Origin of the sequence: Neobacillus sp. GCM10027624, assembly GCF_042675345.1 — a bacterium.
GTDB lineage: Bacteria > Bacillota > Bacilli > Bacillales > Cytobacillaceae > Neobacillus > Neobacillus cucumis_D.
Window position 1 is genome coordinate 346029 of sequence record NZ_JBHTHD010000003.1, and the last position, 57671, is coordinate 403699.

A 57671-nucleotide genomic window follows, 5' to 3' on the forward strand; every position below is an offset into this window, starting at 1 on the left:
GAGATATCATTGAAGCCTATGTAATGGAAGAAGTAGAACGGAAATGATCATCGGCTCGGCCGTATGTGAATGCATCATCTACGATGCCCATTCATTAAAGGATAAACGTTCCGTTCTGCAACGAATCCTAACTCGGTTAAGGCAAAAATTTAATGTTTCTGTTTCAGAGGTAGATTTCCAGGATGTATGGCAAAGAACAAAAATTGCCATTGTTGTGGTTACCCAGGCAAAGGTTTCAACGGAACAGGAACTGCAGAATGCCTTACGATTGATTGATTCGTTCCCAGAGATTGAGAGAGCGATCACCGAGATTGAATGGCTTTAGATTAAGAGGTGAATGTGATGAGCCACAGAGCAAATCGTGTGGGAGAACAAATGAAGAAAGAACTGAGTGACATCATCGGACGTAAAATTAAAGATCCACGGATTGGTTTTGTGACGGTAACAGATGTCCAGGTTACTGGAGATCTCCAACAAGCAAAGGTATATATATCCGTATTAGGCGATGATGAACAAAAGGAGAATACATTAAAGGGTCTGGCAAAAGCGAAAGGATTTATTCGTACAGAAATCGGCCATCGTATTCGACTGCGCAAAACACCAGAAATCATCTTTGAATTCGATGAATCCATTGATTACGGAAATCGAATTGAAAACCTTCTTCATCAATTACACCATGAAGATAAACCACTTCAAAAAAATGATGAAGAGTAGATATCGATGGATAGACATTTGTCTATCCATTTTTTTGATAAGGAGTGAATTAGTTGGAAGGTATTTTACCATTATTTAAACCAGCCGGAATGACGTCACATGATTGTGTCTTTAAATTAAGGAAGATATTAAAGACAAAAAAAGTTGGACATACAGGTACACTTGATCCCGATGTAACCGGAGTTCTTCCAATTTGTATTGGAAAGGCAACGAAGGTGGCAGAGTACATAACAGATGCCGGCAAAGCGTACGAGGGAGAAGTCACAATCGGGTATTCAACGACAACAGAGGATGCATCTGGTGAAGTAGTTGAAGAGAAACATGTTAACCGTTCCATTCCAAGAGAGGAAATTCTTCAAGTCCTACAATCCCTGTCTGGTGAAATTGAACAGACTCCGCCAATGTTTTCAGCGGTAAAGGTCAATGGTGTCCGCCTTTATGAATATGCGAGAAAAGGGATTGAAGTAGAACGGCCAACCCGGAAGGTTTTCATCAAATCTATTGAACTGCTCGATGACAGAGAAGAATTTTCGGGTGACATGATATCCTTTCGATTTCGTGTCAGTTGCAGCAAAGGAACCTATATCCGAACCCTAGCTGTAACAATCGGTGAAAAACTTGGCTATCCAGCCCATATGTCAAAGTTAACAAGAATTCAATCAGCAACCTATAAGTTAGAAGATTGTTTAACCTTTGATGAAATTGGAAACTTAATGGAAACTGGAATGATCAAAGAAGTATTAAGGCCTCTGGAATCAGCACTTTCCCATTTGCCGAAATACGTAATTAATGATACAGTAGCAGAGAAAGTAAAGAATGGTGCGATTTTACCGATTCCAGAACATCTAAAAAATAGTAACGGACCTATAGTCACTGAAACTGGGGAAGGACAGGCACTCGCTATCTATGCAGAGCATCCAGGCAAGCCCGGACTTATGAAACCAGTTAAAGTGTTAAGAAATGATCACGATTAATCAGGGTACGGTATAGAAAGAGTGAGTTTCAATTGGAAGTAAAGAAGCTTAATTTTCCTAATTTTACAGACAATAGTGAATTACCGCCATTATCAATGGCTCTAGGATATTTTGACGGAGTTCATCTTGGCCATCAACAAGTTATTTTAGAAGCAAAGAGACAGGCGAAGGAGCTTGGTTTGAAGAGCGCCGTCATGACTTTTGATCCACATCCATCCGTGGTGTTGGGGAAATCTGAGCAGCATGTCCGCTATATTACGCCGTTATCAGAAAAAATTCACATCCTCGAAAACATGGGGATTGATTATGTATTTATTATTCATTTTACTACAGAATTTGCAAACCTTCTCCCGCAAGAATTTATCGATCAATATGTAATAAACTTAAATGTTAAACATGTCGTGGCGGGTTTTGACTTCACATATGGAAGAATGGGAAAAGGGACAATGGAAACCATCCCTTTCCATTCAAGAGGACAATTCACTTTTTCAGTCATTCCAAAGCTTACCAAAAAGGAAGAAAAGGTGAGTTCGACCCGTATAAGGAAATTATTAAAAGAAGGGAAAACAGCTGAGCTTTCTGATTTATTAGGAAGAAACTATACAACTGCGGGAACCGTTATTCATGGTGATAAACGCGGAAGGACAATTGGATTTCCAACCGCGAACGTGGATGTTGGGGAGGAATATCTTTTACCTCCGCTTGGTGTTTATTCGGTGAGGATGAAGATAGATGGAAAGTGGTACAACGGGGTATGTAATCTAGGGATTAAACCTACTTTCAATAATGCTGCGAAAAAGCCATCAGTTGAGGTTCATCTATTCGAATTTAATCAAATGATTTATGGTAAAGAGGTAAAGGTTGAATGGCATCAATATATTCGCAAAGAACAAAAGTTTTCGGGTATTGAAGAATTGGTAGCGCAAATTGGAAGAGATAAACAAACGGCGCTGAATTATTTTAAAAAATTCGACAAAGTCCCCGAAGATTGTAGTGAATCAACCACTTTCTTACATTAAAATCAAGGTTTCACTTGCATTTTAGACTGAAACATTGTATTCTTATTAACGTATTAAAAAACCTTTGCTTGGCAAGTCGAGTCACCGACGCTTGCTCAGTAACAGGGGATTCATATTTTAGGAGGTGAATTAGGATGGCAATCACTCAAGAGCGTAAAAATGAAATTATCGCTGAGTATAAAACTCATGAAAACGATACTGGATCTGCAGAGGTTCAAATCGCTGTCCTTACTGAATCAATCAACAATTTGAATGAGCACTTACGTACTCACAAAAAAGATCACCACTCACGTCGTGGTTTGTTGAAAATGGTTGGTAAGCGTCGTAATCTTTTATCTTACCTACGTAACAAAGATGTTCAACGTTACCGTGTGCTAATCAATAAGCTTGGTCTTCGTCGATAATCAACAGAAGCGGGATTTTTCCCGCTTTTTTGTTAGCTTTTTAAAAGAAAAACGGAAACATCTTAACCAGTCCTGATAAGCTCTAGAATTGTACAAAAATAAAGAATCCTCTATACATATTTAAAATCGCGAAATTATGTGCATACTATTCTTATATTTGAAATTCCTAACATAAGCTTTTTACGGCTTTTTATATATGGAAAATGATGATTATAGCGAAAATATTTTTCGAATCATCCTCTGAAATGATTTTTGACCTGAGAGGGGTAACAATATGGAACAAACGAAACACGAGTATTCCATGGAGTGGGCAGGCCGCAAGCTGACTGTCGAAATTGGACAATTAGCAAAACAAGCAAATGGCGCTGTCCTCGTCCGTTATGGTGATACAGCAGTTTTAAGTACAGCAACTGCTTCAAAGGAACCAAAAAACCTTGACTTTTTCCCATTAACTGTAAACTACGAGGAACGTTTATATGCAGTCGGGAAGATTCCAGGGGGCTTTATTAAAAGGGAAGGCCGTCCAAGTGAGAAAGCGATTCTGGCCAGCCGCTTAATTGACCGTCCAATCCGTCCATTATTTGCTGACGGATTCCGTAATGATGTACAAGTTATTAGTATTGTAATGAGTGTGGACCAAGACTGTTCTACTGAAATGGCAGCAATGTTTGGTTCATCCTTGGCATTAAGCACATCTGATATTCCATTTGAGGGTCCAATTGCAGGTGTCGTAGTCGGCCGTGTAAATGGTGAATTTGTAATTAATCCTACTGTTGAGCAATCTGAACTTAGCGACATCCACTTAACTGTCGCCGGTACAAAGGATGCTATTAACATGGTTGAAGCGGGTGCAAATGAAGTACCTGAGGAAACTATGCTTGAAGCCATTATGTTTGGACACGACGAAATCAAACGCTTAATTGAATTCCAAGAGAAAATTGCTGCAGAAATTGGCAAAGAAAAAATGCAGATTTCGCTTTACGAAATTAATAAAGAGCTTGAAGCAGAAGTCAGAACAATCTGTGAAGCAGATATGATTAACGCAATTCAAGTTCAAGAAAAACACGCACGTGAAGCTGCAATAACAGAAGTAAAAAAACAAGTTTTAGCTAAATATGAAGAACAGGAAGCAACGGATGAGAACTTAAAACAAGTTAAGCAAATCCTTGACAAAATTGTTAAGGGTGAGGTCCGCCGCTTAATAACTGTGGAAAAAATTCGTCCTGATGGCCGTAAAATTGATGAAATCCGTCCACTATCTTCTCAGGTGGGGCTGCTTTCACGTACACATGGATCTGGTTTATTTACACGTGGTCAGACTCAGGCTTTAAGTATCTGTACACTCGGTGCAATGGGAGATGTTCAAATACTTGATGGTTTAGGCATTGAGGAAGAAAAACGCTTTATGCATCATTATAATTTCCCTTCCTTTAGCGTTGGAGAAACTGGTCCGATTCGCGGCCCGGGCCGTCGAGAAATCGGTCATGGTGCATTGGGAGAACGGGCACTTGAACCAATTGTTCCGAATGAAAAGGATTTTCCATATACGATTCGCTTGGTTTCTGAGGTTTTGGAATCCAACGGTTCCACCTCGCAGGCGAGTATTTGTGCTAGTACTCTTGCTATGATGGATGCTGGTGTTCCGATTAAAGCACCTGTAGCAGGAATTGCAATGGGACTCGTAAAATCCGGAGAACATTATACTGTTTTGACAGATATTCAAGGAATGGAAGACCACCTTGGTGATATGGACTTTAAAGTAGCCGGAACCTCTAAGGGGGTAACTGCTCTTCAAATGGACATCAAGATTGAAGGTCTATCCCGTGAAATCTTAGAAGAGGCACTTCAGCAGGCGAAAAAAGGAAGAATGCAAATTTTAGATTCCATGCTTGCAACAATTAATGAACCAAGAGCTGAGTTATCAAAATTTGCGCCGAAAATTTTAACCATGGCGATCAACCCGGATAAAATCCGTGATGTTATTGGACCAAGTGGAAAGCAAATTAATAAAATTATTGAAGAAACTGGCGTTAAAATTGATATTGAGCAGGATGGAACAATCTTTATTGCATCTGCAGATCAGGAAATGAATCAAAAGGCTAAAAAGATTATCGAAGATATTGTCCGTGAAGTAGAGGTTGGACAAATGTACCTTGGTAAAGTAAAACGAATTGAAAAATTTGGTGCATTTGTCGAAATATTTGCCGGAAAAGACGGATTAGTCCATATTTCTGAACTTGCAGAAGAGCGGGTTGGAAAAGTAGAAGATGTTGTAAAAATTGGTGATGAAATACTTGTTAAGGTAACAGAAATTGATAAACAAGGCCGCGTAAACCTTTCACGGAAAGCTGTTTTAAAGGAACAGAAAGAAAAGGCTGAAGAGCAGCGATAATGGATAACCCCGGTCTTGTCAAAGCTACCAGACATTAGAAAGTCAGGGGAACCCCCTGACTTTCTTTATGTAAATATCTTTGAGAATTGTCCAGCTCCAGCGCCTAGCCCCTCGAGGGGAAAAATGAACTGCTTTTTTCCGAGGTTGCTTCGGCCCTGTCGGGGCTGACCAAGGCGCTTACGCTTTTAGTTCTACCTTGTCCCTTTTATTCATAATGTTTATGGAAGGGGGAACGGGAAGATGAAAAAAGTGGTTATATTTATGCTGATTTGTTTGGCTGGATGGGTCTCGGTAAATAATCCTATTGTGAATCCGTATGTAGATACCCTGAAGGATTCTGCAATGATGGTTTCAAAGCAACATTCCAATCCTCTTTATGAAAGCATTGTTAAAAATGCTCCTACATATGAGGTCCCACCTTCCAATGCCAAAATTGACCCGGTTTGGAAGGCGATACCAGGATATAATGGATTAAAGGTTGATATTTCAGCCTCCTATAAAAAGATGAAAAGTAAAAATCAATTTGATGAAAAGAAATTGGTTTTTACACAAACTTCACCGAAAGTGCACTTAAAGGATTTACCGCCTTCCCCTATTTATAAAGGCCATCCTGATAAACCAATGGTTAGCTTTATTATTAATGTAGCATGGGGAAATGAATTTTTATCGGATATGCTTGCAACCTTAAAAAGGCATCATGTTACGACAAGCTTTTTTCTGGAGGGCAATTGGGTGAAGAAGAATCCGGATCTGGCCAAAATGATTGTTGACGCTGGTCACGAGGTGGGTAATCATTCCTATTCCCACCCGGATATGAAGAGACTTACTGCCTCCCAAACAAGAGCGGAAATGATTAAAACCAATGAAGTCATTGAGGCGGCAACAGGGGAAGTCTGCAAATGGTTTGCTCCGCCTAGCGGAAGCTACCGGAATGAGACGGTGACGGTGGCAAATCAGTTAAAAATGAAAACGGTTATGTGGACCGTCGACACGGTGGACTGGCAAAAGCCAACTCCAGATGCCCTTATTAATCGTGTTATAAGTAAAGTTGATAACGGTTCGATGATTTTAATGCATCCTACTGAGTCAACTGCTAAATCTCTTGACCGCCTCATTACTTTAATTGAGAAAAAAAATCTAACAATTGGTACTGTTTCAGAGTTAATGAGCGAGGAAAGAATAATGAAATAACATCGGAAGAGTAGCATAAAATATAAGTAATGAGGTTTTGAGCTGTTATAATCAGGAGGAATTCGATGATAAATAAATACACTTGTCAAAATGGAGTAAGAATTGTATTAGAACAAATTCCTACCGTTAGATCTGTAGCCATTGGTGTATGGATTGGTACCGGATCTAGGAATGAACATCCCGAAATCAATGGGATTTCCCACTTTTTAGAGCATATGTTTTTTAAAGGTACAACCACACGGTCTGCAAAAGATATTGCTGAATCCTTTGACAGTATTGGGGGTCAAGTGAATGCTTTTACCTCAAAAGAATATACTTGTTATTACGCCAAAGTTCTTGATACCCACTCGCAATTTGCTTTAGATGTATTAGCTGACATGTTTTTTAATTCGACTTTCGTGGAAGAAGAATTAAATAAGGAAAGAAATGTTGTCCTAGAAGAAATTAAAATGTATGAGGATACTCCTGATGATATCGTTCATGACTTATTAAGCCGTGCCGTATACGAGGATCATTCGCTTGGTTATCCAATCCTGGGAACGGAAGAGACACTTAATACATTTACGGGTGAAAAGCTAAAGGAATATATTCATGAGCGCTATACTCCGGAAAATGTTGTCATTTCAATTGCCGGTAATGTTTCAGATGCGTTTATTAATGAAGTGGAAAAATACTTTGGCTCTTACACTGGTGGCAACCATGAAACACGTGAAAACACCCCTGTTTTTCATTCTAATCGGATTTCTAGAAAAAAGGAAACAGAGCAGGCCCATTTATGTTTAGGTTTTGAAGGATTAAAGATTGGTCACGAGGACATCTATAGTTTAATTATTGTAAATAACGTCCTTGGCGGCAGTATGAGCAGCAGATTGTTTCAGGAAGTCCGTGAGCAGCGTGGTTTAGCGTATTCTGTTTTCTCTTATCATTCCGCTTATCAAGATAGTGGAATTGTGACAGTATATGGGGGTACAGGGGCTAAGCAGCTCGATTTATTATTTGAAACCATTCAGGAAACATTGGATAAGTTAAAACAAGATGGAATTACCGAAAAAGAGATTACGAATACTAAAGAACAATTAAAAGGAAGCTTGATGCTGAGTTTGGAAAGTACCAATAGCAGAATGAGCCGTAACGGGAAAAACGAATTATTGTTAAAACGCCATCGTTCATTGGATGAAATTATTGAACAAATTGATCAAGTAACCAAGCAAAGTGCTGATGAAATGGCAAGGTCCATTTTCACGAATCAATATTCAGTTTCCTTAATCAGTCCTGATGGAGAATTTCCAAAGGGCCTAAAATAAAAAGAAACAGTTCGAGAAGTCGAACTGTTTTTTTTTATAGTCCAGCTCCAGCGCCTAGCCCCTCGAGGGAAAAAATGAACTGCTTTTTTTCTAGGTTGCTTCGGCCCTGACGATGAAGTCAAAGAACGACTTCACCGTCAGGGCCTCCAGCACTTGTCGGGGCTGATCAAGGCGCTTCCGCTTTCTTGTTCTATTATTGGACTTCCTTATATAAGATAGTATAAAGAAAGTGAAGGGAGTCCGTATTGATGAGACTGAGTGAGTTAAGTGGAAAGGAAATTGTTGACGTGAAAAAAGCGGAGCGACTTGGAGTTCTTGGTCAAACGGATCTTGAAATCAATGAAGGAACTGGCCAAATTCAAGCTCTTCTCATCCCATCCCTCAAATGGTTTGGTTTTCGAAAACAAGGAGAAGAAATTAGAGTTCCTTGGAATCATATTAAAAAGATTGGAACGGACATGATCATCATCGATATTCCTGAAAATGAAGATGAATAAAGAAGTAAAATCAGGTTCAAAGCCCAAGCAAATGGATATTTGCTTGGGCTTTTTTTATGAACTAATCATGAATAACTCACAGATTGATGGTCTCCGACATAAGATGTTGAAGTGAATAGAAGAAACTGATTTTCGAATTGGATTTTTTTAAAAAGAAGGTGAATGTTTTCATGCTGACAGGGATGCAGATAGCCGTAATCGGTGGTGATGCAAGACAGCTGGAAATTATCCGAAAGTTAACCGAGTTAGATGCCAGATTATCGCTCATTGGCTTCGAACAGCTTGATCACGCCTTTACTGGTGCTGTTAAGGAAAAGTTAGATGAGGTAGATTTTTCTACTATAGACGCCCTCATCTTACCCGTGCCCGGTACGAATTTAGAAGGACAGGTTGAAACAATCTTTTCAAATGAGAAGGTTATTTTGACAGAAGATATGCTTTTAAAGACACCTGAACAATGTACGATCTATTCAGGGATAAGTAATGCATTTTTAAATGAGATCACGACTAAATCGAAGAGAAGACTTATCCAACTTTTTTCAAGGGATGATGTAGCTATTTATAATTCGATTCCTACGGTTGAAGGAACAATTATGATGGCCATCCAGCATACGGATTATACGATTCACGGATCAAATGTAACGGTTTTGGGCCTAGGAAGGTGTGGTATGAGTACTGCTCGAGCTTTTCATGCCCTTGGGGCGAAAGTTAAGGTCGGCGCTCGAAAAAGCGAACATCTTGCAAGAATTACAGAAATGGGCGTAACACCTTTTCATTTAAATAATCTTGTGAAAGAAGTGTCGGATACCGATATATTAATCAATACCGTTCCGCATCCGGTGGTAAGTGCAGCAGTTATTTCTAAGCTCCCTGCCCATACACTCATCATTGATATTGCCTCTAAACCGGGCGGAACTGATTTTAGATATGCGGAAAAGCGGGGAATAAAGGCATTGCTCGCACCAAGTTTACCGGGGATTGTAGCTCCAAAGACTGCCGGATTAATTCTTGCGGATGTGCTGACACAATTACTTCAGGATGACCTATTAAATAGAAAGGGGAAAGAAAAATGAGTTTAAAAGGAAAAAGAATTGGCTTTGGATTGACAGGGTCACATTGTACGTATGATGCTGTATTTCCGGAAATTGAGAAACTAGTGCAAGCAGGTGCCGAAGTCGTTCCGGTAGTGTCCTATACCGTAAAAAGTACTGACACTCGTTTCGGCAATGGCGAAGATTGGGTTAAAAGGATTGAAGACCTTACGGGTAATAAGGCCATCGACTCCATTGTTGCAGCAGAGCCACTAGGACCTAAAATGCCTCTAGATTGTATGGTCATCGCACCGTTAACAGGGGTTTCCATGAGTAAATTCGCGAACGCTATGAACGACAGTCCTGTTTTAATGGCAGCTAAAGCAACACTAAGGAACCTTAAGCCGATTGTGCTCGGAATTTCTACGAATGATGCATTAGGGTTGAATGGAGTAAATTTAATGAAACTGATGGCTACCAAACACATTTATTTTATTCCTTACGGACAGGATGATCCGGTTAAAAAACCAAATTCAATGGTAGCAAGAATGACAATGTTAATGGAAACGGTGGAAGCTGCAATTGAAGGAAAACAGATTCAACCCGTACTGGTTGAAAGATTTCGAGATGATGTTTAATTATTCCCTCTTTCGTATGAAAATGGTTATTTCTTTTAAAGGAATATGTTAGAATATATAAATAATTCATATGCTGGAGATGGTTATTCTCTTCATGCGAATTGTTTTTACTAATTAGATTATTTCCAAAAGAAATAACTGGATAAGAGATTGAAAGGGGTCTTATAGTAATGAGTCAGCAAAGCGGATTTAACGTCGCAGTAGTCGGAGCAACAGGAGCAGTCGGACAGCAAATGATCCAAACCTTAGTAAAGGAAAATTTCCCTTACAAGAAATTACTATTATTATCTTCAAGCCGTTCAGCAGGTCAAAAAATTGTCGTGAACGGAGAAGAATATACGGTTCAGGAAGCGAAGCCTGAGAGCTTTGAAGGTATTGACATTGCATTATTTTCAGCAGGCGGCAGTGTTTCCAAAGAACTTGCGCCGGAAGCTGTAAAACGCGGGGCAATTGTTGTTGATAATACAAGTGCATTTAGAATGGATGCCGATAAACCATTGGTAGTGCCGGAAGTTAATGAAACAGATTTACATCAAAATACAGGGATTATTGCCAATCCAAATTGTTCAACTATCCAAATGGTCGTTGCCTTGGAACCAATTAGACAAAAATTCGGTTTAAAGAAAGTTATTGTTTCAACCTACCAAGCTGTATCAGGTGCAGGTGCAAAAGCTGTGCAAGAATTAATGGATCAAACGAAATCTATTTTGGCAAATGAACCTGTGGAACCAAAGATTTTACCAGTAGGCAGCGATAAAAACCATTATCAAATCGCCTTTAATGCCATTCCACAAATTGATAAGTTCCAAGAAAATGGTTTTACTTTTGAAGAAATGAAAATGATTAATGAAACGAAGAAAATCATGCATTTACCAGAATTAGCTGTTTCAGCTACATGTGTCCGTCTTCCAGTTGCAGTAGGTCACTCTGAGTCAGTTTATTTTGAAATTGACCAAGAAGGCGTAAGTGCTGATGAAATTAAGGCTTTGTTAAAGGATGCACCAGGCGTCATTTTACAAGACGATCCAGAAAACCAGGTTTATCCAATGCCAGCAAATTGTGTTGGAAGTAATGATGTATTTGTTGGAAGAATCAGAAAGGACCTTGATGAAGACCAAGGTTTCCATATGTGGGTCGTCTCTGATAACTTACTAAAAGGCGCTGCCTGGAACTCTGTACAAATTGCACAAAGTTTAGTGAAACTTGGTTTAGTGAAAGAAAAATAAAGTTTTCATAAAAAGGCAGGTTTTGAATGTCAACATGAAAATTATCGTGCAAAAATTTGGAGGTACATCTGTCAGGGATGAAAAAGGCAGGAAACATGCTAGTGTTCATATTGAAAAGGCGTTAAAAGACGGTTATAAGGTAGTCGTAGTGGTTTCAGCAATGGGAAGAAACGGGGATCCTTATGCAACGGATACCCTTCTTTCCTTAATTGGCGGGATTAACAGTAAAATAAGTAAACGCGAACAAGATTTGCTTATGTCCTGCGGTGAGGTCATTTCGAGTGTTGTTTTTACAAACATGTTGCTTGAGTCAGGAATCAAAGCTGTCGGATTAACCGGCGCCCAGGCGGGTTTCCGTACAAATAGCGACCATACAAATGCTAAAATAGTAGAAATGAAATGTGACCGGCTTTTAAGAGAATTGGAACATGCTGATGTGGTTGTCGTGGCAGGGTTTCAGGGTGCAGCAAAAAATGGGGATATCACAACTATTGGCAGAGGCGGAAGTGATACTTCTGCGGCTGCATTAGGTGCTGCCCTGAATGCGGAATGGATTGATATTTTTACCGATGTAGAAGGAATTATGACGGCTGATCCCCGGATAGCAGAAAATGCAAGGCCGCTTTCGGTTGTTACTTATACCGAAGTATGTAATATGGCTTATCAGGGGGCAAAGGTGATTCATCCAAGAGCGGTAGAAATTGCGATGCAATCGAAAATTCCCATTCGAATCCGCTCAAATTATTCTGAAAGTCTCGGGACACTCGTAACAACCTTAAACAAAGATAATCGCGGCAGTGATATAAAAGAACGGATTGTAACCGGAATCGCTCATGTTTCCAATGTAACGCAAATTAAAGTTTTTGCCAAAAAAGATCAATACTACCTGCAAGCCGAGGTTTTTAAGGCAATGGCTAATAAAAATATTAGTGTTGATTTTATCAATATTTCTCCGAACGGTGTTGTTTATACGGTAACGGATGAGATGACGGATAAGGCGATTAAAACTTTACAGGATTTGGGTCATGAACCTGTCATTGAACGTAACTGTGCAAAAGTTTCAGTTGTGGGTGCAGGAATTGCCGGTGTCCCTGGGGTAACTTCCAAAATCGTAACATCGTTGTCTGACCATGGAATTCGAATTTTGCAGTCAGCTGATAGCCATACCACCATTTGGGTTCTCGTCAAACAAGAAGACCTGGTCAAATCAGTCAATGCACTGCATGATGCATTTCAATTGGAAGAAGAAGCAATTGAAGTATATCGAAATGAAATGTAAGGTGTTAACTGTATGAGGCAGGAGTCTTTTTAAAGACTCATTCCCGGCAATCAAATGGAAGGAGCTTAGAAAATGGTTCATTTTGGTCGAGTATCGACGGCGATGGTGACTCCTTTTGATAAGAAGGGGCATGTTGATTTTTCAAAGACCACTCAATTAGTCAATTATTTAATTGAAAATGGAACTGATTCACTTGTGGTGGCTGGCACAACAGGTGAATCTCCTACATTATCAAAGGAAGAAAAACTTGCTTTATTTGCTCATGTTGTCAAAGTTGCTGCCAAGAGAGTTCCGGTCATAGCCGGGACTGGCAGCAATAATACGTACGCATCCATTGAACTCACCAAAAAAGCAGAAGAACTTGGCGTTGATGCAATAATGGTTGTAGCTCCATACTATAATAAACCAAATCAAGAGGGATTATATCAGCATTTTCAAGCAGTAGCTGAAGCAACATCTCTACCAGTGATGGTTTACAATATTCCAGGAAGATCCTCGGTCAATATACTTCCAGAAACAATTATTCGTCTTTCTAAAATTCCCAATATAGTTGCAGTAAAAGAAGCTAGCGGTGACTTAAATGCAATGACCCATATCATTGCTAATACAGATGAAGACTTTGTTTTATACAGTGGTGATGATGGTTTAACATTGCCAGTTCTGTCAATTGGCGGTGCCGGTATTATTTCGGTTGCGTCACATATAATCGGAAATGAAATGCAAGAAATGGTTAAGGCCTATTTTGATGGGGAGAATTCTAAAGCAGCGAAGCTCCACCAGCAATTGCTGCCAATCATGCAAGGGTTATTTGCAGCACCAAGTCCCGGTCCGGTCAAAACAGCTTTGCAGCTTAATGGGTTAGATGTAGGTTCAGTAAGGCTTCCATTGGTCCCATTAACTGAACAGGAACGCACCAGATTGACGGCGCTTTTAAAAAAGTAATCATTCAAAGAATCCAATCGATATTCGATTGGATTTTTTTAGCTTTAAGGGAGTAAATAGCCTCAGGTTCGTAGAATATGGTTGTAATGATTTTCGTGTTTCAAGTATAATAATCATAACTGATTTCGGTCGGCATAAATAACGTAGGAGGATTCAAACATTGATCACAAGCAAAAAAAATAATTCCATTAAGGTAATTTCTCTTGGTGGTATCGGAGAAATCGGAAAAAATATGTACCTTGTCGAAGTGGACAAGGATATATTTGTCATTGATGCCGGCTTAATGTTCCCCGAGGAAGAAATGCTCGGTATCGATATCGTAATTCCAGATATGACCTATTTGACAGAAAATAGAGACAGAGTAAAAGCCATTTTCCTTACCCATGGTCATGAAGATCATATTGGTGCACTCTCTTATTTATTAAGGCAGGTAAATGTTCCAGTTTATGGCATGAAATTAACACTAGCGCTTGCTAGCGCAAAACTTAAGGAACAAGAATTTACCGGAACACCAACGTTTATTGAAGTGGATTCCGATACTATTTTAAACATGGATTCTGTAGATGTCAGTTTTTTTAAAACAAATCACAGTATTCCGGATTCTGTTGGCGTTTGTATTCACACTTCTGAAGGTATTATCGTTTATACGGGTGATTTTAAATTTGATCAGGCCGCAACGAAGCTTTATAAGCCTGAAATTGGAAAAATGGCTGCGATTGGGGAAAAAGGAGTCTTATGTCTGTTATCGGATAGTACCGAAGCAGAAAAGCCAGGCTATACCACCTCAGAGGCAATTGTTGTAAGAGAAATGTCCAATGCATTTTATAATGCACCTGGAAGGATTATTGCTGCTTGTTTTGCATCTGATATTAACAGGATTCAGCACATTTTTGATTCTGCAAAAGAAAACCGTAGAAAGGTTGCGGTCGTTGGGAAAAGCCTTGAGCGAATTTATCATATTGCACTTGATTTAGGTTATTTAGAGGTTGAAGAAGATTTAATCATCCCCATTAGTGAATTAAAAGACTATAAAGACAATGAAGTAGTCATTTTAATGACAGGAAACCAAGGGGAGCCGATTGAAGCCTTACAGAAAATGGCGAAACAAACAGCTAAATTGGTCAATATACAACCGGGTGATACCGTTTTAATCGCTGCTTCACCATTACGGGGAAGTGAAGTCTTTTTAGGAAAAACCATTGATATGCTGTTTAGAGCGGGAGCGAATGTCATCGCCGGTAAACGGACCATTCATGTATCCAGCCATGGAAGTCAAGAAGAATTAAAATTTATGATTAACCTGATGAAGCCTAAGTATTTCATCCCGGTCCATGGAGAATACCGCCTGCTTCAGGCACATCGAAAATTGGCACTGGAAATTGGCCTGACGAACGAACAGATTTTAATCCCTGAACGCGGAGAAATTGTTGAAATAAAGGATGGAAAAATTGGTTTTAGCGGTAAAGTGCCTTCAGGGAATGTTCTGATTGATGGGATTGGTGTCGGTGATGTTGGAAATATTGTGTTGCGGGACCGAAAACTTTTATCCCAGGATGGCATATTGATTGTGGTTGTTACTTTAACAAGACAGGATAAGAAAATTGCTGCTGGTCCTGAAATTATTTCACGAGGATTTGTTTATGTTCGTGAATCAGAAAAGTTGATGGATGATTCGACAAAATTAGTTCGTGAAATCGTGGAACGAAATATTGCAAAGGAAACTTTCGAATGGTCAAGCCTTAAGCAAGATATTCGTGATGAACTAAATCGCTATTTGTTTGAAAAGACCAAAAGAAGACCGATGATTTTACCAATCATCATGGAAATTTAGCTATCGTTTGTAGGGCACTGGAAATTCCAGTGCTTTTTATTATTTGAAAAAATAGCATGAATTTCAAGCATACGTTAATACTAAAGTCATCATGTGTGAAGGGAGTCTAGGGATGGATATTTTAAATAATATATTTCGAAATGAATCCGAAAATCCAGACGGAGGGGAGCCTCAAAAAGAGGAAAAACCATCTTCGAATTTAATAGAAAAAATTCAACAGCTTGGTCAAACCAATGTTCCTCAACTATCATCTGACTCGAGGATCCACTGTTTAACGATTGTCGGGCAAATAGAAGGACATTTAGCATTGCCGCCGCAGAATAAAACAACGAAGTATGAACACCTTATACCACAGTTAGTTGCCATTGAGCAGAATCCTAAAATTGAAGGAGTACTCATTATTTTAAATACGGTTGGCGGGGATGTTGAAGCAGGTCTTGCCATTTCAGAAATGCTTGCGACGATTTCAAAACCGACTGTTTCTGTTGTTTTGGGTGGAGGGCATTCTATTGGTGTACCTATTGCCGTTTCCTGCGATTATTCCTTTATTGTAGAAACAGCGACGATGACCATCCATCCAATCCGCTTAACGGGGCTAGTCATTGGTGTTCCCGCAACCTTTGAATATTTAGATAAAATGCAGGAGCGGGTCGTGAACTTTGTTACAAAGCATTCAAAAATTTCCGAGGATACCTTTAAAGACCTAATGTTTGCAAAGGGCAATCTGACACGGGATATTGGAACAAACGTAATTGGTGCCGATGCTGTAAAAAATGGTCTAATTGATGAAGTTGGCGGAATTGGCGCTGCGATGAAAAAGTTAAATGAGTTGATTGATTTACAAAAAGAAGAAAAAGAAGGGCTGATTCAATGATTCTTTATACGATGATGCCGCAAGAACTTATTTTTCCAAGCGAAACAGAAGCTTTCTCGAAACAGCAAATGATTAACTATCAAGGGGTTCCACTATTAGTGGATATGATGGATCCGCAAAATGTTCAGGTAATCCGTGTACTAAGCAGTGATCCTCAGCATTACCTAGACGATCGATTTTGTCCGGGAGCAAAAATTTCTTTTTCGAACAGCGAAGGTTTGTCCGCATTCTAACAGGCATTATGGTATAATTAGGACAAGAAGACAAGAGCAGCCAAGCAGGCTGCTTTCTTCCTTTTTATCCTAAAAATGCTATTTCAGAATAGTTGAAGAGTTAATATAAACGATTACAGGTGATTTGATGGCGAAAAAAAAGAGAAGGCAAGCAAAAAAAAGGGATAACCAGTTAAAAAAGACTGTTCAATATGAATTAACAGCCTTAGCGTTATTAGCTTTAGCCATCATTTCAATGGCGAAGCTTGGGGCAGTTGGCAAAGCAACAGTCTTATTTTTCCGTTTTTGGATGGGCGAATGGTATATGCTCTGTTTAATTGGATTAGTGGTAATGAGTGTATATTTGATGTGGAAAAGAACTGTACCTTTTTTTTTCAATCTTAAATTAGTAGGCTCTTATTTTATTATTTCATCGATTCTTCTTTTAAGCCATGTGACATTGTTTGATCTTCTGTCAAACGGCGGACGATTTAAAAATCCTAGTGTAATCAATAATACTTGGGAATTGTTTATGATGGAAGTAAAGGGAGAAACCAGTACACACGATTTAGGTGGCGGGATGATTGGTGCTGTGTTATTTGCTTTATTTCATTTTCTATTTGCGGAAACCGGGACCAAAATTGTTGCGTTTATCTTTGTTCTGATTGGTTTTATTTTAATAACAGGAAAATCTTTTGGAGACTTTATTGGAAAAGTTCTCATGACCATTTTTGCCTTTGGAAAAAGTCAGTGGATCGCGTTTAAAGCAGACATGGCAGAGTGGAAACAAAAACAGGAAGAGCGGAAAGTGGAAAGAAGGAACCAGCAGCGGGAGCAACGGGGAAATCGACGTTCTAGAGTTCAGCCTGAAAACGCCAATCCGCCTGAGCCGGAGATGGAAGAGATTAGAATGCCTGAACCTATCATTTCAAGTTTTGCTGACAGGGCCTATCAGGATGACGCACCATCAGAAAGTGAACAACAAGAGAGAATGCAGGAAAATGCGATGGTACCAACCGTAGAAGAAGTTGATCAAAGTCCGCCGATTACGTTTACCGAGGTGGAAAATACAGCTTATGAACTGCCACCGCTTAGATTGCTGAGGATGCCGCGGAAAACAGACCAAAGTGGTGAGTATGAATTAATCCATGCAAACGCGGCAAAGCTTGAGCGGACGTTTCAAAGTTTTGGTGTTAAAGCGCGTGTAACCCAAGTTCATTTAGGGCCGGCAGTAACTAAATATGAGGTTCACCCGGATGTAGGGGTAAAGGTAAGTAAAATCGTTAGCCTGAGTGACGATTTAGCCCTTGCGCTAGCTGCAAGGGATATCCGGATTGAGGCACCTATCCCCGGAAAATCAGCTATTGGTATTGAAGTTCCTAATTCAGAAGTAGCAATGGTTTCACTAAGAGAGGTACTTGAAGCAACGCAAAATGATAAGCCTGATGCCAAGCTGTTAATAGGGTTAGGCAGGGATATAACAGGGGAAGCGGTTCTTGCAGAACTAAATAAAATGCCGCATTTACTTGTTGCCGGTGCTACAGGAAGCGGAAAAAGTGTTTGTATCAATGGGATTATTACTAGTATTTTAATGCGCGCAAAGCCGCATGAAGTAAAATTAATGATGATAGATCCAAAAATGGTTGAATTAAATGTTTATAATGGTATCCCCCATTTATTAGCACCAGTCGTTACCGATGCAAAGAAAGCATCTCAGGCACTAAAGAAAGTTGTTAGTGAAATGGAAAGACGTTATGAATTATTCTCCTATACTGGAACTAGGAATATTGAAGGTTATAACGATCATATGAAACGCCACAATTTGGAGACTGGAGAAAAACAGCCATTACTACCATATATTGTGGTTATAGTCGATGAGTTAGCGGATTTAATGATGGTTGCCTCTTCAGATGTTGAAGACTCCATTACAAGATTGGCACAAATGGCTCGTGCAGCCGGAATACACTTAATTATTGCAACTCAGCGTCCATCTGTTGATGTCATTACAGGGGTCATAAAAGCAAATATTCCATCAAGAATAGCTTTTGCGGTTTCAAGTTCAACTGACTCAAGGACGATCCTTGATATGGGTGGGGCGGAAAAACTTCTGGGCAGAGGGGATATGCTGTTTCTCCCGGTGGGGGAATCAAAGCCAATTAGGGTTCAGGGAGCCTTTCTCTCTGACGATGAGGTTGAGGATACAGTAAACTTTGTTATTGGACAACAAAAAGCACAATATCAAGAAGAAATGATTCCAGACGATCTTCCCGAAACCACGGGTGCGGTGGACGATGACCTATATGACGAAGCAGTTAATTTAATTATTGAAATGCAAACAGCCTCTGTTTCGATGCTGCAGCGGAGATTTAGAATTGGATACACGAGAGCTGCCCGGCTCATTGATGAAATGGAAGCACGCGGTGTCGTTGGACCATATGAAGGAAGCAAGCCGCGCGTAGTTTTGCTAACAAGTAAACCAAATGAGGAGATTAGTTCCTAAATAAATTAAAAAAGAGCCAGCTTTGGCTCTTTTTTCATATAATTTCACTAAAGAAACATATAATAGTGGGGAAACGCCTTATTCTAAAAGTCCTATATGATATATTTGGAAGAGGAATTATATCATATTTGCAGGTTCAAAACACTCGAAATTTCGACAAATTTCTTCATTTGTGGCTTTTTTCGACAAAATGAATAATTTCTATTTATTTATCACTGAAAAAATGTTATATTATTTTCGATTAGTAGGAATGATTATACATCAGATGTCTGATGTCTTAGGAAAAGGCTGGAGGAACCTGCATGTCTATTAGGTCAGATAATCGGCACTTGTATTTACAAGTTATCGATCGGTTAAAGCAAGATATTGAAGAAGGTGTTTATAAAGAAAAAGAAAAATTACCTTCAGAATTTGATCTTGCAAAACATCTAGGTGTAAGCAGGGCTACTCTTCGAGAGGCACTTCGTATTCTCGAGGAGGAAAATGTGATTATAAGGCGCCACGGAGTGGGAACCTTCGTAAACTCGAAGCCATTGTTTACTTCTGGGATTGAACAACTTAATAGTGTCACTGACATGATTAAGCAAGCGGGGATGAAACCGGGGACGATATTCCTAAGTTCATCTACCCAAAGACCTACCGAGGAGGATATTCGCCGTTTCTCATGTTCTATAAATGAGGAAATGGTTGTCATGGAACGGGTCAGAACTGCAAATGGGGAACCGGTTGTCTATTGTGTTGACAAGGTACCTGAAAATATTTTGCCCGAAACTTTTTCTCACGGGAAAGAGTCAATCTTCAAGATTTTAGAAGAAGAGGCGAATCGCAAAATTACATATGCAGTTGCCCAGATTGAACCAATTGGTTACCATGAGAAAATTTCCCCAATTCTAGAATGTGACCCTGAAACTGCTTTGCTTGTTTTAAAGCAAATGCATTTCGATGAAACGGATGAACCTATACTTTTTTCGGTAAACTATTTTAAAGCAGATAAGTTTAGTTTTCGTGTGCTTCGGAAAAGATTTTAATTTTTTTTAGGAGATTATGAAAACGGAAACATTTCTGCTTTCTTCCATTTCTACTTAATCAAAACAACAATCTTTAGGGGGTCAATATCTTGAAAAAGCGTAAAATTGGAATGGCGTTATCACTTGTTCTTGCTGCTGGAACACTTCTAGGTGCATGTGGAAAAAGCAATGATAACACAAACGATACTGCTAAAGATGGCGGCAAGAAAGAAAAAGCCTTTACTGTAGCAATGGTTACAGATGTCGGCGGTGTTGACGACAAATCATTTAACCAATCTGCTTGGCAAGGTCTTCAAGATTATGGTAAAGAAAATGGATTAACAAAGGGTAAAGAAGGATACGATTACCTTCAATCTACTTCTGATGCTGACTATTCAACAAACTTAAATACACTTGCACGTCAAGGCTTTAATTTAGTATTTGGAATTGGTTTCCTCATGCACAATGCTGTGGATGAGATTGCTAAACAACAACCTAAAAATAATTTTGCTATCATTGATGATGAAGTAAAAGAACCAAATGTTGCCAGCGTACTATTTAAAGAGCAAGAAGCTGCATTCCTTGCTGGTGTTGCGGCAGCCCTTCAAACAAAGACAAACAAAATCGGTTTCATCGGTGGTATGAAAATCCCTGTTATCGAACGTTTTGAAGCTGGTTTCTTAGCAGGTGTAAAAGCTGCTAAACCTGAAGCAAAAGTTGACGTACAGTATTCAGGTGCATTTGATAAAGCAGAACTAGGTCAAACTATTGCTTCTAAAATGTATTCTTCTGGTGATGACGTAGTATTCCATGCTGCTGGTGCGACTGGTAACGGACTATTCAAGGAAGCTTCTGACCTTAAGAAGAAAGATCCAAACAAGGAAATTTGGGCAATTGGTGTAGACCAAGACCAAAGCTTTATGGGTCCGGATGTTGTCTTAACATCTGCAATGAAACGTGTTGACCTTGCAGTTAAGGATATTGCTACAAAAGCGAAAGAAGGCAACTTCCCTGGAGGCCAAACAACTGTATACGGCTTACATGAGGATGGAGTTGGCTTAGCGCCAATTAATAGTAAAGCATCAAACAAAGCTGCCATTGAAAAAGCTGTTAAAGAATGGACAGATAAGATCAAATCAGGTGCTGTAAAAGTTCCTGGAACACTAAAAGAGTTAAAGACTTTTAAAGCTCAATAAATAAGAAAAGCGGAAGCGCCTCGTTCAGCCCCGACAAGTGCTGGCGGGACCGAAGCAACCTAGGAAAAAAGCAGTTCATTTTTTCCCTCGAGGGGCTAGGCGCTGGTGCTGGACAATTATCAAAGTCAAGAAATAATTCACTTTACTATACATAGCGGGTTTCAATTACCGGCCCGCTTATTTTTTGAACCTTAAATGAAGTGTAGAATTATATTTTTAATTCTACTTTTCAGTTAGGGTTTACCGAGGGAGAATTCCCTATTTTTTTAATAAAAATAAAGGTCTGACCTCTTACTACTTATGTATAAAATTTCAAAAACCTTTTAAAAGGAAGTGAGATAGGATGGAATATGTTATTGAAATGCTTAATATCCGCAAGGAATTTGGCAGCTTTGTTGCAAATGATAACATTACCCTTCAATTGAAAAAGGGAGAAATCCATGCGTTACTGGGGGAAAATGGAGCCGGGAAAACTACATTAATGAACGTCCTTTTTGGTTTATACCAACCAGAGCAAGGGGAGATTCGGGTTCATGGGAAACCTGTAAAAATATCAAATCCGAACATTGCCAATGACCTTGGAATTGGAATGGTGCATCAGCATTTTATGCTTGTTGATAAATTTACGGTAACAGAAAATATAATTTTAGGAAAAGAAATCACAACTGCCGGAAGGATTGATTTGAAAAAAGCGGAAAAAGAAGTTCGTGATATTTCAGAGCGTTATGGGTTAGCCGTTGATCCACAGGCTAAAATTTCGGATATCAGCGTAGGGATGCAGCAGCGGGTAGAAATTTTAAAGACACTCTATCGTGGTGCGGAAATATTGATTTTTGACGAACCTACCGCCGTTTTAACGCCTCAGGAAATTCATGAACTGATTCAAATCATGAAAACGTTGATAAAAGAAGGTAAATCCATCATTATCATTACTCATAAATTGAAAGAAATTATGGAGGTTGCTGACCGCTGCACGGTTATTCGTAAAGGAAAAGGGATCGGTACAGTCAATGTCAGTGAGACCAATCCAAATGAATTGGCAAATTTAATGGTTGGCCGTGAAGTTGTTTTTAAAACGGAAAAGAAACCGCCAAATCCGAAACAAGATGTGCTTGAGGTCAAGGATTTACTAGTGAAGGATTCACGCGGTGTAACGGTTGTAAATGGACTTAGCTTAACAGTTCGTGCGGGTGAGATTGTTGGAATTGCAGGAGTCGACGGGAATGGCCAATCAGAATTCATCGAGGCCATTACTGGATTAAGAAAGGCTGATAGCGGAAGTGTGAAAGTAAATGGAAAAGAACTTTTCGGGCTTTCACCGAGAAAAGTAACTGAATCCGGGGTCGGTCATATTCCACAAGACAGACATAAGCATGGTTTAGTTTTGAACTATCCAATTGCCGAAAATATGGTGCTGCAAACCTATTATAAAAAGCCATACTCAAAGAATGGAATATTAAATTTTAAAGAGATCTATAACAAAGCAAGAAAATTAATATCAGAATTCGATGTTCGAACTCCTAGTGAATATGCTTTGGCACGTGCATTATCTGGTGGTAATCAGCAGAAAGCGATTATCGGTCGTGAAGTAGACCGAAATCCAGAATTACTGATTGCTGCACAACCTACACGTGGTTTGGATGTCGGGGCAATTGAGTTTATTCACAAACGATTGATTGAGCAACGAGATAATGGGAAAGCAGTTTTACTGGTATCTTTTGAACTGGATGAAATTATGAATGTCAGTGACCGGATCGCCGTTATTTATGAGGGGAAAATTGTTGCAGTGGTAAATCCAAAAGAAACCACGGAACAAGAACTGGGATTGCTGATGGCCGGTTCGAATCGAAAAGAAGCGGGGGAAGGAACACATGTCTAAACGCTTACGCAATATTTTAACACCCATTATTGCTGTTATTTTAGGGGTTATTGTTGGGACCATCATCATGTTAGCAAGTGGTTATGACCCTGTTGCCGCCTATGCAGCATTGTGGGATGGTGCTTTTGGTGATATTTACTATATTGGAGAGGTAATCAGACAGGTAACTCCATATATTTTAGCAGGACTTGCTGTTGCCTTTGCTTTTAGAGTTGGATTATTTAATATCGGTGTTGAAGGTCAATTTATTGTTGGCTGGCTTGCCGCCGTTTGGGTAGGGGTATCTTTTGATTTACCAAAAATCATTCATTTACCGTTAGCAATCATCGCAGCAATGGTAGCTGGTGGACTTTGGGCTTTTATTCCAGGTCTCTTAAAAGCACGTTTCCGTGTGCATGAAGTAATTGTTACCATTATGATGAACTATGTTGCTTTGCATACTGTTAACTACATTATTAATAATAAATTAAATCAAGGGTCATCTAAAACCGGAATGGTTCGTGACTCAGCGTCATTACGTTCTCCATGGCTTGAAGAATTAACCACCCATTCAACCATGCACTGGGGGATCATTATTGCCATCATATGCTGCTTTATTATGTGGTTCCTATTAGAAAAAACAACCCGTGGTTATGAGCTGCGGGCCGTAGGATTCAACCAAGATGCAGCACATTATGCAGGGATGAGTGTAAATAAAAATATAATTCTATCAATGGTGATTTCCGGATGCTTCGCAGGAGTAGCCGGTGCAATGGAAGGTCTTGGTACTTTCGGATATATGGCGGTTCAAGGCGGGTTTACAGGCGTAGGCTTTAACGGAATTGCGGTTGCATTATTGGGCGGCAATACAGCACTTGGAGTATTTTTCGCAGCCCTTTTATTCGGTATATTAAAAATTGGAGCATTATCCATGCCGCTGGAGGCAGGAGTACCAAAGGAATTAGTTGATATCATTATTGCCTTGATTGTATTCTTTGTTGCTTCAAGTTATATCATAAGAATAGTTCTTGACCGATTCAGTAAGAAGGGGGTGAAGTAAGTGAGCTTAATGGAAATTTTGACGATTGTAGTACCTTCCACCTTATTATGGGCAGCTCCACTTGTCTTCACTGCATTAGGCGGTGTATTCTCTGAACGTTCCGGTGTTGTTAATATCGGACTTGAAGGATTAATGGTTATAGGTGCTTTTGCAGCAGTTGTCTTCAACTTAACTTTTGCCGGTACATTCGGTGCTGCAACTCCTTGGATATCGTTATTAGTAGCAATGGCAGCCGGAGCGATTTTTTCCATTCTCCATGCCGTGGCGGCAATCACATTCCGTGCGGACCATACAGTTTCCGGGGTGGCCATCAACTTGCTAGCAACAGGGCTTACCTTATTCCTTGTTAAATTAATTTACAATAAAGGTGAAACGGACATCATCCAACAAAGCTTTAGTAAAATCGATGTTCCAATTTTAAAGGATATCCCTGTTATTGGAAAAATCTTTTTCCAAAATACCTACTGGACTTCATTTGTAGCTATACTTGTTGCAATTATCGCATGGTATATTATTTATAAAACTCCATTCGGACTGCGTCTTCGTTCTGTGGGTGAACACCCAATGGCTGCAGATACAATGGGGATTAACGTAACCAAAATGCGTTATTTAGGGGTCATTATTTCCGGTGCTCTGGGCGGAATTGGGGGAGGAGTTTATGCTGAATCGATTTCATCAAACTTCAGCCATTCCACTATTAGCGGTCAAGGTTTTATGGCACTTGCTGCAATGATTTTTGGTAAATGGCATCCGCTGGGTGCGATGGGAGCGGCACTATTCTTTGGTTTTGCCCAAAGTATCAGTATTATCGGCTCAAGTTTACCTTTCTTAAAAAATATTCCGGATGTGTACCTATTAATTGCTCCATATGTGTTAACGATTTTAGCACTAGCGGGCTTTATAGGTCGGGCAGAAGCACCAAAAGCAGATGGTGTGCATTATATTAAAGGAAGTCGATAAGATTTCTACCCTTGGACCATAAGTCCAAGGGTTTTCTACGTTTGAAACTTGTGTGGGCCTACGTGGCAAATTATAGTAAAAGTATACGTCTGTTTAACTAAGGAAAAGATAAAATAACTGCATGATTTTTTACATATGGTTAGATAAGGGATTTTTTTAATTTGAAGGAGGTATGAAAATGGATGCTGTTGCAGACAAAATGACAGAGATGCAAGGATACAAGCTACATGTCATTGAAACAGATAAATATAAAACCAATACATTTATATGGAAAATGAAAGCACCATTATCGCAAGAGGACATAACCAAAAGGGCGCTGCTTCCCCATGTTTTACAAAGCAGTTCGGCAAAATTTCCATCTACTACGGCACTTCGTTCATATTTAGATGAATTATATGGAGCAACCTTGTTTGTGGATCTATCTAAAAAAGGTGAAAATCATGTTATAAGTTTTACCATCGAAATAGCCAATGAAAAATTTCTAAGTGACCCAAGTCCTTTATTGAAAAAAGGTTTTGAGTTATTGGCAGAAATATTAACGAAACCAAATGCTTCTGACAAAGCTTTCGATTCCGAGACAATCGAGAAAGAAAAAAGAACATTAAAGCAGAGAATTCAATCTGTTTATGATGATAAAATGAGATACTCCAATGTCCGTTTAATTGAAGAAATGTGCAAAGGGGAGCTGTATGCTCTCGATGTAAACGGGAACTTAGACGATGTTGATAAAATCACGCCAGAGACCTTATATGAATTTTATAAAAAAGCATTTTCTGAAGATGAATTAGATTTATATGTAATTGGTGATGTAAAAGAGGCAGAGGTTAAAAAAATAGCTGATGAATTGCTCAAATTTGAAACGCGAACACCGAAAAAACCGAACGCAGCAAATCAAAAGATGATTGAGCAAGTGAATGAAGTGAAAGAAAAGCAGGATGTCAAACAAGGAAAATTAAATATCGGATACCGTACCAATGTTCGCTATGGGGACCCTGATTATTTTGCCCTGCAAGTTTTCAATGGTATTTTCGGTGGTTTTTCTCATTCCAAACTATTTATTAATGTAAGGGAAAAAGCCAGCCTTGCCTACTACGCCGCAAGTCGCTTGGAAAGTCATAAAGGATTGATGATTGTCGTTTCGGGTATTGATTTAAAGAATTATGATCAAGCAGTTGGAATTATCCATGAACAAATGGAAGCGATGAAAAAGGGTGATTTTACGGAAGAAGAATTAAACCAGACGAAAGCTGTGATTCAAAACCAAATGCTTGAGACTATAGATACTTCAAGGGGCCTAATTGAAGTTTTATATCATAATGTGGTAGCTGATACCGATATTCATTTAAGTACCTGGGTTGAAGAAATGCAAAAAGTAACAAAGGAACAAATCGTGGCTGTTTCGGAAAAAATTCAGCTTGATACGATTTATTTCTTAACAGGAACGGAGGCGGGCCAATAATGGAGAAACTTAAGTTTGACCAGCTCCAGGAAGAACTTTTTCATGAGCAAATGGACAATGGACTACAAGTCTATATTTTACCGAAAAAGGGATTTAATAAAACCTATGCAACCTTTACGACCAAATATGGTTCTGTTGATAATAGCTTTATTCCGCTTGGGAAAGATGAGTATGTTAAGGTGCCTGATGGGATTGCCCACTTTTTAGAGCATAAGTTATTTGAAAAAGAAGATGGGGATGTTTTTCAGCAATTTAGCCGTCAAGGTGCATCCGCCAATGCCTTTACTTCGTTTACAAGGACTGCCTATTTATTTTCCAGCACTTCAGATGTAGAAAAAAATCTAGAAACGTTAATTGATTTTGTACAGGAACCTTATTTTTCGGAAAAAACAGTGGAAAAGGAAAAAGGAATCATTGGACAGGAAATTACGATGTACGATGATAATCCTGACTGGCGTCTCTATTTTGGCTTAATTGAAAATTTATATCAAAACCATCCGGTTAAAATTGATATTGCCGGGACAATTGAGTCAATTTCCCATATTACGAAAGATTGGCTTTACGAATGCTACAATACATTTTACCATCCAAGCAATATGCTATTGTTTATTGTCGGACCGGTTGATCCAAACGCGATTATGGATCAAGTAAGAGCAAACCAGGCGAAAAAACCATTTAAAGACCAGCCGGAAATCAAACGGAAATTTGACGAAGAGCCAGCTGCGGCTGCAGAAAAGAAACAGGTACTTGAAATGAATGTCCAAACGCCTAAGTGCTTAGTAGGAATCAAAGCTCTTCATGTGGATCAAAAAGGCGATGAACTGTTAAAAAATGAATTAACGACCAATATATTGCTTGATTTGTTATTCGGTAAGAGCTCGGAAAATTTTGATCGGCTCTATAAAGAGGGGCTGATTGATGACTCGTTTTCTTATGATTATACCCAAGAGCAGGGGTTTGGGTTTGCGATGGTCGGCGGGGATACAAGGGATGCAGATCAGCTTGCTGAAAGACTTGAAAAAATGCTTCTGGATGCAAAGAATGGCAGCATCTTCACGGAAGAGCAACTGGAGCGGACGAAAAAGAAAAAAATAGGATCGTTTTTAAGAGCAGTCAACTCTCCTGAATATATTGCCAATCAATTTACCCGGTATGCATTTAATGATATGGATTTATTTGATGTTGTTCCTACGCTTGAAAAGATAACCTTAAAGGATGTACAGCAATTGGCATCTGAAGTTGTTTCAGAAGAGCGATTTTCGGTTTGTCAGGTTATTCCGAAGAAACATTAGTTTAGGAAAGCGTCGGAGAACGGCGCTTTTTTATTATATTACTGTGTTAAAGATCCTTGTTGATTTTTAAACTTATTGATTGGAGCGGAAATCAACAGCCAAATTTAACATAGCCTATTATATAAATAGAAAGAGTGAGGCTTTTGAAAAAATATGCACTCATCACGGGAGCAAGCGGAGGTATCGGACAAGCAATTGCATTAACCTTAGCTGCAAATGGCTACCATCTATATTTACATTACAATCGAAATGAAAAAATGATAACGGATTTAATGGAAAAATTACAATCGTATGGCGGGGAGTATATGCCTATTCACGCGGATTTGGCAGATTCAAATGGATACAAAAAAATTTGTTCGCAAATTTTTTCACTTGATGCCATTATTCATTGCGGTGGCAACAGTCATTATGGACTGCTAGTGGATCTGTCACAGGAAGAGGCGGCAGCGTTACTGAACATACATGTTCTAAATCCTTTAATGATGACCAAAGAATTATTGCCGAAATTATATCGTAAGGGGTCAGGGAGTATCGTGGTCATTACTTCAATTTGGGGACAAACCGGAGCTGCCTGTGAAGTTGCCTATTCCACTGCGAAGGGCGCTCAAATAGCCTTTGTGAAAGCGTTAAGTAAAGAAGTAGCTCGGAATGGCATCCGAGTAAATGCGATTGCTCCTGGTGCCGTAGCAACGCCGATGATGACGGGTTTTACTAAGGAAGAATTGGAATCCATCCATGAAGAAATCCCAATGGGAAGGCTTGGATTACCGGAAGAAATCGCAAAAGGCACCGCCTTTTTATTATCTGAAGAATCGTCGTACATAACAGGACAAATTCTTGCCATAAACGGTGGCTGGTACACTTAAAAATTAAATTTTAAGATGAATAAATCCCTTTGGAAAGTCACAAAATATCCTTGTACTATTCTAAAGGAGGGTTTTAAATGTCTGTTTTAGATAACTGGAAACAGTGGGAAGACTTTTTAGCTGATCGTCTGCATCATGCGCAAAATGAGGGAATGAGTGAGGGAGCTGTCAACAACCTTGCATTTCAAATTGGTGATTATTTAGCAAGCCAGGTAGAGCCAAAAAATGAGCAGCAAAGAGTTCTTTCAGATTTATGGTCTGTTGCAGACAAACAAGAACAACAAGCTATTGCCAATATAATGGTTAAACTTATTTCAAATAACGGTACTCGTTAAGAGAGAGGCAGGTCCTCTCTTTTTTTCTTTGTTTATATTTTCTCCCTGATTTAAGGTCATTCTCCTTGTTTTTTCTTTCATCTTCACTCAAAATCATTTATTATAAGGTTTAGATATCGGAATGTGAAAATTTGTCGAATCATTCACGCCTATACTTAGGGGGTTTTTATTGTGGAGAAAAAAGAATGGTATTTAGAATATGAGATTCAAAAAAACCGTCCCGGTTTGTTGGGCGACATTTCATCGCTATTAGGTATGCTTGCCATTAATATTGTAACGATTAATGGTGTGGATGAAGGCAGACGCGGCCTTTTAATTAAAGCAAAAGATGATGATCAAATTAAACGTTTAGAGTCAATTCTTAATACAATGGATACAATAAAATTAATCAAGTTGAGAGAACCAAAACTGCGTGATCGTCTCGCCGTCAGACATGGGCGTTATATACAGAGAGATGCGGATGATAAAAAAACATTCCGCTTTGTAAGGGATGAACTTGGATTATTAGTTGATTTTATGGCAGAATTGTTTAAACAGGAGGGCCATAAGTTAATTGGAATTCGTGGGATGCCTCGTGTTGGCAAAACAGAATCTCTTGTTGCGGCAAGTGTTTGTGCGAATAAAAGGTGGTTGTTCGTTTCTTCCACTCTTTTAAAACAAACAATCCGAAATCAGCTAATTCAAGATGAGTATAATGAAAATAATTTATATATTTTGGATGGGATTGTCTCAACGAAACGTGCAAGTGAACGCCATTGGCAGCTTGTTCGTGAAATAATGCGTATGCCTGCCGTGAAGGTAATAGAACATCCAGACGTTTTCGTTCAAAATTCAGAGTACACACTCGATGATTTTGATTACATTATCGAGTTAAGAAATGACGCGGACGAAGAGATTACATATGAGGTAGTAGAACAGAATAACTTACTCTCCGGGTCTGATTTTGGAGATTTTGATTTTTGAAAATTGGAAGGTGTTAAAAGTTGACTGAATTAGGTAATCGACTAAAAGAAGCCCGATTAGCCAAAAACTTGAGTTTGGACGATGTACAGGCAATTACAAAAATCCAAAAGCGTTACTTAATTGGTATTGAAGAAGGAAATTACTCTAGTATGCCGGGGAATTTTTATGTCCGTGCCTTTATTAAGCAGTATGCAGAGGCGCTTCAACTAAATCCCGATGAAGTTTTTGAAACCTATAAAAGTGATATCCCTATCACTCATAATGAAGAAATAACGGATCAATTATCGAGGGTGAAAAGCCGCAAAGCGATTTCAGAAGGGAATTCGAAATTTTTTGATGTGCTTCCGAAAATACTAATTGGTGTTTTTGTTATTGGGGTTGCAGGGTTAGTCTATTATTTTCTATTAAGTCATGCGAGCAGTGATTCGAATGAATCCATTAATAAGATGAATGACCAGGCTAAACTTGAAAAGTCTCAAAATCTTGAAGAGGCAAAAGCGACAGAAACAAAAAAATCAAAAGCTACAAAAGTTAAAAACAGTACAAATGAAAATAAGAACAACGGAAATACTTCTGCTGAAACCGCTTCTCAGCAGGATTTAAAAGTGGTTCAAAGCAGCGGCCCAAATACCACATTTAAATTAAGCAACACAGATAAATTTAAAGTTAAATTGGTTTCAAAGGGTCAAACATGGGTGAATATTAAGAATGGCAAGGGTTATTCTTTCTTCCAGGGGATGCTAACTACAGATGGTACAGATAGTAAAACAGTAGATTTATCGAAGGAAAATCAGGCTGTGATTGTTGTAGGCAGAACATTGGACACGGAGATTTATGTAAATGATCAAAAGCTAGAGTATGCAGTGGCACCGACTGAAATGGTTCGTCAGAACATTACGATTCAATATGTTCCGAAGAACAAATAGTCATCGTAATGATGACTATTTTTCAGTTTTTTATTAAATTGAAATAGTTTAGTTTATTTCAATTGTGTTCTTGTTTTTTAATTAGGAGGAAATTTTATGAATATACCAAATAGGATAACGGTATCGAGAATATTATTAATTCCAATATTCTTAATCATTATGCTAGTCCCCTTTAAATGGGGAAATTTACATTTGCTTGGAGTTGACCTGCCGGTTACCCATTTTGTTGGGGCTCTTATCTTTATTATTGCCTCTACTACTGACTGGGTGGACGGGTATTACGCCCGCAAATATAATCTTGTGACAAATATGGGGAAATTCCTAGATCCCCTCGCTGATAAATTACTTGTTTCTGCAGCTTTGATTGTGCTAGTTGAGCTGGGGTACGCTGCGTCATGGATTGTCATTGTCATCATTAGCAGGGAGTTTGCGGTTACGGGACTACGCCTGCTGCTTGCCGGTGAAGGCGAGGTTGTTGCGGCAAATATGCTTGGGAAAATTAAAACGTGGACGCAGATCATTGCGATTTCTGCACTTCTATTACATAATATTTTGTTTGAAATGGTCTCATTCCCATTTGCTGATATTGCCTTATGGGTAGCATTGATTTTTACCATCTGGTCGGGCTGGGATTATTTTGCGAAAAACAGCCATGTGCTGAAGAATTCTAAATAATAGGAAGTGATGGATTGTGAACGCAGAAATTATCGCGGTTGGCTCAGAGTTACTTCTTGGGCAAATTGTCAATACAAATGCACGGTTTATCTCTCAGCATTTAGCAGGTGCAGGCATTAATGTCTATTATCATACCGTAGTTGGAGATAACCCTGATCGTTTAAAATCCGCTATCGAGATTGCCGAAGACCGATCTGATTTGATTATTTTTACAGGCGGTCTGGGGCCAACGAAAGATGATTTGACGAAAGAAACGATTGCAAAGCATATCGGTAAGGAATTGGTTTTTGACGAAAATGCCTTGGAGTCAATTGAGGCTTATTTTAAGAAAACAAATCGTCAGATGACGGAAAATAATCGGAAACAAGCACTTGTATTAGAAGGCTCTCACGTTTTGGCCAATGATCACGGGATGGCACCGGGAATGGTGGTTGAGAGTAAGGGGCATGTTTATATGCTATTGCCTGGACCGCCGAAGGAAATGGAACCGATGTTCATTGAATACGGTCTTACGGCATTGTCATTGCAAGTGAAGAGTAATGATAAAATTGTATCCAGAGTGCTACGCTTTTTCGGGATTGGCGAAGCCGCATTGGAAACTGAAATTATCGATCTCATTGATTCACAGAGTAATCCTACGATTGCCCCATTAGCTGGTGATGGCGAGGTAACCTTAAGATTAACGGCGAAGCATCAGGACCATGATATGGCTATTAAAATGCTCGATGAGATTGAGCAAAAGATTAGTGCCCGAGTCGGACAATTTTTATATGGCTATAACAATACATCGCTAGTTGAAGAGTTAAGCAAAGTTTTAAAAGCGAAGAATGTAACCATTGGGGCTGCCGAAAGCCTGACAGGCGGAATGTTTCAGAAGGAGTTAACCTCCGTCCCCGGTGCAAGTTCGATTTTAAAAGGCGGCGTTGTTTGCTATACAAATGAAGTGAAACACCAGGTGTTAAAAGTGAAGCAGGAAACTATTGATACGTACGGAGTTGTAAGTGAGCAGAGTGCGTTGGAGTTAGCTGAAAATGTTTCAAGTCTTGTAGGTGCGGATATTGGCATCAGTTTTACAGGAGTTGCCGGACCGGATGAACAGGAAGGAAAGCCGGTTGGTACGGTTTATATTGGACTTTCTATTAAGGGACAACCGGGTGTTGTGGAAAAAGTAATCCTTGCCGGTTCAAGGGAAGCGAACCGGACCCGTGCAGTGAAATTTGGTTGCTATTATTTGCTTAAACATTTAAAAGAATCACAGAATGCTTAGAGGCGTTCTGTGATTCTTTTTTGTTTTGATTGGGGGGCAATGTGGAATAAAGAGGTAGGAGTGGAAAATAAAACAGGGAAAGTGGAAAGTATTTTGTGAAAATCGGAAAATAAAATACTCTAAGTGGAAAATAAGGACTTGAAATACCTAATTTTCATCAAAAATTTGACTCTATTTTGATACTACCTTTGATTAATAATCTAATTCTGGCTAATTTGAGGGCAATGGAAAATAAAATTGCTCAAGTGGAAAATAAATAGTGAAAACTAGAAAGTATTTTGTGGAAATCGGAAAATAAAATGCTCAAAGTGGAAAATAGGGACTTGAAATACCTAATTTTCATCAAAAATTTGACTCTAAATTGATAGTACCTAGGATTAATAGTCTAATTTTCGGGTCTTTTAAGGGTATTGGAAAATAAGATGGCTCAAGCGGAAACTAAATAGTGTAAACTGGAAAGTTTTATACTCTAACTGGAAAATAAGATGGGATATGTGGTAAGTACAATCAATCGCTAAAAAATTAAAATGTAATTATCAGATAATAATTGGATTCCTTTATTTGCCTTGGGCAAATTCATATAAAAGTTCCATTTATCCGACGGATTTACCTGTTTTTACATATAGATTCCACGCAATTTAGTCGAATGAATGTTCGTCTTTTTTCTCGACAAAAAGACGAAAAGAGGTTATATTATTAATAGGTTTTAATTTAATAGTTTGTGGCTTTAATCATTATATTTATATATATGAGGAGGAACGATTTAGTGAGTGATCGTAAAGCGGCTTTAGAAATGGCTCTAAAGCAAATAGAGAAGCAATTTGGTAAAGGCTCAATAATGAAAATGGGTGAGCAGACAGAAACAAGGATTTCAACAGTACCAAGTGGATCATTAGCACTTGATACAGCTCTTGGAGTAGGTGGATACCCAAGAGGAAGAATAATTGAAATTTATGGTGAATGATTTTCGCAACTCAAGTTTTTTACTTTTATTAGTTTGCGAAACTCGCCCGCTTATTGGGAAACCAATAAGACGAAAGGGGCAAAATCGGAAAACATCTCATTGTTTGAGAAAATTCCGAGGTAACTGGATGAATTAAAAAGCATCAAGTACCGTAACGCGTACCGAGTGAACCTACAAATGTAGAATATAACCTCGGCAAGAGTGTCCCTTCCCTAACGGATTATGCTGAGGGAGAATATGTACGCTGAGCTGAGTTGGAATCGACCAACTGTAGTTATACGTTTACCAGAGCGTGTAATAATGAGGGTGACCTCCAGAAGCAAGGATAAAAAGCCTTGTGTATAACAATCCTGCCCGAATCATCTGGTAAAACCACAGTAGCATTACATGCAATTGCAGAAGTACAAGCAAAAGGCGGCCAAGCAGCATTTATTGACGCCGAGCATGCACTCGATCCAACTTATGCCCAAAAACTTGGTGTTAACATTGATGAATTATTATTATCGCAGCCAGACACAGGTGAACAAGCCCTTGAAATTGCTGAAGCACTTGTTCGAAGCGGTGCAGTCGATATTATTGTTATCGACTCAGTAGCAGCCTTAGTTCCAAAAGCGGAGATTGAGGGCGAAATGGGTGACGCTCATGTAGGTTTGCAGGCACGTTTAATGTCTCAAGCCCTTCGTAAACTATCAGGTGCCATCAATAAATCAAAAACAATCGCAGTATTTATCAACCAAATTCGTGAAAAAGTTGGAGTTATGTTCGGAAATCAACTTGTAGTTGTTTCTTAATCTAACACAGAGATTAAGAATTTTACTCTGGGTTTCCCTTGCTAGCGATAGCAAGTAAAAAAACCTTGTGAACCCTATTGCCTAGGGGTGTGATGGAAACATTGCTAACGGTGAAGCCCGCCAATCATGGGTAATACCGTGCCAAGCCTTATAGTTATAAGGAAGGTGTAGAGACTACCAAAAGGAGTTCAATTGAGCTAACCGAGTAGGGTACGGCAGAAGATAGGCTGCTGCTGGAAGTGCAAGGCTCTCTAACATAGAGATGAAGAGATAGTCCACACTATAGAAATGGTAAATCTATAGAATATGCCAGAAACAACACCAGGCGGTCGTGCGCTTAAGTTCTATTCAACGATCCGTCTTGAAGTCCGCCGTGCAGAAACCTTAAAACAAGGAAATGACATGGTCGGTAATAAAACAAAAATTAAAGTCGTCAAAAATAAAGTTGCACCTCCATTCCGTACAGCAGAAGTGGATATTATGTATGGTGAAGGGATTTCTAAAGAGGGTGAGATCATCGATCTTGGCTCAGAATTAGATATCGTTCAAAAGAGTGGTTCTTGGTATTCTTATAACGACGAAAGACTTGGCCAAGGACGTGAAAATGCGAAACTATTCTTAAAAGAAAACCCTGAAATTCGTCTGGACATTCAACAGAAAATTCGTGATCACTACGGATTAGATGGAGATAAGACTGTTACCGAGACAGACGAACCAGATCAATTTGAACTAATTGACTAAAATAAAAGAGCAAATCCGGAAATCGGCTTTGCTCTTTTTTAAAAAATGAATTTTAATACATAAAAATGTATATTTATTCAAATTAAAATTCCTCCAAAGTTTGTAAAACATTGAACAATTTCAAAATATTTCAAACGTCTGTCTGTATCTACCCTTGACAATAAATTTGCGCACATTTACAATTAACATGTATATTTTACATTTTTGGAAATATTACATTGAAAAGCCATGGTGCTTGCTGTATGTTGAGTCTAAACAATGTACATGCCGACACTTAAAAATGTAACAAAAGTTCATAGCAAGAGGAGGTGTAACGATGGAACCAATTACACTCATCTCCATTTTGCTTGGCCTTATCGTCGGTGCCGTTGTTGGCTATTTTATTCGTAAATCCTCTGCCGAAACAAAAATTGCAGGAGCAAAGAGTGCTGCAGAGCAAATCCTTGATGATGCAAAGCGTGATGCTGATGCATTGAAAAAAGAGGCATTGCTCGAGGCAAAGGATGAAATTCACAAGCTTCGTACTGAAGCTGAACGTGAGGTTCGTGAACGAAGAAATGAACTGCAAAAACAAGAAAACCGTTTACTGCAAAGAGAAGAGAATTTAGATCGAAAAGATGAATCGTTAAATAAGCGTGAAACTCTTTTAGAAAAGAAGGATGATTCTCTAAACCAAAGACAACAGCATATTGAAGAGATGGAAAGCAAAGTGGACGAGTTGGTTAGAACACAACAAAGTGAACTCGAACGAATTTCGAGCTTGACGCGCGAAGAAGCAAAAGCGATTATATTAGATCGTGTTGAGCAGGAACTTTCTCATGATACAGCCATTATGATCAAGGAAAGTGAAAATCGAGCGAAAGAAGACGCCGACAAGAAAGCAAAGGAAATTTTATCGCTGGCAATCCAGCGTTGCGCTGCTGACCATGTTGCGGAAACAACTGTCTCTGTAGTCAACCTGCCGAATGATGAAATGAAGGGTCGTATTATCGGCCGTGAGGGACGTAATATCCGTACTCTTGAAACATTGACAGGGATTGATTTAATTATCGATGATACGCCAGAAGCTGTCATTTTATCAGGGTTTGACCCAATTCGTCGTGAAACTGCACGACTTGCACTGGAAAAACTAGTCCAAGATGGTCGGATCCATCCTGCACGTATTGAGGAAATGGTAGAAAAATCTCGTCGGGAAGTAGATGAGTATATTCGTGAGGTTGGAGAACAAACGACATTTGAAGTCGGTGTTCACGGGCTACATCCGGATCTTATCAAAATTCTTGGCCGTTTGAAATTCCGCACAAGCTACGGGCAAAATGTTCTTAAACACTCGATGGAGGTTGCACAGCTTTCAGGGCTGCTTGCAGCTGAACTTGGAGAAGATGAAACATTAGCACGCCGAGCAGGATTACTTCACGATATCGGAAAAGCGATTGACCATGAAGTGGAAGGAAGCCATGTTGAAATCGGGGTTGAACTTGCTACAAAGTATAAAGAACACCCTGTTGTCATTAACAGTATTGCTTCTCACCATGGGGATACAGAACCAACATCCATTATCGCTGTACTTGTGGCTGCAGCCGATGCATTATCTGCAGCTAGACCAGGGGCACGCAGTGAGACTCTTGAAAACTATATCCGCCGACTTGAAAAGCTCGAAGAAATTTCCGAGTCATATGAAGGCGTTGAAAAGTCATTTGCGATTCAAGCAGGTCGTGAAGTTCGGATCATTGTTCGACCAGATGCAATCGATGATTTGGCTGCACATCGCTTAGCACGTGATATCCGTAAGCGTATTGAAGAAGAACTTGATTACCCAGGACATATTAAAGTGACAGTTATCCGTGAAACACGGGCTGTAGAATACGCAAAATAAAGCGGTGCATTCGCACCGCTTTATTTTTTGCCAAAGATTAAAGGAATTAATATTGTGTTACAATTTAAGATAGAAGATATTTTTAGAGAGAAAGGGTAAAAAAATGAATATATTATTTATCGGTGATGTTGTAGGGTCACCAGGCCGTGATATGGTCAAAGAATATTTACCTAAATTAAAAGAGAAATTCCGCCCTAATTTTACAATCATCAACGGGGAGAATGCAGCTTCAGGAAAAGGAATCACGGAAAAGATTTACCGTGAATTTTTAAGTTTCGGGGCGCAGGCAATCACACTTGGGAACCACGCTTGGGATAATAAAGAAATCTTCGAATTTATCGATAGTGCCAAAAATATGGTCCGTCCTGCAAATTTTCCGGAAGGGACTCCTGGCAAAGGGATAGGATTTTTTAAATTGAACGATGTTGAAATTGCTGTAATAAATTTACAAGGGCGTACCTTTATGGCTCCATTAGACTGTCCTTTTAGAAAAGCAGATGAATTGGTGGAAATTGCACGTGCTCGGACCCCATTTATTTTTGTTGATTTTCATGCTGAGGTAACGAGTGAAAAGCAAGCGATGGGCTGGTATCTTGATGGCCGAGTCTCAGCTGTTGTTGGGACTCATACACATGTTCAGACAGCGGATAATCGTATCTTGCCTGAAGGGACAGGATATCTAACCGATGTTGGGATGACGGGTCCTTATGATGGGATTCTCGGTGTAGAAAGGGATGCGGTTCTCAAGAGGTTTCTAATGAGTCTCCCAGTTCGCTTTGAAGTTCCAAAAACAGGCCGAACACAGCTAAGTGCAGTAATGATTGAATTGGATCGGAAAACCGGCAAATGTAAAAAGATCGAGCGAATCTTAATAAATGATGACCATCCATGGTATTCTTAAACCCTTCTATATGCAGGGTTTTTTCGCATTTTATTTGAACTTTTTTTGTCCAAGCCGGAATATGTTTTTTGCCGCCCGAATATAGTAGCAGTGGAGTATTATATATACCTGATTGGTTCATGAACTGCTCATGCGGGATCGGGATTAAACAAGGAGGAGCTAGGAATGGAAATATTAAAAGTTTCAGCAAAGTCTAATCCTAATTCTGTAGCTGGTGCGCTTGCCGGAGTTCTTCGTGAAAGAGGGGCAGCGGAGATACAGGCAATTGGTGCGGGTGCATTAAATCAAGCCGTTAAGGCAGTAGCGATCGCTCGAGGATTTGTAGCACCTAGCGGAGTTGATCTGATTTGCATCCCTGCGTTTACCGATATTTTAATAGACGGGGAAGAACGCACAGCTATAAAGCTCATTGTTGAGCCGAGATAAACAAAGTAGTAAGTATTAAATGAAGGGCTACAATAATCAATCCTTTACCTGCCGGTTGAAAGCCGAGCAGGTATTTTTATGTAAATTATCCAGTAAAATTATTATTTTGGTATATATAAAACAATAGTAGGATTAGGATATGGACAATGAAAAAACTGCAGTAGGACAGCATGATTCTAAGTTTTTTAATTAACAATTTAATTCGGTAAAACATTACCAAAATACGCAGGTTTTTAATAATAAAAAAATATTCATATTTTAGTCAATATTTTTATTTAAAGGGTTGCAATTTTTAGTTCATAGGTCTATTATTGTAAGCGTTTAGTACGTATCTAAATAAAATACTTTTTGGCTTTAAAGTGTAAAAGTCTAGTGGTTTACTTGGAAATGTGCTATAGTTTTAGATGATTAGATTACTTATTTTTTACATATCCAAAGGGGTGTAAGTCATGATCAATCAACTTTCGTGGAAAGTTGGAGGACAACAAGGGGAAGGTATTGAAAGTACTGGGGAAATCTTTGCAATTGCATTGAATCGCCTGGGGTATTACTTGTATGGTTATCGTCACTTTTCTTCACGTATTAAAGGCGGTCATACAAACAACAAGATTAGAGTAAGCACTACAGATGTTCGATCAATTTCTGATGATCTTGATATTCTTGTTGCGTTTGACCAAGAAACGATTGACGTTAACTACAAAGAACTTCCTAGCAGCGGCGTAATTCTTGCAGATGCAAAGTTTAATCCAAAGAAACCGGAAGATACGGAAAGCTCGTTGTATGCGGTTCCATTTACTGAAATGGCTACTGAATTAGGTACTTCTTTAATGAAAAACATGGTAGCAATTGGTGCTACATCTGCGGTATTAGATTTAGACATTCATGTTTTTGAAGAAGTAGTTCGTGAAATCTTTGGTAAAAAGGGCGAGCAAGTAGTTGCGAAGAACATGGATGCAATCAAAGCCGGCTTTGAGTATATGAAGGAAAAAATGGATGCTAACGTTCCAACAATGGAACTTGCAAAAGCTGATGGTAAAAAACGGATGTACATGATTGGAAACGATGCAATCGCTCTAGGCGCTATTGCAGGTGGATGTCGTTTTATGGCAGCATATCCAATTACTCCTGCTTCAGATATCATGGAATATTTAATTAAAAAATTACCTGCTCTTGGCGGAACAGTTATTCAAACTGAAGATGAAATTGCTGCATGTACAATGACAATTGGTGCAAACTATGGCGGCGTTCGTGCCCTAACTGCATCTTCTGGCCCTGGGTTATCATTGAAGATGGAAGCAATTGGCCTTGCAGGTATCACTGAAACTCCAATTGTTATTGTTGATACACAGCGTGGAGGTCCTTCAACAGGATTACCAACAAAACAAGAACAATCAGACTTAATGGCCATGATTTATGGTACGCACGGAGAAATTCCAAAGATTGTTATGGCTCCAAGTACAGTTGAAGAGGCTTTCTATGATACAGCAGAAGCGTTCAACCTTGCTGAAGAATATCAGTGTCCAGTAATTGTTTTATCTGATCTTCAATTATCATTAGGTAAGCAAACAGTGGAACCACTTGATGCTTCTAAAGTAGAAATTAGACGCGGTAAACTTGTAACAGAAGAACTTCCTGAAATTGAAAACAAAGGTTATTTCAAGCGTTATGAAGTAACAGAAGATGGTGTATCACCGCGTACAATTCCAGGAATGAAAAATGGTATTCACCACGTAACAGGTGTTGAACACGCTGAAACTGGTAAACCATCTGAATCAGCAGCAAATCGTATTGCTCAAATGGACAAACGTTTCCGTAAGGTTGAAAATATTCGTTTTGATACACCTGTTTATAAAAATGCACCACATGAAGATGCTGATATCCTAGTTGTAGGTTTCAACTCAACTCGCGGTGCTATTGAAGAAGCAATGGGTCGCTTGGATAAGGACGGAATGAAAGTGAATCATGCGCAGGTTCGTTTAATCCATCCGTTCCCATCAGATGAAATTCTTCCGCTTATTCGTTCTGCGAAAAAAGTACTTGTTGTAGAAAATAATGCAACCGGTCAGCTTGCTAATATTATGAAAATGAATGTTGGTCATGCTGAAAAAATTACGAAGTTTGTTAAATATGATGGAAATCCATTTTTACCACATGAAGTTTATTCAAAATGTAAGGAGTTGTTCTAAGTGGCCACTTTTAAAGACTTTAGAAATGATGTAAAACCGAACTGGTGCCCTGGCTGTGGCGACTTCTCTGTACAAGCTGCAATGCAACGTGCTGCAGCAAATGTTGGTTTAGAACCTGAAAATCTTGCAGTTATTTCAGGGATTGGCTGTTCTGGTCGTATCTCTGGTTATATAAATGCTTATGGCTTCCATGGTATTCATGGACGTTCACTTCCAATTGCTCAAGGTGTTAAAATGGCAAACCGTGATTTAACTGTAATCGCATCCGGCGGTGACGGTGATGGTTATGCTATCGGTATGGCACATACAATCCATGCGATTCGCCGTAATTTGGACGTAACGTATATCGTAATGGATAACCAAATTTATGGTTTAACAAAAGGTCAAACATCACCACGTTCTGCTGAAGGCTTTAAAACAAAGTCAACTCCAGGCGGATCCATTGAACAAGCAATTTCTCCAATGGAAATGGCTTTAACGGTCGGTGGTACTTTTGTAGCACAAAGCTTCTCAACTGATTTAAAAGATTTAACAGCTTTAATTGAAGCTGGAATTAAACATAAAGGTTTCTCTTTAATTAACGTTTTCAGTCCTTGTGTTACTTACAATAAAGTGAACACATATGACTGGTTTAAAGAAAACTTATCAAAGTTAAGCGACATTGAAGGTTATGATCCATCAAACCGTGAAATGGCTATGCAAACATTAATGAAGCATAATGGCCTTGTGACTGGTCTTATTTACCAAAACACTGAGCGTGCTTCTTATCAAGAATTAATTAAAGGATACTCTGAGGAGCCTTTAGTAAATGCTGATCTTAACCTTGATCAAGCGCATTTTGATAAACTTGCAGCAGAGTTTATGTAATAGAAATTGTAAAAACCCGTGGTTACGAGACCACGGGTTTTTTTATCAACTCTATGAAATTCCAAATTCCTCCTTTCAAAGGTTTAATCTCTGGCTGCTTAGTCTACACTTTATGTATTACGTGAGGATTGTCACATATTTTGTTGGGAAAATAAGCTACAATTAGCCATTGAGCGGTGAATTCTACATAGGTATATTTTGATTGCCCAACCATTTTATCACTGGTGTGTAGACAGGGATTTTTTATTGTTTTCATTCCTATAAACCTTTATACTATAATAATGTGCAGATTATTGTGCACCCTTGCCAAACTGCAAATAAATGGTAAGGACTGGCAAATTTAATTTTCATAGAGGAAGCATCTTATGATTAAAATCAAGAAAGGAGATTTTTCCTGATGAATGAACAACAACGTTTAGATAGTAAACAAGTAAAGTCTGCTAATTCTTCGGACAAAAAATCCGCCAAGGATTACAGTAAGTATTTTGAACAAGTGATAACGGCTCCTTCGTTAAAGGAAGCGAAAAAGCGCGGAAAAGAAGAAGTTAAGTATCATAACGATTTTTCCATTCCGGAAGAATTCCGCGGCATGGGTGAAGGGCGTAAATTCTATATTCGCACCTATGGATGCCAAATGAATGAACATGATACAGAGGTAATGGCAGGAATCTTTTTAGCTTTAGGCTATGAGCCAACAGATAACACGGAGGATGCCAATGTTATTCTTTTAAATACTTGTGCCATCCGTGAGAATGCAGAGAACAAGGTTTTCGGTGAATTGGGTCACTTAAAGGCATTGAAAATGGAAAAACCTGACCTGCTTTTAGGCGTTTGCGGCTGTATGTCCCAAGAAGAGTCTGTCGTCAATAAGATTTTAAAAACCTATCAGCAGGTTGATATGATTTTTGGAACCCACAATATTCACCGCCTGCCAAACATTCTTCATGAAGCCTATATGTCGAAGGAAATGGTGATCGAAGTTTGGTCTAAGGAAGGCGACGTAATTGAGAACCTTCCAAAAGTCCGCCGCGGAAATATTAAAGCATGGGTAAACATAATGTATGGTTGTGATAAATTCTGTACGTACTGTATTGTGCCTTACACACGTGGAAAAGAGCGCAGCCGTAGACCGGATGAAATTATTCAGGAGGTTCGTCATTTAGCTGCACAAGGATACCAAGAAATTACACTTCTTGGTCAAAACGTGAATGCCTACGGGAAAGACTTAGAGGATATCAACTACGGTCTAGGTGACTTAATGGATGAGTTACGTAAAATTGATATACCAAGAATACGTTTTACCACAAGCCATCCACGTGATTTTGATGACCATTTAATTGAAGTACTTGCCAAGGGTGGCAATTTAATGGATCATATCCATTTACCTGTTCAATCCGGTTCAACGGAAGTACTAAAAATTATGGCTCGGAAATATACGAGAGAACAATATTTAGAGCTTGTTCGTAAAATAAAAGCTGCGATTCCAAATGTTGCACTATCGACTGATATCATTGTTGGCTATCCAAATGAAACGGATGAACAGTTTGAAGAAACCTTATCACTCTACCGTGAAGTTGGGTTTGAAATTGCTTATACATTTATTTATTCTCCACGGGAAGGTACTCCTGCTGCCAAAATGCAGGATAATGTTCCGATGGAAGTGAAGAAAGAGCGTTTGCAGCGTTTGAATAATCTTGTGAACGAGCTTTCTGCTGAAGCAATGAAAAAATATGTAGGCCAAGTTGTGGAAGTCCTTGTTGAAGGTGAAAGTAAGAACAATCCAGATGTTCTTGCAGGATATACATCTAAAAACAAGCTTGTAAACTTTTTTGCTCCAAAAACTGCAATTGGCAAGATTGTAAAAGTAAAAATTACAGATGCAAAAACATGGTCATTAAACGGAGAAATGGTGGAGAAATTCGAACCGGCAGAGGTGAAGTAAAGTGGCGAAGTATACAAAAGACGATATCGTCGCTCGTGCAACAGAACTAGCGCGTATGATTGCGGAAACAGAGGAAGTTGATTTTTTCAAGCGTGCGGAAGCACAAATTCATGAGAACTCTAAAGTTAAAGTGTTAATTTCTGATATTAAAGGGTTACAAAAGCAAGCGGTAAACCTGCAGCATTATGGAAAACCGGAAGCTTTGAAGAAAGTGGAAGATAAAATTGCATCGATTGAACAAGAATTGGATGAAATTCCTGTTGTCCAGGATTTTAAACAATCACAGCTTGAAGTGAATGAATTACTTCAAATTATAGCTTCAACGATTTCCAATACGGTTACCGATGAAATCATTACTTCAACCGGCGGAGATGTATTGATGGGTGAAACGGGTGCCAGCTTGAAACATGGCGGCGGCGCTTGTGAAGGCCACGATGATTGTGACCACGAACATTAAAAATTGTAAGCCAGGCTTTTATAAAGCCTGGTTTTTCTTATGATTATATATCTTCTAAGTCCAGCACGCCCTTCATAAAAATAGGAAGAGACCTCAAAATCCTGATTACTTCGGAACATACATAAATATCCCGCATAAAATGAATCATGACTAAACTTTTAACCAGTGTTCTTCAAAATATATCGCACACTAGTCTAATTATTAGCATAGGATGAAATGAAACTGAATGAGGAGGGTTCGCGCGAAATGGGAGAATACAGAGAGATAATAACCAAGGCGGTAGTAGCGAAAGGACGTAAATTTACCCAGTCCAATCATACGATTAGCCCGGCGCATAATCCAACAAGTATTCTTGGCTGTTGGATTATCAACCATAAATATAACGCGAAAAAAGTGGGCAAGACAGTAGAGATACACGGTTCCTATGATATCAACTCTTGGTACTCGTATAATGATAATACCAAAACAGAGGTTGTCACTGAACGCGTACAATATACGGATGTCATAAAGTTAAAGTATCGTGACCATGACTGCCTTGATGACAATGAAATTGTTGCACGCGTGCTGCAACAACCGAATTGTTGTGAAGCAGTCATTTCCCCTAATGGAAACCGCATCATCGTCCATGTTGAAAGGGAATTCCTGGTCGAGGTGATTGGCGAAACAAAGGTTTGTGTCGTTATTAACCCGGAAGGATGTAACTGTGATGATGAGGAGTGGGGAATGGATGTAGACGACGAAGAATTCGAGGAACTAAATCCAGATTTCTTAGTCGGCTCAGAGGAAGAATAAACACACTAGGGAGTTTTTACTTCCTAGTTTTTTCTTTTTTCATTGGGCAAGTTTTAACAAAATTTCATTAAAAATAATGAGATATTTTAAGACTTTGCCTGACAAATTTTGTATTGGACTTGCCTTATAATAAAGGCAAGGGAGTGAGAAAATTGAAAATCTATCAACTGCAGTTAAAATGCTTTAAACTGGAAGAAATGAAGAGATTTTATACTAAGGATTTAGAAATGGAACTGATAAGTGAGGCTGAAACTTATTTTGCGGTAAGGGCGGGTACAACGAAACTAGTATTTGAATTGGACAATCGTACACCATATTATCATGTTTGCTTCCGCACAAACTCGGAATACTATGACAAAATGTATGAGAAACTTGCTGAAAGAAAGCTATTATTACCTGATGAAGACGGGCATTACAGCATGTTTTGGCAAGGAAAACAAGCGTATTTTCATGATCCGGACGGCAATATTCTCGAAATGCTCGAAAGACCTTTTCACTGGGGAGAAAATCAGCCGAAATCCCTATGGTATGATGTTGGAGAAATCGGCTTGCCCGTTCCTTCCGTAAAGGAAATGCAAAATCTTTTGTTTTCTAAAGTATCTGACCATCAAAAAGAGGAAAGTGAAACTTTTGCTTTTTATGGAGATAAACAGGGGGTTTTTGTAATCGTAAGAGAAGGAAGAAATTGGTACCCGACAGATCAAAGGGCAACGATTCATCCTATTACCGCAATTGTTTCCGGGGAACAGCCGGAACGGTTTAAGCATCCTGAACTTCCATATACCATCATTGTGAGAAAGGAATGGAATGAAAGCGTTCCAGCAGTACAGTTCCGAATGGCACGCCCAACTAATCAAATCGATAAAATAATTGAATTTTATCGAAATGGCATTGGATTGGAACAGATTGGCGAGTTTCGCGGCCATGATGGGTATGATGGAGTAATGTTCGGTCTGCCTAATAACAGTTACCATTTAGAATTTACCCAGTCAGAAGAAAAGGTGGATTTGCCTATACCCACAAAAGAACATTTACTAGTTTTTTACCTTCCTAATCAGTTTGAGTTGGAGCGAATGGTCCATAGACTTTCGGCGATGGGGTACGGTGAAGTTGCCCCTGAAAACCCTTATTGGGGAAGAGGTGGTGTAACCATTGAAGATCCGGATGGCTGGCGAATTGTCTTGATGAATTCTGTGGGCATTTAAAAGAATTGAATGATTTGGAGGGAAAATAAGCACCCTATCTCTAGGAGGTGCGTTGTGTATGAATCCAGAACAGCCTGGAAATAAAAAGCTGCCTGATTTTGACCAATTAAATGACCGGATCATTGCGGAAAGACCATCCCAGCCCATGCTAGTGATTAAGACCAATCTTGATTCAAAAAATGTAAAAGAAGAAAATCCTTATTATCATGGAGAAAACACAAATGAATTTAGGGAATTTTTTGAGGAATAGAAAAAGCCAGTGATTGCCTCTGGCTTTTTTTTATTCTCTAGCACAAGTGCCTTTCTTTTTCCCATTCAGGCTTTAATAATGATAGAACGTACGTATCATGGGATTGATTATTTTGTTTGATGTAGCCGCGAAGTAATCCTTCCTTTTTGAAACCAATCTTTTTAAGAAGGTTAACCGATGCCACATTTTCAGGATATACAACCGCCCCAATGCGATATAAATCTAATTTTTCAAAACTAAAGCGTAAAACCTCATTAATTGCCTCCGTTGTATATCCGTTCCGCCAATAATGAGGATGTATTTCGTATCCTATCTCGGCCCTTTTATTTTTTAGCTGTAAACCATTCAGTCCTATAGTACCAATAAACTTTTGATTTCCTTTTAGGACAATACCCCAGCGAATCCCTCGTTTTTCAATAAAATTTCTTTGAAACATATCTATTAATCTTGAAGCTTCAGCAGGGAAAGTAAAACGGTCAGTCCCATAGTATTTCATTACTTCGTCTAATGATAAAATTTCATATAGACTGTTCACATGCTGATGGCCAATTTCAATTAGCCTAAGTCTTTTTGTTCCTAAAATGGGAAATGTCATGCTTATCCCTCTCTTCTTTTTCAATTCATATCGGTTTAACAATCATTTTTACTGTATACTCAGTGTATTACGTTGCATATAAAAAAGGAAGGGAAAAAGGAAGGGAGTGGGGAAAATGAGTACGGATCATTATATCAAACTAATAGAAAAGGAATTATTGCCTTATATACAATTAATCTCGCCCAATCCATTTGACCCCATTTTTGTTCGAAATCATTCAAAGTCATGGAAAACAATTGGAAATGGGAATTATGCGGGTGTTTTTTCACATGGTTCTAATCCAGGGCGTGTAGTTAAGGTTTATGGAAGAAGTCCTGAGGAATTAAACAAAGAAATTGAGGTTTATAAGCGATTAGGTAATCATGAAACCTTTTCGAATTTAATAGCTTATGGAGAGAATTATTTAGTACTGAAAAAGCTTGAGGGAATTACGCTGTTTAATGCAATCATAAAGGGGATTCCGATACCGGAAAGGGTAATAAAAGATATTGATCGTGGCTTAGACTATGCCAGATCAGTTGGTTTAAATCCCTATGATGTTCACGGGAAAAATGTCGTGATGTATGAGGGCAGAGGCTATATCGTAGATGTATCGGATTTCTATAAAGAGGGATATTGTAGTAAATGGGATGATCTGAAAAAAGGCTATTATAAAATTTATCAACCTTTTTTATTTAAACTTCATCCAAGGATTCCTTTTTTTATCGTTGATGGGGTTAGAAAAGGTTATCGGGTCTATCGGAAATTTAAAAAGCGAAGGGATCAATGATGATCACTCTTCGCTTTTTGTATGATTAAAGTAAAAAATAGTAAAAGAGGAAGAATTTCTTTCTAATATTCTGATAATATAGAAGAAAGAAGGGAGGAAGGATGAAATGCATTTTCCTTTCTATATCTTTGGAATACACCCCCATTTATTATTCGAATCACTTGCTTATTTTATCGGTTTTCGCGTCTATTTATATACAAGAAATAAGGAAAGGATTCCAATAGATAAAGCATTGTGGGTCGTTGTCGGTGCCACCTTAGGTGCAGCCTTGGGTTCCAAACTGCTTTATTGGTTTGAGGATCCAAAAAAAACGCTGGAACATTGGAATAGCATCCTTTACTTAATGGAAGGGAAAACCATTGTTGGCGGTTTATTAGGCGGATTAATTGGGGTCGAAATTGCGAAAAAATTTATCGGATGGACACGTTCCACAGGAGATGATTTTGTTCTTCCTCTAGCAGTGGGCATGATGATTGGACGGATTGGCTGTTTTTTTACCGGGTTAGATGATCATACCTACGGGGTTGCAACAACATGGTTTACAGGAGTGGACTTTGGCGATGGTGTAAAAAGGCATCCAACACAGCTGTATGAAATTTTTTTCATAGGAATTCTTGTATTATGTCTATTTCAAATGAAAAGAAAAAAATTCGGCTGGGAGGGGCTTTTGTTTCAACTGTTCATGCTTAATTATTTAACGTTTCGCCTTTTAATTGATTTTATCAAACCAACACCGCATCCTTATTGGGTTTTTAATAATATCCAAATTGCTTGTTTGCTAGGAATTGTGTATTACATATGGCTGATAAACAAAAAACAAACCGAAAAGAGGAGAGCACTTTATGCCTAATCGTCCGTATTTGTTTTATGAATTGACCAATAGTATTTGTTCAACCTGTTTACGAAAAGTCGAAGCAAAGATCATTATTGAAAATGAAAAGGTGTACCTCTTGAAGAATTGTATGCAACACGGCAGGGAAAAGGTCTTAATTTCAACAGATGTTGAGTATTACAAATGGTGCCGCGAGTTTATTAAGCCTTCGGAAATGCCATATCGTTGGAACACACCAATTAAATATGGATGCCCCTATGACTGCGGTCTGTGTCCCGACCATGAACAGCACAGCTGCTTAACGCTACTTGAAATTACCGAGCGTTGCAATTTAAAATGCCCGATTTGCTATGCAGAATCCTCCCCGCAAAAAGGGACCTTTCGTAGTTTAGAAAAAATTGAGTTTATGTTAGATCAAATTATTAAAAACGAACGGGAGCCGGATATTGTGCAAATAAGCGGCGGGGAACCAACGATCCATCCACAGTTTTTTGAAATTCTTGATCTCGCAAAATCAAGGCCAATCCGGCATATAATGGTCAATACAAATGGCCTCCGGATTGCTAATGATAAAAAATTTGTGAAGAAGCTCGCCACCTATTCACCAGGATTTGAGATTTATCTCCAATTTGATAGTTTTGAAGAAGATGTACTTGAAGAATTAAGAGGTGTAGATTTAAGAGATATCAGACAAAAGGCAATCGAAAACTTAAATGAATACAATATTTCTACGACACTAGTAGTTACTTTGAAAAAAGGGCTAAATGATCATGAAGTAGGAAAAATCATACAATACGGCCTGCAGCAAAAATGTGTTCGTGGTGTGACTTTCCAGCCGATTCAGGCGGCAGGAAGATTAGAAGATTACGATCCAGCAGTCAACCGTTTAACATTAAGTGAAGTCCGCCAAATGATCATCGACCAGTCCAATGTATTTGGCTCAAAGGATATCATCCCCGTCCCATGTCATCCTGATTGCCTTGCAATGGGTTATGCTCTCAAACTAAATGGGGAGGTTACTCCTTTAACTGGTTTAGTGGATCCAAAGATTCTGTTAGAAGGGGAACGCAATACGATTGTTTTTGAACAAGACGAATCAATCAAAAATATGATTTTCAAATTATTCTCGTTAAATCATTCACCCGATTCCTCGGCCTTATCGTTAAAGGATTTATTATGCTGCCTGCCAAAGGTGGCGATGCCGGGGGAAATCGGCTATGATAATGTTTTTCGCGTCATTATCATGCAATTTTTGGATGCCTACAATTTTGATGTCCGTTCTGTTAAAAAATCTTGTGTACACATTGCTCATCCAGATGGAAGAATTATTCCGTTTGATACCTATAATTTATTTTACCGGGACGACAAGGAACTTGAGTTACTGAAAATCAGGGAAGAGCTTGAGGGGAAAACAACCGTTAAATAGTTAATTTTAAAGGAGTTGAGTGGTTTGGACCAAAATAAGGATGGGAAAGGCGGAAATGGATCTTTAAAAGACCTTTGGAAAGGGATTGGAATTTCAGTTGGGATTTATTTATTAGGTCTTCTGATCATGTTTGTCGTTCCAACGATTACCATTTTTTATATCTTTGCCGCCCCGATTGCCCTTATTATTTTGACCGTTGTCAGCTTTTCGAAAGGAAAAAAACAATTAGGTCAGGGATTATTGATTGGTATTGGACTTAATATCTTGTTGTTTGCTGCATGTTTTGGTATTATCATTTTCAATCTTGGATGACAAAAATGATTCAATTTAGTGCCAGAGACCTTTTAGAAGGTATCTGGCATTTTCTTGCATATGTTGGTAAAGCTTTGTTTGTTACAAATGATGAACAATTGTGCATCTGCGGGTATTGGCTCGTCTAATTTTTGATTGATGTGAAGATCACCGCCATCTGCAATAAGAGTGGCTCCTTTGTTAAGAAGATCCAAAAAAGCGTCTCGGTAGGTTTTCCAATGAGCTTGTTTAGAAATTTCGAAGACAGATTCCCCTGCTTCAGTGCTCAATAATTCTGAATACATATGTGTTACGCCGTGAGAAAAGAGTGATCTAACTGCAGCATGTGAAATCATTTCTTCCGTCGGGATAAATTCATCTACATTGACTTGCTTGAATAACGGTAAATGGTTTTGATTTATGACTTCTGCCGTTACATGGATTGATTTATTTAATTTTTCTTCCATTGTTGTGATGGCAGTTGCAATTAATAACGTCTTCCCATCGACTAACAGGGGGTCTTTTTTAGGAAAGGTTTCTTGTGATGATCGATCAGCAAAAATAATAACCCCTTTTGCCTTTGACAAGTTTGCTTGCTTAAGGGTTTCCTCATTTGTAGCATCCCCGCGAACATAAAACAAGCGTTCTTCCATTATTGGTGCTGTTTCTACATGATCAATTACGACTATATCAACTTTTTTATCAGTTTTAAAAATTTCTTGAATGGCTAATTTCGTTTTTTCACTCCATCCAATTAAAATAAAATGGTTTTTACCTGTATATTTCATTTTCCCTCCAGCTTTATGCTTTTCAAATAACCTAAATGAGGCAAAGATTTTCCCAAAAAATAAACTTAAAAGGCCAACACCGGTAATATATAGAAAAATGGTAAAGGTTTTACCAGCATTGGTTGCAGGCGCATAGTCTCCGAAACCAACTGTTGCCAATGTAGTAAGCACCCAGTAAACACTAGTAAGATAGGACTCAAAGGTTTTGGGTTCAAGAGAATAAGCAATAAATGAAGTGATTAAGATGTAAAAAAGAATAAAGGGCAGAAAAATTCTACCCCTTACCATGGTTAGGTAATAGAAGAATTTGATTAATTTCATGCCCATAAGATCATTCCAATCTTCATAGCGAAACAATAATTTACTTTATGTTTCCCGAAATAAACGGTAAATTAAACATAGAAAATACAGTTGTTTTTCATTTACTATATAACAACATTTATTGGAGTGATTGTATGATGCATTCAATTAAAATAATCAAAAAAAATCAACAGAAAACAAGCCTTTGGTCGGGTGGAAAAACAACCCAATTGGCTATTTCCCCTGAAGATGCAGATTATTCTTTGCGTAATTTTAACTGGCGGATTAGTACGGCTGAAGTAGAAGTTGAAGAATCCCTCTTTACGCACTTACCAGGAATCAATAGAGTCATCATGATCCTTGATGGTGAAATGTATCTTGAGCATGAAGGACAACGTTCAACGTTTTTAAGGCCGTTTGAACTGGACCGTTTTGATGGAGGGTGGACAACAAAGAGCAAAGGGAAGGTAACAGACTTTAATTTAATGTTAGCAAATGAGTTTAAAGGGGATCTTGCTGCGATCCATCTTGGAAAAGAAAATCCTGATGTAAGGTTGGTATTAAATGGACAAACTGAGATTTTCTATTGTGTCGATGGAGCGGTTCATGTTGACCCAAGTGAAGATGAAGCTTTCCTGTTAGAAAAGGGTGACACAATGATTATCAACTCAGAAATAATGAATATCACCTTACAGAGGGATAAGGACATTAATGCTTCTATTATAAGAGCTAGTATTTATTAAAAGAGAATCTACCTTTAAAGGGTAGATTTTTTTTGAAAAAATATGAAAAAATTTTTTTCTCGAAAACTATTGATAAAAGAAAATTTCTTTCATATAATCAGAGTATGCCTTGAAAGTGCTTTCATCAATTATTGGCCAAATAATGATATAAAGTTTTTTCTACAAAAAAAGAGAAAAATTTTTAAAGAAGTTCGAAAGGGCTTACAAAAAAAGGGAAGGTGAATTCATCGTATGACAAGCTTATTGCTTACCTTATTAGCTATTATTATTGTTATAATCGGAGTTTCAGTGTTTAAATGGCATGCATTTATTAGTTTAACAGTCGCAACTCTATTTCTAGCCATTTTTTCAGGTTTATCGATGGATAAAATTGTTAGCGGGATTGAAACAGGAGTTGGCGGCGCTTTAGGTCATTTAGTCGGTATTTTAGCATTAGGTACAATTTTAGGTAAAATGATGGCTGAATCAGGAGCAGGAGTTCAAGTTGCGAATTTCTTCGTTAATAAATTTGGCGTAAAAAAACTTCCATGGGCTATGATGTTAGCCGGTTTTATTATCGGTATCCCTGTATTCTTTGAAGTTGGAATCTTAATTGTACTTCCATTGGTTATATCAATCCATAAAACATCAAAACAAAATATTTTATTGATTGCCCTTCCAGCCATCGCAGGATTATCAATCGTGCATGGTTTAGTGCCACCGCATCCAGGGGCAATTGCCGCTATTTCGATTTATAATGCGAACATGGGAAAGGTACTGCTATATTCCCTGCTTATTGCAATCCCATCTGTAGTCATTGCAGGTCCTTTATTTGCTAAATGGGTTCACAAACGGGTCATTCCAGAAAACGAACCTGAATTAATTAAAATCAATATGGCTTCACAGAAATTACCTAGCACTGGATTATCATTCTTTATTATATTACTTCCTGTTATCTTAATGATTTTCTCAGCTGTTGCTCCATATATAGGGCTTCCAGGTGGAATCACGAAATTCTTCATTTTTATCGGTAGTCCGCTTATTGCACTCTTAATCGCTTGTTTTGCAGCTTTCTACTTCCTTGGAATTCGTCAAGGCATTGATAAAAACGGGATTAAGAAATTTACGGAGGAATGCTTCCTTCCAGTTGGTTCTATCATTGCAATTATTGGTGCTGGGGGCGGCTTTAAACAAATCCTTATTGATAGCGGCGTAGGTGCTACAATCGGTGATATGTCACAGAATATCCATCTATCACCACTTGTGTTAGCATTTATGATCGCAGGACTAATTCGTATTGCAACGGGGTCAGCCACTGTTGCTTTAACAACGGCAGCAGGAATTGTGGCACCTATCGTTCAACATATGTCAGGTGTCAATATGGAGCTTCTCGTAATCGTAACTGGTGCAGGTTCACTAATGTTTTCACATGTTAATGATGCAGGCTTCTGGATGGTGAAAGAATATCTAGGCTTGTCTGTTAAGGAAACCTTTAAAACTTGGACAGTATTAGAAACGATTTTGTCATTCGTAGCTTTTGGTGTAGCTTTAATTGTAAATATGTTTATTTAATGAAAAAAACCTCCTTCATCGAATTCAGGTGAAGGAGGTTTTTATGTAGATGAAAATTTATTTCGTCTCTTGCTTTGTCTTATTTAGGTTGGCAATATTTAAACATAAGGCATCAATCATACTTATTTGAGCAATTTGTGATTCAAACCCCATTGATAGGTACTCGATTTCCTCGGTATTGGTATAAAGTGCTAGATCTACGTTTAAACTAATTGGGGACTTAGGAAATCCTGTTATTCCAATTGTTTTGGCACCCGTTTCATGAATGGTTTTTAAAATATTCATAGTCTCTTTGTTAGACCCAGAATGAGAAATGATTATGGCTGTGTCTTCTTCGGTTAAATGGGAAGCTGACAATAGCTGATAATGGGTTTCCATATGGGAGGAAGCTCTAATACCAGCCCGAGCGAGCTTGGAGAAGGCATCCATTGCAATAATGGCAGAACCGTCTGTACCAAAAACTTCAACCCGTTTAGCTTGGAGGATGAAATCGATTGCCGTTTTAATCTTATTATGATCAACGATTTGCAATGTATTTTGTAACGTTCTTATATTGGATTTGAAAATTTTTTCCGTCAGTGTTTTTTCGTTATCCTTCATTGTCACTTCTTCATGAATTGTCCGAATCGGAGTCATAATTTCTGAGGCAAGAGCAATTTTCATTGCTTGAAAACCCTTGAATCCAATCCGTTTGGAAAATCGAAACACAGTGGCATCCGCTATATTCAAATCATCCGCAACTTCATTGATCGTACGGTGAATAATGGTTTCCGGCTTTTCTAATATATAATCAGCAATTTTTTTTTCTTTTTCGCTAAATTTAGCATAGTTGGATCGGATGGAGCCCAAGCAATTCAGTGTCATATGAAACTTTCCTTTCAATATGGTCCTATTTCGAGTATAGCATAATTGATGCATGAAAAAAATTTTTTCATGAAACCGTTTGCTAGGTGAAATTTTTTTCGTATAATTAAATTGTATGAAAAAAAATTTCATAAGATGTAAAATAAATATGGATTAGTGAAAAATATATTTTTTTTTGCAACAGAGATTTTCTAGGAGGTAAATAGAATGAATTCAAAATATGTAATCGGAGTAGATATCGGAACAACAAGTGCAAAATCTGTTCTTTATGCCGTAGATGGAACAGTTATCGCAAATCATGGAATCGAATATCCCTTATTTTCTCCAACACCTGAAACGGCGGTTCAGGATCCGGAGGAAATATTTCAGGCCGTTATCAATACGGTCAAAACTATCATGCAGAAAAGTCATGTTGACCCTGCGAATATTCTTTGTGTTTCTTTTAGTTCTGCCATGCATAGTTTAATTGCAGTTGACCATGAAGGAAAGCCGTTAACAGAATGTATAACATGGGCTGATAATCGAAGCTCTGACTGGGTCGAAAAAATTAAAACGGAAATGAATGGGCACGAAATTTATCTTCGTACGGGAACGCCGCTTCATCCAATGACCCCACTTGCGAAGTTAGTTTGGCTGCGTAATGACTATACTGAGCTTTTTTCCAAGAGTTCAAAATTTATTTCAATTAAAGAATATATTTTTTATAAGCTGTTTGGAAAATATGTTGTCGATTACTCGATTGCATCAGGTACAGGCTTGTTTAACATCTATACTTTAACCTGGGATGCGGAAGCGCTTAATGTTGCAGGGGTAACAGCGGATAAACTTTCAGAGCCTGTCCCGACTACCTACCAATTAAACGGGATGGACGCGGGATACGCCAAAGAATTGAACCTGCTTAGGGCGACGCCATTCGTTGTTGGCGCAGGGGACGGACCGTTATCGAATCTTGGAGTCGATGCCATTGACCCAGGTGTCGTCGCGGTGACGATTGGGACAAGCGGGGCTATTCGGGCTGTAACGGACCGGCCGATGACTGACCCTAAGGGAAGAATTTTTTGCTATGCCTTAACAGAAAATCATTGGGTCATTGGCGGCCCCGTCAATAATGGCGGAATGATTTTCCGCTGGGCTCGCGATCAGCTGGGTGATGCAGAGGTTGCAACAGCGAAACGTTTAGGAAAAGACCCCTATGAGGTGTTGACAGAAATTGCCGACCGGGTAACGCCAGGTGCTGATGGATTATTATTTCATCCCTATTTAGCGGGGGAAAGAGCACCATTGTGGAATTCAAACGCCAGAGGATCATTTTTTGGCCTTGGTATGCATCATAAAAAAGAACATTTAATCCGCGCTGTGCTTGAAGGAGTCATTTTTAACCTTTATACCGTTCTTTTAGCGTTGTCAGAATTAATGGGAGAGCCGAAAAAAATTCAGGCTACCGGTGGTTTCGCCAGATCAGAGCTATGGCGGCAGATGATGGCTGATATCTTTAACCAGGATGTATCGATTCCGGAGAGTTTTGAAAGCTCTTGTTTAGGGGCAGCAATTTTGGGGCTTTACAGTATGGGTGAAATTGATTCATTAAATGCAGTTTCGGAAATGGTTGGTGCGACCTACCATCATACACCAAATAGCGAGAATGTATCGATCTATGAAGATTTAACGCCAATTTATATCCGTCTATCACGGATTTTGCAGGAAGAGTATGAAAATATTGCTGCATTCCAGAAGAAATGGGTGTAAAAGGCTCTTTTTTGGCTGAAGACTGCCCTTCATCGAAGTGATGTGATGAAAGACAAATAATATAAATGTCATGAGAGGTATAAATGGTTGTGTAAGGAATCCCATCGTCGTAAGAATAATTTTAGCTAAAACCTTTTCCTTTTTCGGAAAAGGTTTTTTTGTGAAAACAAATCGCTACCAAAAGGGAATGGCTTTTTCATAGAGGCAAGCACCAAATTAGTGTTTTTAATAATTTCAAAAAGTGTTCATTTTTTGTGGGTTAATTTACAATGTATTAAGTATCCACCAGTGTTAAAATTTGAATGTAACCGGATTCAAAGAGTTTCAGTTTCATTCATGTTACTAACTTCAAGGGAGAGATTGTTTTGAAGACAGATGTTCAGATTGCTCAGGAAGCACAAATGAAGAAGATTCATGAGATTGCAGACTACCTTGGAATTCATGAACACGAGCTAGAACCTTACGGAAGATATAAAGCGAAGGTTTCATTAGAAGTCTTAAAGAGACTAGAGGATAAACCAAATGGCAAGCTTATTCTTGTTACAGCCATTAATCCAACCCCAGCTGGAGAGGGAAAAACAACGATAAATGTTGGGCTTTCAATGGCATTAAATAAGATCGGGAAGAAAACAATCACCGCATTAAGGGAACCATCTCTCGGACCATGCTTCGGCATAAAAGGTGGTGCAGCAGGCGGGGGCTATGCTCAAGTCGTGCCAATGGATGACATTAATCTGCACTTTACCGGAGATTTCCATGCGATTACTTCTGCACATAATTTACTGGCAGCACTGCTAGATAACCATATCCATCAAGGAAACGCACTTAACATCGATCCAAAGAGAATAGTTTGGAAAAGGGTTCTCGACATGAATGACCGGGCTCTCAGAAATATCATTATCGGTCTTGGCGGCAAAGCAGACGGTTTTGTTAGACAAAGCGGCTTTGATATTACGGTAGCCTCAGAAATAATGGCTATACTATGTTTATCAACTAGTTTATCAGACCTGAAAGAACGACTTTCAAGAATGGTCGTTGCTTATGCCAGAGATGGAAAAGCTGTTACTGCGGGAGAGTTACAAGCAACTGGAGCAATGGCGTTATTATTGAAAGATGCCATCATGCCAAACCTTGTACAAACTCTTGAAAATACTCCTGCATTCATTCATGGAGGACCTTTTGCAAATATAGCCCATGGCTGTAACTCGGTTATGGCGACAACCGTTGCTTTAAAATTAGCGGATTATGTTGTAACCGAAGCCGGATTTGGTGCAGATCTTGGTGCGGAGAAATTTTTTGATATTAAGTGTAGATTTGCCGATCTAAAACCGGATGCTACCGTGATTGTTGCGACCATTCGGGCGCTTAAGATGAATGGCGGTGTTCCTAAAAATGAACTTGGCTTTGAAAACCTTCCTGGACTTGAAGCTGGAATTGCAAACCTTGAAAGACATCTTGAAAATGTTGAGAAATTTG

53 protein-coding genes and 3 pseudogenes (2 of these 56 cut by a window edge) are annotated in these 57671 nt (G+C 38.8%); 53 read left to right on the forward strand and 3 right to left on the reverse strand.

Annotated features, from left to right (window positions below; translation table 11 throughout):
* From infB to ACFQZ9_RS06880, 45 genes and pseudogenes are all read left to right on the forward strand, one after another.
* Positions 1–47: the 3' portion of a translation initiation factor IF-2 gene (gene infB, locus ACFQZ9_RS06660; RefSeq protein WP_498942817.1), read on the forward strand. The gene continues 2227 nt to the left of window position 1, outside the view; only the last 47 of its 2274 coding nucleotides appear in the window; its start codon lies off the left edge, out of view; it ends in the stop codon at positions 45–47.
* Positions 44–325 carry a DUF503 domain-containing protein gene (locus ACFQZ9_RS06665; protein ID WP_133332437.1) on the forward strand — a complete coding sequence of 94 codons (282 nt, stop codon included), beginning with the start codon at positions 44–46 and terminating at the stop codon, positions 323–325. Before infB ends, ACFQZ9_RS06665 begins: the two co-directional genes overlap by 4 nt.
* Before the next feature lie 17 nt (positions 326–342).
* Positions 343–714 (forward strand): 30S ribosome-binding factor RbfA, encoded by a 372-nt coding sequence (gene rbfA, locus ACFQZ9_RS06670; protein WP_026574890.1) that lies wholly within the window; start codon positions 343–345, stop codon positions 712–714.
* Between the two features lie 53 nt (positions 715–767).
* Positions 768–1688 (forward strand): tRNA pseudouridine synthase B, encoded by a 921-nt coding sequence (gene truB / locus ACFQZ9_RS06675; protein WP_498942818.1) that lies wholly within the window; start codon positions 768–770, stop codon positions 1686–1688.
* 32 nt (positions 1689–1720) lie between these two features.
* Positions 1721–2707 (forward strand): bifunctional riboflavin kinase/FMN adenylyltransferase, encoded by a 987-nt coding sequence (gene ribF / locus ACFQZ9_RS06680; RefSeq protein ID WP_498942819.1) that lies wholly within the window; start codon positions 1721–1723, stop codon positions 2705–2707.
* A gap of 134 nt (positions 2708–2841) precedes the next feature.
* Positions 2842–3111, forward strand: coding sequence for a 30S ribosomal protein S15 (rpsO, locus tag ACFQZ9_RS06685; RefSeq protein WP_026574892.1), 270 nt, complete (start codon positions 2842–2844; stop codon positions 3109–3111).
* A gap of 274 nt (positions 3112–3385) precedes the next feature.
* Positions 3386–5503 carry a polyribonucleotide nucleotidyltransferase gene (pnp, locus tag ACFQZ9_RS06690; protein ID WP_498942820.1) on the forward strand — a complete coding sequence of 706 codons (2118 nt, stop codon included), beginning with the start codon at positions 3386–3388 and terminating at the stop codon, positions 5501–5503.
* A gap of 240 nt (positions 5504–5743) precedes the next feature.
* Positions 5744–6694 carry a polysaccharide deacetylase family protein gene (locus ACFQZ9_RS06695; protein ID WP_498942821.1) on the forward strand — a complete coding sequence of 317 codons (951 nt, stop codon included), beginning with the start codon at positions 5744–5746 and terminating at the stop codon, positions 6692–6694.
* Between the two features lie 65 nt (positions 6695–6759).
* Complete coding sequence (locus tag ACFQZ9_RS06700; protein WP_498942822.1) at positions 6760–7998, forward strand: M16 family metallopeptidase; 1239 nt, start codon at positions 6760–6762, stop codon at positions 7996–7998.
* 248 nt (positions 7999–8246) lie between these two features.
* Entirely contained in the window at positions 8247–8495 is a 249-nt protein-coding gene (locus tag ACFQZ9_RS06705) for a YlmC/YmxH family sporulation protein (RefSeq protein WP_026574896.1), read from the forward strand.
* A gap of 170 nt (positions 8496–8665) precedes the next feature.
* Complete coding sequence (gene dpaA, locus ACFQZ9_RS06710; RefSeq protein WP_498942823.1) at positions 8666–9568, forward strand: dipicolinic acid synthetase subunit A; 903 nt, start codon at positions 8666–8668, stop codon at positions 9566–9568.
* The gene (locus tag ACFQZ9_RS06715) at positions 9565–10164 is read left to right on the forward strand and encodes a dipicolinate synthase subunit B (RefSeq protein WP_498942824.1); all 600 of its coding nucleotides are present in this window, start codon (positions 9565–9567) and stop codon (positions 10162–10164) included. The genes dpaA and ACFQZ9_RS06715 overlap by 4 nt, the downstream gene beginning before the upstream one ends.
* Before the next feature lie 170 nt (positions 10165–10334).
* Positions 10335–11390, forward strand: a complete 1056-nt coding sequence (asd, locus tag ACFQZ9_RS06720) for an aspartate-semialdehyde dehydrogenase (protein ID WP_498942825.1) — start codon at positions 10335–10337, stop codon at positions 11388–11390.
* 34 nt (positions 11391–11424) lie between these two features.
* On the forward strand, positions 11425–12669 hold the full coding sequence (gene dapG, locus ACFQZ9_RS06725; protein ID WP_498942826.1) for an aspartate kinase: 1245 nt from the start codon (positions 11425–11427) through the stop codon (positions 12667–12669).
* A gap of 72 nt (positions 12670–12741) precedes the next feature.
* On the forward strand, positions 12742–13611 hold the full coding sequence (gene dapA, locus ACFQZ9_RS06730; RefSeq protein WP_198311234.1) for a 4-hydroxy-tetrahydrodipicolinate synthase: 870 nt from the start codon (positions 12742–12744) through the stop codon (positions 13609–13611).
* A gap of 163 nt (positions 13612–13774) precedes the next feature.
* The gene (locus tag ACFQZ9_RS06735; protein ID WP_498943596.1) at positions 13775–15442 is read left to right on the forward strand and encodes a ribonuclease J; all 1668 of its coding nucleotides are present in this window, start codon (positions 13775–13777) and stop codon (positions 15440–15442) included.
* 112 nt (positions 15443–15554) lie between these two features.
* Positions 15555–16316, forward strand: coding sequence for a ClpP family protease (locus ACFQZ9_RS06740; RefSeq protein ID WP_198311235.1), 762 nt, complete (start codon positions 15555–15557; stop codon positions 16314–16316).
* Complete coding sequence (locus tag ACFQZ9_RS06745; RefSeq protein WP_498942827.1) at positions 16313–16549, forward strand: YlzJ-like family protein; 237 nt, start codon at positions 16313–16315, stop codon at positions 16547–16549. The genes ACFQZ9_RS06740 and ACFQZ9_RS06745 overlap by 4 nt, the downstream gene beginning before the upstream one ends.
* A gap of 127 nt (positions 16550–16676) precedes the next feature.
* A complete protein-coding gene (locus ACFQZ9_RS06750) occupies positions 16677–19028 on the forward strand; it encodes an FtsK/SpoIIIE family DNA translocase (RefSeq protein ID WP_498942828.1) in 2352 nt (783 codons plus the stop codon).
* Positions 19029–19330: 302 nt separating this feature from the next.
* Positions 19331–20056 carry a GntR family transcriptional regulator gene (locus tag ACFQZ9_RS06755; RefSeq protein ID WP_026574906.1) on the forward strand — a complete coding sequence of 242 codons (726 nt, stop codon included), beginning with the start codon at positions 19331–19333 and terminating at the stop codon, positions 20054–20056.
* Positions 20057–20145: 89 nt separating this feature from the next.
* Complete coding sequence (locus ACFQZ9_RS06760) at positions 20146–21231, forward strand: BMP family lipoprotein (protein ID WP_198311238.1); 1086 nt, start codon at positions 20146–20148, stop codon at positions 21229–21231.
* Positions 21232–21574: 343 nt separating this feature from the next.
* Positions 21575–23110: an ABC transporter ATP-binding protein gene (locus ACFQZ9_RS06765; RefSeq protein WP_133332763.1), complete on the forward strand. Its 1536-nt coding sequence runs from the start codon at positions 21575–21577 to the stop codon at positions 23108–23110.
* Positions 23103–24149, forward strand: a complete 1047-nt coding sequence (locus ACFQZ9_RS06770) for an ABC transporter permease (RefSeq protein WP_498942829.1) — start codon at positions 23103–23105, stop codon at positions 24147–24149. Before ACFQZ9_RS06765 ends, ACFQZ9_RS06770 begins: the two co-directional genes overlap by 8 nt.
* Positions 24150–25109, forward strand: coding sequence for an ABC transporter permease (locus tag ACFQZ9_RS06775; protein WP_498942830.1), 960 nt, complete (start codon positions 24150–24152; stop codon positions 25107–25109).
* Between the two features lie 178 nt (positions 25110–25287).
* Entirely contained in the window at positions 25288–26568 is a 1281-nt protein-coding gene (gene yfmF / locus ACFQZ9_RS06780; protein ID WP_498942831.1) for a M16 family metallopeptidase, read from the forward strand.
* Complete coding sequence (gene yfmH, locus ACFQZ9_RS06785) at positions 26568–27860, forward strand: EF-P 5-aminopentanol modification-associated protein YfmH (RefSeq protein WP_498942832.1); 1293 nt, start codon at positions 26568–26570, stop codon at positions 27858–27860. Before yfmF ends, yfmH begins: the two co-directional genes overlap by 1 nt.
* Positions 27861–28003: 143 nt before the next feature.
* On the forward strand, positions 28004–28726 hold the full coding sequence (gene ymfI, locus ACFQZ9_RS06790; protein ID WP_498942833.1) for an elongation factor P 5-aminopentanone reductase: 723 nt from the start codon (positions 28004–28006) through the stop codon (positions 28724–28726).
* A gap of 77 nt (positions 28727–28803) precedes the next feature.
* The gene (locus tag ACFQZ9_RS06795) at positions 28804–29061 is read left to right on the forward strand and encodes a DUF3243 domain-containing protein (RefSeq protein ID WP_026574914.1); all 258 of its coding nucleotides are present in this window, start codon (positions 28804–28806) and stop codon (positions 29059–29061) included.
* 171 nt (positions 29062–29232) lie between these two features.
* Entirely contained in the window at positions 29233–30024 is a 792-nt protein-coding gene (locus ACFQZ9_RS06800) for a DUF3388 domain-containing protein (protein WP_198311244.1), read from the forward strand.
* Between the two features lie 20 nt (positions 30025–30044).
* A complete protein-coding gene (locus ACFQZ9_RS06805; protein ID WP_198311245.1) occupies positions 30045–30950 on the forward strand; it encodes a helix-turn-helix domain-containing protein in 906 nt (301 codons plus the stop codon).
* A 96-nt stretch (positions 30951–31046) separates the two neighbouring features.
* Positions 31047–31625 carry a CDP-diacylglycerol--glycerol-3-phosphate 3-phosphatidyltransferase gene (pgsA, locus tag ACFQZ9_RS06810; RefSeq protein WP_133332417.1) on the forward strand — a complete coding sequence of 193 codons (579 nt, stop codon included), beginning with the start codon at positions 31047–31049 and terminating at the stop codon, positions 31623–31625.
* 16 nt (positions 31626–31641) lie between these two features.
* Entirely contained in the window at positions 31642–32892 is a 1251-nt protein-coding gene (locus ACFQZ9_RS06815; protein ID WP_498942837.1) for a competence/damage-inducible protein A, read from the forward strand.
* Between the two features lie 766 nt (positions 32893–33658).
* Positions 33659–33850: pseudogene (locus ACFQZ9_RS06820) on the forward strand (recombinase RecA); the annotation flags it as partial.
* 359 nt (positions 33851–34209) lie between these two features.
* A pseudogene (locus ACFQZ9_RS06825) lies at positions 34210–34626 on the forward strand (recombinase RecA family protein); the annotation flags it as partial.
* A 330-nt stretch (positions 34627–34956) separates the two neighbouring features.
* Positions 34957–35388 (forward strand): annotated as a pseudogene (locus ACFQZ9_RS06830) (recombinase RecA family protein); the annotation flags it as partial.
* Positions 35389–35704: 316 nt separating this feature from the next.
* Positions 35705–37264, forward strand: a complete 1560-nt coding sequence (gene rny, locus ACFQZ9_RS06835; protein ID WP_026574920.1) for a ribonuclease Y — start codon at positions 35705–35707, stop codon at positions 37262–37264.
* A gap of 103 nt (positions 37265–37367) precedes the next feature.
* The gene (gene ymdB, locus ACFQZ9_RS06840) at positions 37368–38165 is read left to right on the forward strand and encodes a TIGR00282 family metallophosphoesterase (protein ID WP_498942839.1); all 798 of its coding nucleotides are present in this window, start codon (positions 37368–37370) and stop codon (positions 38163–38165) included.
* A gap of 165 nt (positions 38166–38330) precedes the next feature.
* On the forward strand, positions 38331–38591 hold the full coding sequence (gene spoVS / locus ACFQZ9_RS06845) for a stage V sporulation protein SpoVS (RefSeq protein ID WP_003211281.1): 261 nt from the start codon (positions 38331–38333) through the stop codon (positions 38589–38591).
* A gap of 449 nt (positions 38592–39040) precedes the next feature.
* Entirely contained in the window at positions 39041–40777 is a 1737-nt protein-coding gene (locus ACFQZ9_RS06850) for a 2-oxoacid:acceptor oxidoreductase subunit alpha (RefSeq protein ID WP_498942841.1), read from the forward strand.
* Positions 40778–41644: a 2-oxoacid:ferredoxin oxidoreductase subunit beta gene (locus ACFQZ9_RS06855; RefSeq protein WP_498942843.1), complete on the forward strand. Its 867-nt coding sequence runs from the start codon at positions 40778–40780 to the stop codon at positions 41642–41644.
* 397 nt (positions 41645–42041) lie between these two features.
* Complete coding sequence (gene miaB / locus ACFQZ9_RS06860) at positions 42042–43586, forward strand: tRNA (N6-isopentenyl adenosine(37)-C2)-methylthiotransferase MiaB (RefSeq protein ID WP_498942844.1); 1545 nt, start codon at positions 42042–42044, stop codon at positions 43584–43586.
* A gap of 1 nt (position 43587) precedes the next feature.
* Positions 43588–44043: a YlbF/YmcA family competence regulator gene (locus ACFQZ9_RS06865; protein WP_498942845.1), complete on the forward strand. Its 456-nt coding sequence runs from the start codon at positions 43588–43590 to the stop codon at positions 44041–44043.
* Between the two features lie 246 nt (positions 44044–44289).
* Complete coding sequence (locus tag ACFQZ9_RS06870) at positions 44290–44835, forward strand: outer spore coat protein CotE (protein WP_198311253.1); 546 nt, start codon at positions 44290–44292, stop codon at positions 44833–44835.
* An 836-nt stretch (positions 44836–45671) separates the two neighbouring features.
* Positions 45672–46040, forward strand: coding sequence for a VOC family protein (locus ACFQZ9_RS06875; protein ID WP_232490113.1), 369 nt, complete (start codon positions 45672–45674; stop codon positions 46038–46040).
* Positions 46041–46098: 58 nt separating this feature from the next.
* Positions 46099–46290, forward strand: a complete 192-nt coding sequence (locus ACFQZ9_RS06880) for a hypothetical protein (protein WP_498942847.1) — start codon at positions 46099–46101, stop codon at positions 46288–46290.
* A gap of 37 nt (positions 46291–46327) precedes the next feature.
* Here ACFQZ9_RS06880 and ACFQZ9_RS06885 read toward each other — a convergent pair whose 3' ends face one another.
* Positions 46328–46885: a GNAT family N-acetyltransferase gene (locus ACFQZ9_RS06885; protein ID WP_498942849.1), complete on the reverse strand. Its 558-nt coding sequence runs from the start codon at positions 46883–46885 to the stop codon at positions 46328–46330.
* A gap of 115 nt (positions 46886–47000) precedes the next feature.
* Between ACFQZ9_RS06885 and ACFQZ9_RS06890 the strand changes: the two genes are divergently transcribed.
* The 4 genes from ACFQZ9_RS06890 (at position 47001) to ACFQZ9_RS06905 (ending at position 50224) form a co-directional block, all read left to right on the forward strand.
* Positions 47001–47654, forward strand: coding sequence for a protein kinase family protein (locus ACFQZ9_RS06890; RefSeq protein ID WP_498942850.1), 654 nt, complete (start codon positions 47001–47003; stop codon positions 47652–47654).
* Between the two features lie 106 nt (positions 47655–47760).
* A complete protein-coding gene (locus ACFQZ9_RS06895) occupies positions 47761–48504 on the forward strand; it encodes a prolipoprotein diacylglyceryl transferase (protein WP_498942852.1) in 744 nt (247 codons plus the stop codon).
* Positions 48497–49912: a radical SAM protein gene (locus tag ACFQZ9_RS06900; protein WP_498942853.1), complete on the forward strand. Its 1416-nt coding sequence runs from the start codon at positions 48497–48499 to the stop codon at positions 49910–49912. Before ACFQZ9_RS06895 ends, ACFQZ9_RS06900 begins: the two co-directional genes overlap by 8 nt.
* A 24-nt stretch (positions 49913–49936) precedes the next feature.
* Positions 49937–50224: a hypothetical protein gene (locus ACFQZ9_RS06905; protein WP_498942855.1), complete on the forward strand. Its 288-nt coding sequence runs from the start codon at positions 49937–49939 to the stop codon at positions 50222–50224.
* Positions 50225–50256: 32 nt separating this feature from the next.
* Here ACFQZ9_RS06905 and ACFQZ9_RS06910 read toward each other — a convergent pair whose 3' ends face one another.
* Positions 50257–51318 (reverse strand): potassium channel family protein, encoded by a 1062-nt coding sequence (locus tag ACFQZ9_RS06910; RefSeq protein WP_498942857.1) that lies wholly within the window; start codon positions 51316–51318, stop codon positions 50257–50259.
* 128 nt (positions 51319–51446) lie between these two features.
* On the opposite strand from ACFQZ9_RS06910, the gene ACFQZ9_RS06915 reads away from it, so the two are divergent.
* A complete protein-coding gene (locus ACFQZ9_RS06915) occupies positions 51447–52034 on the forward strand; it encodes a HutD/Ves family protein (RefSeq protein WP_498942859.1) in 588 nt (195 codons plus the stop codon).
* A 231-nt stretch (positions 52035–52265) separates the two neighbouring features.
* Entirely contained in the window at positions 52266–53585 is a 1320-nt protein-coding gene (locus ACFQZ9_RS06920) for a GntT/GntP/DsdX family permease (protein ID WP_498942861.1), read from the forward strand.
* A 57-nt stretch (positions 53586–53642) separates the two neighbouring features.
* On the opposite strand, the gene ACFQZ9_RS06925 is transcribed toward ACFQZ9_RS06920, so the two are convergent.
* A complete protein-coding gene (locus tag ACFQZ9_RS06925; protein ID WP_498942863.1) occupies positions 53643–54449 on the reverse strand; it encodes a MurR/RpiR family transcriptional regulator in 807 nt (268 codons plus the stop codon).
* Between the two features lie 207 nt (positions 54450–54656).
* Between ACFQZ9_RS06925 and gntK the strand changes: the two genes are divergently transcribed.
* Positions 54657–56195 carry a gluconokinase gene (gene gntK, locus ACFQZ9_RS06930; RefSeq protein WP_198311264.1) on the forward strand — a complete coding sequence of 513 codons (1539 nt, stop codon included), beginning with the start codon at positions 54657–54659 and terminating at the stop codon, positions 56193–56195.
* Between the two features lie 365 nt (positions 56196–56560).
* Positions 56561–57671: the 5' portion of a formate--tetrahydrofolate ligase gene (locus ACFQZ9_RS06935; RefSeq protein ID WP_498942866.1), read on the forward strand. It continues 560 nt past the right edge of the window; only the first 1111 of its 1671 coding nucleotides appear in the window; the start codon lies at positions 56561–56563; the stop codon falls past the right edge of the window.

Bases quoted from the DNA above. Each gene is read 5' to 3' on its own strand.
- ACFQZ9_RS06665 (WP_133332437.1), top strand. From the start codon at position 44: ATGATCATCGGCTCGGCCGTATGTGAATGCATCATCTACGATGCCCAT.
- rbfA (WP_026574890.1), top strand. From the start codon at position 343: ATGAGCCACAGAGCAAATCGTGTGGGAGAACAAATGAAGAAAGAACTG.
- rpsO (WP_026574892.1), top strand. From the start codon at position 2,842: ATGGCAATCACTCAAGAGCGTAAAAATGAAATTATCGCTGAGTATAAA.
- pnp (WP_498942820.1), top strand. From the start codon at position 3,386: ATGGAACAAACGAAACACGAGTATTCCATGGAGTGGGCAGGCCGCAAG.
- ACFQZ9_RS06695 (WP_498942821.1), top strand. From the start codon at position 5,744: ATGAAAAAAGTGGTTATATTTATGCTGATTTGTTTGGCTGGATGGGTC.
- ACFQZ9_RS06700 (WP_498942822.1), top strand. From the start codon at position 6,760: ATGATAAATAAATACACTTGTCAAAATGGAGTAAGAATTGTATTAGAA.
- ACFQZ9_RS06705 (WP_026574896.1), top strand. From the start codon at position 8,247: ATGAGACTGAGTGAGTTAAGTGGAAAGGAAATTGTTGACGTGAAAAAA.
- dpaA (WP_498942823.1), top strand. From the start codon at position 8,666: ATGCTGACAGGGATGCAGATAGCCGTAATCGGTGGTGATGCAAGACAG.
- ACFQZ9_RS06715 (WP_498942824.1), top strand. From the start codon at position 9,565: ATGAGTTTAAAAGGAAAAAGAATTGGCTTTGGATTGACAGGGTCACAT.
- asd (WP_498942825.1), top strand. From the start codon at position 10,335: ATGAGTCAGCAAAGCGGATTTAACGTCGCAGTAGTCGGAGCAACAGGA.
- dapG (WP_498942826.1), top strand. From the start codon at position 11,425: ATGAAAATTATCGTGCAAAAATTTGGAGGTACATCTGTCAGGGATGAA.
- dapA (WP_198311234.1), top strand. From the start codon at position 12,742: ATGGTTCATTTTGGTCGAGTATCGACGGCGATGGTGACTCCTTTTGAT.
- ACFQZ9_RS06740 (WP_198311235.1), top strand. From the start codon at position 15,555: ATGGATATTTTAAATAATATATTTCGAAATGAATCCGAAAATCCAGAC.
- ACFQZ9_RS06745 (WP_498942827.1), top strand. From the start codon at position 16,313: ATGATTCTTTATACGATGATGCCGCAAGAACTTATTTTTCCAAGCGAA.
- ACFQZ9_RS06750 (WP_498942828.1), top strand. From the start codon at position 16,677: ATGGCGAAAAAAAAGAGAAGGCAAGCAAAAAAAAGGGATAACCAGTTA.
- ACFQZ9_RS06755 (WP_026574906.1), top strand. From the start codon at position 19,331: ATGTCTATTAGGTCAGATAATCGGCACTTGTATTTACAAGTTATCGAT.
- ACFQZ9_RS06765 (WP_133332763.1), top strand. From the start codon at position 21,575: ATGGAATATGTTATTGAAATGCTTAATATCCGCAAGGAATTTGGCAGC.
- ACFQZ9_RS06770 (WP_498942829.1), top strand. From the start codon at position 23,103: ATGTCTAAACGCTTACGCAATATTTTAACACCCATTATTGCTGTTATT.
- yfmF (WP_498942831.1), top strand. From the start codon at position 25,288: ATGGATGCTGTTGCAGACAAAATGACAGAGATGCAAGGATACAAGCTA.
- yfmH (WP_498942832.1), top strand. From the start codon at position 26,568: ATGGAGAAACTTAAGTTTGACCAGCTCCAGGAAGAACTTTTTCATGAG.
- ACFQZ9_RS06795 (WP_026574914.1), top strand. From the start codon at position 28,804: ATGTCTGTTTTAGATAACTGGAAACAGTGGGAAGACTTTTTAGCTGAT.
- pgsA (WP_133332417.1), top strand. From the start codon at position 31,047: ATGAATATACCAAATAGGATAACGGTATCGAGAATATTATTAATTCCA.
- rny (WP_026574920.1), top strand. From the start codon at position 35,705: ATGGAACCAATTACACTCATCTCCATTTTGCTTGGCCTTATCGTCGGT.
- ymdB (WP_498942839.1), top strand. From the start codon at position 37,368: ATGAATATATTATTTATCGGTGATGTTGTAGGGTCACCAGGCCGTGAT.
- spoVS (WP_003211281.1), top strand. From the start codon at position 38,331: ATGGAAATATTAAAAGTTTCAGCAAAGTCTAATCCTAATTCTGTAGCT.
- ACFQZ9_RS06850 (WP_498942841.1), top strand. From the start codon at position 39,041: ATGATCAATCAACTTTCGTGGAAAGTTGGAGGACAACAAGGGGAAGGT.
- miaB (WP_498942844.1), top strand. From the start codon at position 42,042: ATGAATGAACAACAACGTTTAGATAGTAAACAAGTAAAGTCTGCTAAT.
- ACFQZ9_RS06870 (WP_198311253.1), top strand. From the start codon at position 44,290: ATGGGAGAATACAGAGAGATAATAACCAAGGCGGTAGTAGCGAAAGGA.
- ACFQZ9_RS06875 (WP_232490113.1), top strand. From the start codon at position 45,672: ATGGCACGCCCAACTAATCAAATCGATAAAATAATTGAATTTTATCGA.
- ACFQZ9_RS06880 (WP_498942847.1), top strand. From the start codon at position 46,099: ATGAATCCAGAACAGCCTGGAAATAAAAAGCTGCCTGATTTTGACCAA.
- ACFQZ9_RS06885 (WP_498942849.1), bottom strand. From the start codon at position 46,885: ATGACATTTCCCATTTTAGGAACAAAAAGACTTAGGCTAATTGAAATT.
- ACFQZ9_RS06890 (WP_498942850.1), top strand. From the start codon at position 47,001: ATGAGTACGGATCATTATATCAAACTAATAGAAAAGGAATTATTGCCT.
- ACFQZ9_RS06895 (WP_498942852.1), top strand. From the start codon at position 47,761: ATGCATTTTCCTTTCTATATCTTTGGAATACACCCCCATTTATTATTC.
- ACFQZ9_RS06900 (WP_498942853.1), top strand. From the start codon at position 48,497: ATGCCTAATCGTCCGTATTTGTTTTATGAATTGACCAATAGTATTTGT.
- ACFQZ9_RS06910 (WP_498942857.1), bottom strand. From the start codon at position 51,318: ATGGGCATGAAATTAATCAAATTCTTCTATTACCTAACCATGGTAAGG.
- ACFQZ9_RS06915 (WP_498942859.1), top strand. From the start codon at position 51,447: ATGATGCATTCAATTAAAATAATCAAAAAAAATCAACAGAAAACAAGC.
- ACFQZ9_RS06920 (WP_498942861.1), top strand. From the start codon at position 52,266: ATGACAAGCTTATTGCTTACCTTATTAGCTATTATTATTGTTATAATC.
- ACFQZ9_RS06925 (WP_498942863.1), bottom strand. From the start codon at position 54,449: ATGACACTGAATTGCTTGGGCTCCATCCGATCCAACTATGCTAAATTT.
- gntK (WP_198311264.1), top strand. From the start codon at position 54,657: ATGAATTCAAAATATGTAATCGGAGTAGATATCGGAACAACAAGTGCA.